The organism is Gilliamella sp. wkB292, assembly GCF_001690235.1.
GTDB lineage: Bacteria > Pseudomonadota > Gammaproteobacteria > Enterobacterales > Orbaceae > Gilliamella > Gilliamella apicola_F.
The window spans coordinates 56,605-114,275 of record NZ_LZGO01000068.1 but is presented as its reverse complement, the minus strand read 5'-3'; the positions used below and the strand labels follow the sequence as shown (position 1 = coordinate 114,275).

General features: G+C 35.5%; 50 protein-coding genes (2 of these 50 only partly in view). 18 read left to right on the top strand and 32 right to left on the bottom strand.

Annotated elements, in window-relative coordinates:
* Positions 1–998 carry the 3' portion of a DNA replication/repair protein RecF gene (recF, locus tag A9G09_RS09150; RefSeq protein ID WP_065634521.1) on the top strand. It extends 76 nt beyond the left edge of the window, so the window shows 998 of its 1,074 coding nt (coding positions 77–1,074); the start codon falls outside the window, past its left edge; its stop codon occupies positions 996–998.
* 42 nt (positions 999–1,040) lie between these two features.
* Positions 1,041–3,452: a DNA topoisomerase (ATP-hydrolyzing) subunit B gene (gene gyrB, locus A9G09_RS09145; protein ID WP_065634520.1), complete on the top strand. Its 2,412-nt coding sequence runs from the start codon at positions 1,041–1,043 to the stop codon at positions 3,450–3,452.
* A 118-nt stretch (positions 3,453–3,570) separates the two neighbouring features.
* Here gyrB and A9G09_RS09140 read toward each other — a convergent pair whose 3' ends face one another.
* The 13 genes from A9G09_RS09140 to gss form a co-directional block, all read right to left on the bottom strand.
* The gene (locus A9G09_RS09140; protein WP_065634519.1) at positions 3,571–5,055 is read right to left on the bottom strand and encodes a hypothetical protein; all 1,485 of its coding nucleotides are present in this window, start codon (positions 5,053–5,055) and stop codon (positions 3,571–3,573) included.
* Positions 5,056–5,154: 99 nt separating this feature from the next.
* Entirely contained in the window at positions 5,155–6,543 is a 1,389-nt protein-coding gene (locus A9G09_RS09135) for a VWA domain-containing protein (RefSeq protein ID WP_065634518.1), read from the bottom strand.
* Positions 6,544–6,605: 62 nt separating this feature from the next.
* Entirely contained in the window at positions 6,606–7,088 is a 483-nt protein-coding gene (locus tag A9G09_RS09130) for a hypothetical protein (protein ID WP_065634517.1), read from the bottom strand.
* Positions 7,089–7,090: 2 nt separating this feature from the next.
* Entirely contained in the window at positions 7,091–7,783 is a 693-nt protein-coding gene (locus A9G09_RS09125; RefSeq protein ID WP_065634516.1) for a hypothetical protein, read from the bottom strand.
* The gene (locus A9G09_RS09120) at positions 7,783–9,396 is read right to left on the bottom strand and encodes an SUMF1/EgtB/PvdO family nonheme iron enzyme (RefSeq protein WP_218056883.1); all 1,614 of its coding nucleotides are present in this window, start codon (positions 9,394–9,396) and stop codon (positions 7,783–7,785) included. The genes A9G09_RS09125 and A9G09_RS09120 overlap by 1 nt, the downstream gene beginning before the upstream one ends.
* Positions 9,353–10,567 carry an ABC transporter permease gene (locus A9G09_RS09115; protein ID WP_141671565.1) on the bottom strand — a complete coding sequence of 405 codons (1,215 nt, stop codon included), beginning with the start codon at positions 10,565–10,567 and terminating at the stop codon, positions 9,353–9,355. Before A9G09_RS09115 ends, A9G09_RS09120 begins: the two co-directional genes overlap by 44 nt.
* A 1-nt stretch (position 10,568) precedes the next feature.
* Positions 10,569–11,297: an ABC transporter ATP-binding protein gene (locus A9G09_RS09110; protein WP_065634514.1), complete on the bottom strand. Its 729-nt coding sequence runs from the start codon at positions 11,295–11,297 to the stop codon at positions 10,569–10,571.
* A gap of 5 nt (positions 11,298–11,302) precedes the next feature.
* On the bottom strand, positions 11,303–13,273 hold the full coding sequence (locus A9G09_RS09105) for a vWA domain-containing protein (RefSeq protein WP_065634546.1): 1,971 nt from the start codon (positions 13,271–13,273) through the stop codon (positions 11,303–11,305).
* Positions 13,274–13,287: 14 nt separating this feature from the next.
* The gene (locus A9G09_RS09100; RefSeq protein ID WP_065634513.1) at positions 13,288–14,298 is read right to left on the bottom strand and encodes a hypothetical protein; all 1,011 of its coding nucleotides are present in this window, start codon (positions 14,296–14,298) and stop codon (positions 13,288–13,290) included.
* A gap of 130 nt (positions 14,299–14,428) precedes the next feature.
* Entirely contained in the window at positions 14,429–17,107 is a 2,679-nt protein-coding gene (locus A9G09_RS09095) for a putative virulence factor (RefSeq protein WP_065634512.1), read from the bottom strand.
* Entirely contained in the window at positions 17,104–20,130 is a 3,027-nt protein-coding gene (locus A9G09_RS09090) for a virulence factor SrfB (protein ID WP_065634511.1), read from the bottom strand. The genes A9G09_RS09095 and A9G09_RS09090 overlap by 4 nt, the downstream gene beginning before the upstream one ends.
* Positions 20,131–20,138: 8 nt before the next feature.
* Entirely contained in the window at positions 20,139–21,686 is a 1,548-nt protein-coding gene (locus tag A9G09_RS09085) for an SrfA family protein (protein WP_065634510.1), read from the bottom strand.
* A gap of 251 nt (positions 21,687–21,937) precedes the next feature.
* Positions 21,938–23,812: a bifunctional glutathionylspermidine amidase/synthase gene (gene gss / locus A9G09_RS09080; RefSeq protein WP_065634509.1), complete on the bottom strand. Its 1,875-nt coding sequence runs from the start codon at positions 23,810–23,812 to the stop codon at positions 21,938–21,940.
* Positions 23,813–24,007: 195 nt separating this feature from the next.
* Between gss and ybeD the strand changes: the two genes are divergently transcribed.
* The gene (ybeD, locus tag A9G09_RS09075) at positions 24,008–24,277 is read left to right on the top strand and encodes a DUF493 family protein YbeD (RefSeq protein ID WP_065634508.1); all 270 of its coding nucleotides are present in this window, start codon (positions 24,008–24,010) and stop codon (positions 24,275–24,277) included.
* A 74-nt stretch (positions 24,278–24,351) separates the two neighbouring features.
* Complete coding sequence (locus A9G09_RS09070) at positions 24,352–25,629, top strand: bifunctional O-acetylhomoserine aminocarboxypropyltransferase/cysteine synthase (RefSeq protein WP_065634507.1); 1,278 nt, start codon at positions 24,352–24,354, stop codon at positions 25,627–25,629.
* 55 nt (positions 25,630–25,684) lie between these two features.
* On the opposite strand, the gene adk is transcribed toward A9G09_RS09070, so the two are convergent.
* The 11 genes from adk to putP form a co-directional block, all read right to left on the bottom strand.
* Complete coding sequence (gene adk, locus A9G09_RS09065) at positions 25,685–26,329, bottom strand: adenylate kinase (protein ID WP_065634506.1); 645 nt, start codon at positions 26,327–26,329, stop codon at positions 25,685–25,687.
* Between the two features lie 39 nt (positions 26,330–26,368).
* The gene (locus tag A9G09_RS09060; protein ID WP_065634505.1) at positions 26,369–26,617 is read right to left on the bottom strand and encodes a zinc-ribbon domain-containing protein; all 249 of its coding nucleotides are present in this window, start codon (positions 26,615–26,617) and stop codon (positions 26,369–26,371) included.
* A 3-nt stretch (positions 26,618–26,620) separates the two neighbouring features.
* Positions 26,621–28,087: a ribosome biogenesis GTPase Der gene (der, locus tag A9G09_RS09055; RefSeq protein ID WP_065634504.1), complete on the bottom strand. Its 1,467-nt coding sequence runs from the start codon at positions 28,085–28,087 to the stop codon at positions 26,621–26,623.
* Between the two features lie 15 nt (positions 28,088–28,102).
* Positions 28,103–29,275 (bottom strand): outer membrane protein assembly factor BamB, encoded by a 1,173-nt coding sequence (gene bamB, locus A9G09_RS09050; protein ID WP_065634503.1) that lies wholly within the window; start codon positions 29,273–29,275, stop codon positions 28,103–28,105.
* A gap of 26 nt (positions 29,276–29,301) precedes the next feature.
* Positions 29,302–30,018, bottom strand: a complete 717-nt coding sequence (locus tag A9G09_RS09045) for a tetratricopeptide repeat protein (RefSeq protein WP_065634502.1) — start codon at positions 30,016–30,018, stop codon at positions 29,302–29,304.
* An 18-nt stretch (positions 30,019–30,036) separates the two neighbouring features.
* On the bottom strand, positions 30,037–31,314 hold the full coding sequence (gene hisS, locus A9G09_RS09040) for a histidine--tRNA ligase (protein ID WP_081297530.1): 1,278 nt from the start codon (positions 31,312–31,314) through the stop codon (positions 30,037–30,039).
* A 24-nt stretch (positions 31,315–31,338) separates the two neighbouring features.
* Positions 31,339–32,448: a flavodoxin-dependent (E)-4-hydroxy-3-methylbut-2-enyl-diphosphate synthase gene (gene ispG / locus A9G09_RS09035; protein ID WP_065634500.1), complete on the bottom strand. Its 1,110-nt coding sequence runs from the start codon at positions 32,446–32,448 to the stop codon at positions 31,339–31,341.
* A gap of 86 nt (positions 32,449–32,534) precedes the next feature.
* Positions 32,535–32,969, bottom strand: a complete 435-nt coding sequence (locus tag A9G09_RS09030) for a RodZ family helix-turn-helix domain-containing protein (protein ID WP_065634499.1) — start codon at positions 32,967–32,969, stop codon at positions 32,535–32,537.
* A gap of 58 nt (positions 32,970–33,027) precedes the next feature.
* Positions 33,028–33,894: a pyridoxal kinase PdxY gene (gene pdxY, locus A9G09_RS09025; protein WP_065634498.1), complete on the bottom strand. Its 867-nt coding sequence runs from the start codon at positions 33,892–33,894 to the stop codon at positions 33,028–33,030.
* A 4-nt stretch (positions 33,895–33,898) separates the two neighbouring features.
* Positions 33,899–35,173, bottom strand: coding sequence for a tyrosine--tRNA ligase (gene tyrS / locus A9G09_RS09020; RefSeq protein WP_065634497.1), 1,275 nt, complete (start codon positions 35,171–35,173; stop codon positions 33,899–33,901).
* A gap of 50 nt (positions 35,174–35,223) precedes the next feature.
* A complete protein-coding gene (gene putP / locus A9G09_RS09015) occupies positions 35,224–36,717 on the bottom strand; it encodes a sodium/proline symporter PutP (protein WP_065634496.1) in 1,494 nt (497 codons plus the stop codon).
* Positions 36,718–36,972: 255 nt separating this feature from the next.
* On the opposite strand from putP, the gene nth reads away from it, so the two are divergent.
* Positions 36,973–37,611 carry an endonuclease III gene (gene nth / locus A9G09_RS09010; RefSeq protein ID WP_065634495.1) on the top strand — a complete coding sequence of 213 codons (639 nt, stop codon included), beginning with the start codon at positions 36,973–36,975 and terminating at the stop codon, positions 37,609–37,611.
* A 6-nt stretch (positions 37,612–37,617) separates the two neighbouring features.
* On the top strand, positions 37,618–38,148 hold the full coding sequence (gene smrB, locus A9G09_RS09005) for an endonuclease SmrB (protein ID WP_065634494.1): 531 nt from the start codon (positions 37,618–37,620) through the stop codon (positions 38,146–38,148).
* 640 nt (positions 38,149–38,788) lie between these two features.
* Here the strand turns inward: smrB and cgtA are convergent.
* The 4 genes from cgtA to rplU form a co-directional block, all read right to left on the bottom strand.
* Positions 38,789–39,955: an Obg family GTPase CgtA gene (gene cgtA / locus A9G09_RS09000; RefSeq protein ID WP_065634493.1), complete on the bottom strand. Its 1,167-nt coding sequence runs from the start codon at positions 39,953–39,955 to the stop codon at positions 38,789–38,791.
* Entirely contained in the window at positions 39,952–40,920 is a 969-nt protein-coding gene (locus A9G09_RS08995; protein WP_065634545.1) for a DMT family transporter, read from the bottom strand. Before A9G09_RS08995 ends, cgtA begins: the two co-directional genes overlap by 4 nt.
* Before the next feature lie 87 nt (positions 40,921–41,007).
* A complete protein-coding gene (gene rpmA / locus A9G09_RS08990; RefSeq protein WP_034915250.1) occupies positions 41,008–41,268 on the bottom strand; it encodes a 50S ribosomal protein L27 in 261 nt (86 codons plus the stop codon).
* A 15-nt stretch (positions 41,269–41,283) separates the two neighbouring features.
* A complete protein-coding gene (gene rplU / locus A9G09_RS08985; RefSeq protein WP_025314436.1) occupies positions 41,284–41,592 on the bottom strand; it encodes a 50S ribosomal protein L21 in 309 nt (102 codons plus the stop codon).
* Positions 41,593–42,272: 680 nt separating this feature from the next.
* Between rplU and A9G09_RS08980 the strand changes: the two genes are divergently transcribed.
* From A9G09_RS08980 to A9G09_RS08965, 4 genes are all read left to right on the top strand, one after another.
* Positions 42,273–43,295, top strand: a complete 1,023-nt coding sequence (locus A9G09_RS08980) for a DUF4272 domain-containing protein (RefSeq protein WP_065634492.1) — start codon at positions 42,273–42,275, stop codon at positions 43,293–43,295.
* Between the two features lie 296 nt (positions 43,296–43,591).
* Entirely contained in the window at positions 43,592–44,089 is a 498-nt protein-coding gene (locus tag A9G09_RS08975) for a MarR family winged helix-turn-helix transcriptional regulator (RefSeq protein WP_081297529.1), read from the top strand.
* Positions 44,090–44,164: 75 nt separating this feature from the next.
* The gene (locus A9G09_RS08970) at positions 44,165–45,283 is read left to right on the top strand and encodes an HlyD family secretion protein (RefSeq protein ID WP_065634490.1); all 1,119 of its coding nucleotides are present in this window, start codon (positions 44,165–44,167) and stop codon (positions 45,281–45,283) included.
* Positions 45,283–46,464, top strand: a complete 1,182-nt coding sequence (locus tag A9G09_RS08965) for an ABC transporter permease (protein ID WP_065634489.1) — start codon at positions 45,283–45,285, stop codon at positions 46,462–46,464. Before A9G09_RS08970 ends, A9G09_RS08965 begins: the two co-directional genes overlap by 1 nt.
* Before the next feature lie 207 nt (positions 46,465–46,671).
* On the opposite strand, the gene A9G09_RS13025 is transcribed toward A9G09_RS08965, so the two are convergent.
* Positions 46,672–47,097 carry a hypothetical protein gene (locus A9G09_RS13025; RefSeq protein ID WP_065634488.1) on the bottom strand — a complete coding sequence of 142 codons (426 nt, stop codon included), beginning with the start codon at positions 47,095–47,097 and terminating at the stop codon, positions 46,672–46,674.
* An 807-nt stretch (positions 47,098–47,904) separates the two neighbouring features.
* Between A9G09_RS13025 and agaR the strand changes: the two genes are divergently transcribed.
* The 8 genes from agaR (at position 47,905) to agp (ending at position 55,080) form a co-directional block, all read left to right on the top strand.
* On the top strand, positions 47,905–48,675 hold the full coding sequence (gene agaR, locus A9G09_RS08955) for a transcriptional repressor AgaR (protein WP_065634544.1): 771 nt from the start codon (positions 47,905–47,907) through the stop codon (positions 48,673–48,675).
* Positions 48,676–48,725: 50 nt separating this feature from the next.
* On the top strand, positions 48,726–49,892 hold the full coding sequence (locus tag A9G09_RS08950; protein ID WP_065634487.1) for an SIS domain-containing protein: 1,167 nt from the start codon (positions 48,726–48,728) through the stop codon (positions 49,890–49,892).
* Between the two features lie 42 nt (positions 49,893–49,934).
* Positions 49,935–50,423, top strand: a complete 489-nt coding sequence (gene agaV / locus A9G09_RS08945) for a PTS N-acetylgalactosamine transporter subunit IIB (RefSeq protein ID WP_065634486.1) — start codon at positions 49,935–49,937, stop codon at positions 50,421–50,423.
* Positions 50,424–50,439: 16 nt separating this feature from the next.
* Positions 50,440–51,216 carry a PTS N-acetylgalactosamine transporter subunit IIC gene (agaW, locus tag A9G09_RS08940; protein ID WP_065634485.1) on the top strand — a complete coding sequence of 259 codons (777 nt, stop codon included), beginning with the start codon at positions 50,440–50,442 and terminating at the stop codon, positions 51,214–51,216.
* A complete protein-coding gene (locus A9G09_RS08935) occupies positions 51,206–52,102 on the top strand; it encodes a PTS system mannose/fructose/sorbose family transporter subunit IID (protein ID WP_065634484.1) in 897 nt (298 codons plus the stop codon). Before agaW ends, A9G09_RS08935 begins: the two co-directional genes overlap by 11 nt.
* A 10-nt stretch (positions 52,103–52,112) precedes the next feature.
* Positions 52,113–52,550, top strand: a complete 438-nt coding sequence (gene agaF, locus A9G09_RS08930; protein WP_065634543.1) for a PTS galactosamine/N-acetylgalactosamine transporter subunit IIA — start codon at positions 52,113–52,115, stop codon at positions 52,548–52,550.
* A complete protein-coding gene (nagA, locus tag A9G09_RS08925; RefSeq protein ID WP_065634483.1) occupies positions 52,540–53,700 on the top strand; it encodes an N-acetylglucosamine-6-phosphate deacetylase in 1,161 nt (386 codons plus the stop codon). The genes agaF and nagA overlap by 11 nt, the downstream gene beginning before the upstream one ends.
* Positions 53,701–53,820: 120 nt before the next feature.
* Positions 53,821–55,080 carry a bifunctional glucose-1-phosphatase/inositol phosphatase gene (gene agp / locus A9G09_RS08920; protein WP_065634482.1) on the top strand — a complete coding sequence of 420 codons (1,260 nt, stop codon included), beginning with the start codon at positions 53,821–53,823 and terminating at the stop codon, positions 55,078–55,080.
* Positions 55,081–55,152: 72 nt separating this feature from the next.
* On the opposite strand, the gene A9G09_RS08915 is transcribed toward agp, so the two are convergent.
* From A9G09_RS08915 to A9G09_RS08905, 3 genes are all read right to left on the bottom strand, one after another.
* Positions 55,153–55,812, bottom strand: a complete 660-nt coding sequence (locus A9G09_RS08915; RefSeq protein ID WP_065634481.1) for an HAD-IA family hydrolase — start codon at positions 55,810–55,812, stop codon at positions 55,153–55,155.
* Positions 55,813–56,140: 328 nt separating this feature from the next.
* Positions 56,141–57,085: a hexose kinase gene (locus A9G09_RS08910; protein ID WP_065634480.1), complete on the bottom strand. Its 945-nt coding sequence runs from the start codon at positions 57,083–57,085 to the stop codon at positions 56,141–56,143.
* A 182-nt stretch (positions 57,086–57,267) separates the two neighbouring features.
* Positions 57,268–57,671 carry the 3' portion of a DeoR/GlpR family DNA-binding transcription regulator gene (locus A9G09_RS08905; protein WP_065634479.1) on the bottom strand. 370 nt of this gene lie beyond the right edge of the window, so only the last 404 of its 774 coding nucleotides appear in the window; the start codon falls outside the window, past its right edge; the stop codon is at positions 57,268–57,270.

Sequence of the window (57,671 nt, the reverse complement as noted above, 5' to 3'; positions counted from 1 at the left end):
ACTATATCATTGGTGATAATGGTAGTGGAAAAACAAGCCTACTTGAAGCAATATACATGCTTGGACATGGCCGAGCATTTAGGCATATTCAATCCAATCGGATTATACAACATGAACAACCTGAATTAATTTTATTTAGCCAAATTGAATCTGCCAATCAACAAACCCGCACAATTGGCTTATCAAAAACACGCAATAATGAAAATAAAATAAAAATTGATGGTGATGAAGGTTTTCGGCTCACTGATTTAGCAAAACTATTGCCTATTGAACTCATTACGCCAGAGGGTTTTGATTTACTCACTGGTGGTCCTAAATATCGACGAGCTTTTATCGATTGGGGCTGCTTTCACCATTATCCCGAATTTGTCTATCTTTGGAACAATTTAAAACGATTATATAAACAGCGTAATGCGTTATTAAAACAATCTTATAACTATAACCAACTATTACCTTGGGATAAACAGCTAGTTCCGGTTGCTGAAAAAATAAGCCAGATTAGGGCTGATTATACTCAACATATTTTTCCAGAAATTATAAAAACCTGTGAAGATTTTCTACCTGAATATCAATTAAATTGCCTGTACTATCAAGGTTGGGAACACAGCAGTGATTATGCAGAAATACTTTATAAGCAATTTGAACGAGATAAATTAATTAATTATACCTCACAAGGTCCACATAAAGCAGATATCAAATTGCGAGTTGACAACATTCCCGTTGAAGATCTTTTATCACGTGGTCAGTTAAAACTACTCATGTGTGCTTTACGTTTATCACAAGGTGAGTATTATTCAAAACAAACAGGGCAATCATGTATCTATTTAATTGATGATTTTGCTTCTGAACTTGATAACAATAAACGAAATCTATTAGCAAAACGTTTAAAACTTGCAAATTCACAAGTGTTTATTACAGCCGTTAACCAAGACCAAATAACCCAGATGATCGATGAAAATGATAAGATTTTTAACATAAAATCTGGTATAATTTCATAATTGTACGAAACGATAAAAGAAATTAAATAGGTCAAAAAATCCATGTCTAACTCTTATGATTCATCTAGTATTAAAGTGCTTAAAGGGCTTGATGCAGTCCGCAAACGTCCTGGTATGTATATTGGAGATACCGATGATGGAACAGGCCTTCATCATATGGTTTTTGAAGTCGTTGATAATGCCATTGACGAAGCATTAGCGGGTTACTGTAACCATATCGAAGTAATCATTCACCCTGATAATTCTGTATCCGTTCGTGATGATGGACGTGGTATTCCAACCGGTATTCATAAAGAAGAAGGTATCTCAGCGGCTGAAGTCATCATGACTGTTTTACATGCTGGTGGTAAATTTGATGATAATTCCTATAAAGTATCGGGTGGTTTACACGGTGTTGGTGTTTCGGTAGTTAATGCTTTATCTGATAAATTAGAACTTGTCATTTATCGTGAAGGAAAAATACACAAACAAACCTATCATTTAGGTGTGCCAGAAGAACCACTTAAAGTTATTGGTGAAACCACTGAATCAGGGACTTATGTTCGTTTCTGGCCAAGTCCAAAAACGTTCACCAATATTGAATTTGTCTATGAGCATTTAGCAAAAAGGCTACGTGAACTATCATTTTTAAATTCTGGCGTTTCTATTAAATTAATTGATGAACGTACAGGTAAAAGTGAACACTACCATTATGAAGGTGGTATTAAAGCATTTGTAGAATATTTGAATAAGAATAAGAATCCAATTCATCCTAAAATATTCTACTTTAGTACCGAAAAAGATAATATTGGTGTTGAAGTTGCATTGCAATGGAATGATGGTTACCAAGAAAATATCTACTGTTTTACTAATAATATTCCTCAACGTGATGGTGGTACCCATTTAGCCGGTTTTCGTGGCGCCATGACTCGTACACTAAATAATTACATGGAAAGCGAAGGATACAGTAAAAAAGCAAAAATTAGTGCCACCGGTGACGATGCACGTGAAGGGCTTATTGCTGTCGTATCTGTCAAGGTTCCTGATCCTAAATTCTCATCACAAACAAAAGACAAATTGGTTTCATCAGAAGTTAAATCAGCAGTAGAATCGGTTATGGGTGAAAAGTTAACCGAATACCTACTTGAAAATCCTTCTGATGCGAAAATTGTTGTCGGTAAAATTATTGATGCAGCCAGAGCGCGTGAAGCAGCACGTAAAGCACGTGAAATGACTCGACGCAAAGGTGCATTGGATTTAGGCGGTTTACCAGGCAAACTAGCTGACTGCCAAGAAAAAGATCCTGCTTTATCTGAACTTTATTTAGTGGAAGGGGACTCTGCGGGTGGTTCAGCCAAACAAGGACGAAACCGTAAAAATCAAGCAATTTTACCATTAAAAGGTAAAATTCTAAATGTTGAAAAAGCTCGCTTTGACAAAATGCTCTCTTCTCAAGAAGTCGCAACATTAATTACAGCATTAGGTTGTGGGATTGGTCGTGATGAGTATAATCCAGATAAAATGCGATATCATAGCATTATCATTATGACCGATGCCGATGTCGATGGTTCACATATTCGCACATTATTACTCACGTTTTTCTATCGTCAAATGCCTGAAATTATTGAGCGTGGTTATGTTTATATCGCACAACCTCCACTCTATAAAGTTAAAAAAGGCAAACAAGAACAATACATTAAAGATGATGATGCAATGACACAATTCCAAATTGCATTAGCGTTAGAAGATGCCTCATTACATGTTAATGATCATGCTCCTGCACTTGCTGGCGAAGCGCTTGAAAAACTGATTGCTGAATATCAAAAAGTTGAAAAACTCATTACCAAAATGGAACGCCGTTATCCTAAAGCGTTACTTTCTGAATTGGTTTATCATGATGTTTTAGATGAAAAGATTTTACAAAATCAACAATCAGCACAACATTGGGCTAAAACCATTATTGATAATTTAACCAGCAAAGAACAACACGGTAGCAGTTATCGCTATTCTGCTGATTATAATGATAAAACACAATTATATGTGCCAGTAATTAAAGTAAGAACACATGGTGTTGATAATAACTATGCATTAGATCAAGTGTTTATTCATAGTAATGAATATCGTAATATTTGTCATTTAGGTGCGCAATTAAAAGGTTTACTGGAAGATGGTGCTTTCATTCAACGAGGTGATCGCAAACAGCCAGTTAACTCATTTGAAGAGGCAGTAGAATGGTTAATCAAAGAATCACGTCGTGGTTTAACCATTCAACGCTATAAAGGGCTTGGTGAAATGAACCCAGAACAGTTATGGGAAACAACTATGGATCCAACCAGCCGTCGCATGTTACAAGTGACCATAAAAGATGCAATCGAAGCTGATCAGCTGTTTACTACCTTAATGGGAGATGAAGTTGAACCACGTCGCTTATTTATTGAAGAAAATGCGTTAAAAGCGGCTAATCTTGATTTTTAACAGCCTATCAGCCCTATTACAGATAACAAAAAACCAGATAAATATCTGGTTTTTTTTATTGTGATGGCTAAAGCAAGTTATACTTATCTTTTAAAATAAGTTAATGCCTTAATTGTCTTTATTGGCAAACAGGTCTATTTATTTTCAAATCAGACACCGCATTGTTCATCTGTTTAATCATATCTTTTGGGCTCTGAGCGATATAGACCTTCCCTCCGGTCATATCCGCAACACAATCAATTTTATGTTCGCCTGCTATATCGACAATATTAATTTTCAATTTTGGTTTCTGCGTCGAAATATAATTCGCTAAAGTACAAATATTGTTCTTTGAACAGCTATCTTCACCATCACTGATGATCAAGATATAATCATTACGATTCACACCATCTAGCATACTACTCGCTTTTTCAAGTCCACTATAAAGTGGTGTTCCACCCCCACCAGCACCTGATGGATTAAGTCTAGTGATATTATTTTTTAAAATACTACGACCAGCATAATCATAAAATTGCGTAAAATTTGCCGCCGGACAGCGATTTAACGTGACAAGCGATATACCAATATTGGGTTGTATTTTATCGATACTAGATAACGCTACGCTTTTACTTGTCGATAAACGGCTCGGTAAACGCGTCATTTTTTTCTGATAATCAGCCTTTTCCTGTTCGGACATATAACGAGGATAACCATAAGACAGGTATTGAAAGAATTGCTCAACTTCTGCTGGCGATTCAGCTAAAGTTGCTGTCATCGATAGAGAATTATCAAACACAATAACCATTTTTGATGGATTCGGATTGTTCTTTATCTCATCTTGGGTGATACAATTAGGCGGATTTTTAACCTTAGGTTTTGGTTTAACTTTCGGTACTTCTTCAGAATTAATTACAGGCTCTGGCTCTATAGCAGGTACGGGAGCAGGTTCTGACGTAGCGACAACTTGCGGCTCTTTCGGAGGTTCCACTACCGGAGCCGGTTTAGATACAGGTTCAGGTTTATTGACTAATACTGGCGGAATAATAATTAACTCAGGTACAGATTTCACCTTGTTTTCTGATGAAGATGGATAAAAAAAGTACCACAATAGGCTCAATAATCCTAGTAATAGCAATGCCAAAATTAACCAGTACCACCAACGCCAAAATGATTTTGAAACCGTAACAGGGGGAATAACCGGTTGCGATAAAACGGGTTTTTCCAGATCGAAAATAATAACGGGTTCATCATTAATAACAAAAACTTGATTGGCTAAGTTTTTTATTCTAGGCAACCATGAAACTATCAATTTTTGTTGTTCATCATTTAAAGGAATTGATTTAATCGCCGTTTCAATATCATTAATTCGCGTGGTTAATGTATCTTTTATTTTTTGCTTATGCGATTCATCTGCAACATTATCAATTAATATCGGTTGCCCTTCAAGATTAGTATACCAACCTAAATAGTCATTGTTACTCATAAGTTTAGGTATAGCAAAAATGGAAAAAGTGCGTTCTGTCAAATGCGGTTTTAACAACGATAACACTAAGGAGTATTGCTCCAATAAAGCCAACTTAGTTGAATCATTATGATCAATTGAAATCCGGGTTATTCGTTGCATTATTCACGCATTTCCTTCTATTTTGAACATAGAATAAACAAGCTTATTAACTCAAGGCTGTTTTTATCAACAACATCAAAAATTTATTATCGCTTTACACTACTCACAAATCGGTTTACTAATATTCATATCAGACACAGCATGATTCATTTGATTGACAATTTCTGTTGGATTTTGTGCTATGTAAACTTTACCACCAGTACTTTGAGCAACACAGTCAATTTTATGTTGCCCTGCAATGTCGACAATATTAATTTTCAAACGTGGTTGCTTAGCCGCTATATTACTCGCTAACGTACAAATATTACTTTTCGTACAATTATCATCACCATCACTAATAATTAAAATATAGTCATCGCGGTTTACGCCATTAAGTAATTTACTGGCTTGTTGTATACCACTATAAAGTGGCGTTGCGCTGTTATATTCTAACGGATTTAATTTATTGATTTTATTTTTTAACTTTGATCGATTAGTATAATTATAAAATGATGTAGTTTGAGCGACCGGGCAACTTGTAAGTGTCACTAATGCGATATCAATATTTTGCTGTATTTTATCAATTGTGGATAATGCCACTTTTTTACTACTTGATAACCGATTAGGTAACCTAGTCATCTTTGCTTCATAAGCGTTGGCTTCACTTTCTGACATGGAATTCAAATTAGTTTTTAAATATTGATCTATTGCGGATTTTGACTCCATTAATGTCAATGTCATTGATGCTGAATTATCAAATATTATTACCATTTTAGATGCGTCATTATTATTGGCGACGTCTTCTTTTCGAATACAATTTTTAGCTACTGGCTCAGGCACAGGTTGCAGAACAACAGGTTCAGGCTCTTTCGTCGGTGGTTCAACAACAGGGGCTGGTGGCTTGTTAACTAACACAGGCGGAATAATTATTAACTCCGGAATAACATCAGGCTTTTTATCTTTATTAAATGGACAAAAAAAGTACCATAACACGCCTAAAAGTCCTAATAGCAATAATGCCAATAATAACAAATACCACCATCGCCAAAATGATTTTGGGGCAACCTCAGGCGTAACCGGCGTAGGTTTGGGTAAAATTGGTTCTTCAAAAGAATTAACAATGACAGGTTCACCATTAACAATATAAATTTGATTACCTAAACTTTTAATTCTTGGTAACCAAGACGAAACTAATGTTTGTTGCTCACTATCTAAACGCATTGACTTAACGGATAATTCAATATCGTTGATCCGTGTTTGTAACGTTTCAGTAACTTGTTTCTTCACAAGTTCATCATTAACATTACTTAGTGAAGTAGGCTGTCCTTGAAGTTCGGTGTACCAACCTAAATATTGATTATCATCAATTAGTCGAGGCGTCGCAAGAATTGAAAATGTTCGTTCGGTTAAATGAGGTTTTAGCAACGATAACAAAGAATTATATTGATCCAATAAAGCCATTTTTTGTGAATCATTAGAGTCAACTATAATCCTTGCTATTCGTTGCATGCGTAATATATTCCTTAAATATAAGTTTTCAAATAAATAATACTATTGAGGGTCTCGTATAGTTAAATATTCAATGCTTTTTGTAATTGTTGAAGTTTTTTATTTAACTTATCTAGTTCGACCTGTTTTTCAACTTCTGACTTGCTTGATTTATTTACTTGATTATATTGTTGCTCAATGTCATTGACTTGTTTTAATAAATCGTCACGACCTTTCGCTTTTGCTTTGATTTCGCTCGTTAATTTAGACAGATCTTGCTTTAACTTCTGCTGTTGAGCTTGTTTCTGTTTTACACTCAACGTAGTATCGTTTTTCTGTTTTTCGATATTTGCATAAATCTCTTTAAATTGTTGATTTGCCCTTTGTTCATTTTCTAGAATTTGTTTTTTCTGATCAATTCTAGCCTGATAATTACCGGAATAATTACAACTTATTTTATCCATAATACCGATATTAGTATTTTTAGGATCACATTGTTCTGGAGTTGTAGAACAACCTGCGAGTAAAACAAGTGAGAAAACAGAGATAAAAGATATTTTTTTCATAATTAACCAACCTTAACAGCTGAACGTTGTTGAGTAACTAAATTAATTTGTTTTTCAAGTGCTGCTATTTGTTTATGTAGTTGACCGATTTCTTTATCCAATCTGGTGACATTTACACCTGATTGTTGTTCCTGAACAGACAGATTAACCCAATCATTTTCAACTTTCTTAATCCGTTTTAATTTATCATTTAAGTAAGCAATATTCGCATCGATTTGAGTTAACTCTTTCTGAGCTTGTTTTTTATTGACACTTTCGCTTTTAATTTGTTGATTTAGCGCATTAAGGGTAGCTAAATTTCTATCCACAACATCTTTAGCACTTTGAGTAATTGATTGCACTTCGGCGGTATTTTGTTGAACATCTTGAATATAGGCATCAATGCGCGCTTCAGCATCAGCATATTCTGCTCGTTTTTTATCCAAGTAATAATTTCCACCCATCATTACCCCACAACCGACAGCGGCAGAAGCAAGGCATGCAGCGGGTTTTCCACCCAACAACACACAGCCAAGCCCTGTAATACCTGCACCTATAGCACAAGATTGCCATGCAGATTTACTAAAAAATTCAGCGGTTGTACCTTTAGTCAATTCAGGATCGACATTTTTTGTACTCGCTCCGCCAGATGTAGATTGGCACCCAGTTAAAACGAGTGAGATGCATAAAGCAAGTGTACCTATCATTTTGTTCATTATTTCTTTCCTTTTATCTCATTACAAGCTTGCAGCCAAGTTGTTCTTTCGATCTTACCTGATTCAATATATTGATTAATATGTTGTAAATAAAGTTTTAAGTAATCACTCATATTCGCTTTACCACTGTTTTCTAAAATAAATTGAGTGGGTTGTGCTTGCTCATCAATAGTATTTTTTTCATAATTTGATGCAGTACTAACAATGGTGTCGGCATAATATTTTAAAATAAAGTCCCTAGCACTTTTCGACTCATCGAGCACCTGTTTTAAATTATTGAGTTTTTCAGGTGAACACATACCACCATTATTGGCATTATCTGAATCTTTCGTTTCACAAACTTCATTATTCATGGTGTTATATAAATTATTATTATATTCAAATTTACTATTTAAGTCAGAGACATTCGCACATAAAAATGCACCTAACTGTAGCGCTGCTTGAATCGAGCGGTTTCGCTGTTCGTCACGAGCTTGATTGGCACTACGTAAAAGTGTATTTAGTTGATTGAGTTCTTTTTTAGTCTTCTCATCTTCGACTTGTTTAGTGATTTTTTCAAGTTCACTCACCACATTTTGTTTTTGATTGGCTTCGGCCTCTGAACCTAATTCATTCCATTCTTTGTCTAATTCTTTAACAATATCGCTACTAGACATCACTTCGGTTGTATAGACCACACGAAAACCGACATCCACACTTTTATAAGCACTTTTATTATCATAATATGGTTTTTCAATACGAAAAGCAGTGGTGATTGACGATTCGGGTGTCAAATAACTGCCGCCTCTAACCGTCATACCACCAGGTTGACCATGATAACGATCAAGTTTGTTCATACGAAAAGAATCAAACATCATTTCGCTAGCATTGCCTAACATATCATATAGATCAACAGGATTAGGTTGTAAACGGCCTATAAGCTGTAATTTACCATTGGCTGATTTTGCGCCAGAAAACCATGCATAATTTTCTAAATTTTCAGTCATTGGGAAACGCATTTCACGAAACTCAGAATCTGTCACTTTTGAACCTCCCCGAGCTGCATATTCCCATTCGGTATTATTAGGTAGACGGATATAACCTTTCGGTAAGGTATTAGCATTAATCTTCGACTGATTTTCAATCAACCAACGATTATATTTATCAGTAAAAGCAACAGCATCAAACCAACTAATGTTGGTAATAGGAAAGGTAAGAGCTAGTTTTGCTGTGGGGCAAGTATCACTCATCACAGCTTGATATTGCAAAGCGGTTATTTCATATTTACCAATCAAATAATAACGCTCTTTTCCCTTTTCAGAAAAACTACCAGAAATATAATTGGGGGTTGCATATTCGGCAAAACCGAGCTCTTTTTGATTACTGCCTAAAATAACTTTAATATCATCTAAAGGCTTATTCGTTGGTGTATAGATCTTTTTCATTACCAAACTACCATCACACGGCATAGGCAAAATAACATCATCTTTTGCGGGTTTTGGATTGAAAAAATTACTATTCCAAGGTTCAGCATAGCAACTCAACGGAAATAAACTTATAGTTAATCCCCAAAAAGCAATTTGTTTTAAGTTACGCTTCGCGTAAACTTTCTGCTGGTTGGATCTTAATAGCACGTCGACCTCCTATGGCTACAACGACACCTGAAATAACTATACACAACAAAAATGCAATGATAAGGTGGTAAAATTGTAAGCGACTTACAATTGGTTGTGAAATCAAATTTTTACCTAACACTGCATTAAAAGCATAATTTCCTAATAAAAATAGCACAAAGGAAACTAAAAACGCCAAACAACTCAATATAACGGCTTGATTGATTAAATACCCCATTATCGCTTTGGATTGAAAACCAAGTAATCGCATAAAAGCTATATCTTTACGCTTACGTTCAATATTTGATAGAAACGAACCTGCAAACGATAAAATACAACCTAGTCCTGCGGTTATGGCAATCACGCTAAAAATAAAATTGAGTACCCTATCAATCGCTTTAACATTTTCAATGGCATTAGACTGTGTGCGTGTTTCGATGTTCTTTTCTCTTAATTTAAACGACAATGGCGCTACATTATCTAAGGAATTGGCATAAATGCGAGCCCTTGCAAATAATGAATGGGGAGGCGGATTATTTTTACCGGTATTCGTTGCAAATAATTCACTTTGATAACCATCATAAAAATTTTCCATTGCAATGAGTAAATCTAAACTGACAAACGCAGCAGCACGACTATAGCGATTCTCAGGAATAATACCTTTAACCTCTAATTCAATTGATCCTTTCTCGAACTTGCCATCTAATTGACGGGTAATAAATAATTTTATATGACTACCCACAGTTACTTGCAATTTTTCCGCTGATAATGCACTTAATAAAATTTGAGTTTTATCATTGATAGAAGGCAAATCCTGTGTGAGCGGATCACCACTCGCTGTAGGAATAATTTCAGCACTGCTCACAAAGTGGCTTGAATCTTTGACTAAATCAGCTTGAGTATTAAGCGAACGCGTTAAAGGAATCACAAAGCCAGTTTCAGGCTGTTTTTTTATCCAGTCAAACATGGCATCATTCAGATTTAAATTCCCCACAATCTTTATTTCTAAATTTTGTGGATCATTAAGTAGTTGCTGCCGTAGCTGAGAAACTACGCCATATTTTAAGCTGAATAATAACAATAATGGCGTAATAACCGATATTACCGATGCGATAATACAAAATGAGACTTTTTTGTCGTACCATAAATCAGACAATGATAAACGGATGATTAGCAACCATTTTAATATCATTTTACTCATCGACGCTTACCTTGCTTTGTAATGGTAAAAAAACTGATGATTGTGGAGAGTTTAATTTGGCCGATAAAGTAAATAAACCTTTACTTGCAATACGTTGCCAATCATGCGTAACAATCATTGCGGCAATATTATCTTGTTTTGCCTGTTCAATAATCAAATCAAACAGTAAATTGGCGTTATAAGGATCTAACGCTGAAGTCGGCTCATCAGCGAGTAATAGTGCAGGTTTATGAATAATCGAACGAATAAACGATGCTCGTTGCCTTTCACCAATTGATAACTGCTTAGGATATTTACTGAGTAAATGCGCAATGTTAAGTTTGTCGACTAAATAATCAAATCTTGACATATCAACAGGTAACTGGAGCAATTTAAGTGGTAATACAATATTTTCCTGAATCGTCAAAAACGGCAGTAAACCACCTGTTTGTAACATAAATCCCAAATAGCGAGCACGTATAATCGCTAGTTCATCGATATCATTACGGCGAATTAATTTAGCTATATCAATATCACTATTATCTAAAACCAATTTATAACAATCCAACTCATCAGGTTTTAAAATCATGCCGATCATTTCAAGCAACGTACTTTTACCCGACCCGCTATCGCCTTGTATCACAACAACTTGCCCTGCGTTTAATGATAGCTCTGGCAGGCAAACGTTAAAAAAAGATTTGCCTGTAGAGCGAGAGATGGCTAATTGCTTTATTGTTAACATGAGCTTTACGGTAACATTTCTAATGGGATAGGATAAACATTATCACGAGGATCACTACCTTCAGCTAATGAAATCCAACGATCAACATCGGCATTACATTTCTGATAATAACGAATTTTGCTATTAAGATTACGAATAAATTTTTCTTGTTCAAGTCCACTCATACTTTTCCAAGTATCTTGATCCAGTCCAGTAACATCACTTTTATAAGGAATATTATCCAGATATTCGCCAAGCAAACCTAAATCAGCAATTTTGGTAACTGAATCTGATTTTAGTTTACTTGGATCTTGCCCCATAGCTGCGGCAACAGAACGTAATTGTGAAAACATATCATCAGAAGAAATCAATCCATCATTAGCCGCATGAGCAATCTTACTAACCACATCACTTAAGTCACTCAATTGCGATTTAGTTAATAAAATCCGAGGCTCTGCTGTTGGTATTGTTGGTTTGACAAAATCTTTATCAGCAATCCATGCTTTAAAAACTGAAGGGGCTTTAGTTCCATTGGTATCACCTAAATAAGCAAGCTGCATTGCTTTACTCAATAATAATGCATCTTTTAGCATATCCGAATCATCATCTTTAGCATTAAGTGCATTACCTACAGATGCTTCACCTTTATACGCTAATTTTACTTGTTCAGACAACGCATCAGCTAATAAATCAACCTTCTTACCAAATTCTTGAACATCACCAGCATTAACAGGGTAATAAAGTGATTTATGAATAAAATCATTGTAGGTTAAATCAGAATATTGCGCGGCAGCGACTTGATGATCTTTTTCACCACTTGGTGTTTTTAAATGCAGTGCATAAATAGCAACACCTTTATGCTGAGCTTCAAGCCTTAATTGCGCAGCATCCATACCGGTGCTAGACAGTTTATCGTCACCAGGAATGGCACTAGCATCAGTAATTAAAATCATATATCGCGCGCCAAAACTATTCCAATTAATATCATTTAGCGCTTGTGCAACACCTGCATAAGAATCTTCCGCAAAATAAGAAGTTGAAACAGTTGCTTGTTTGAGTGAAGCACTTAATTTCATGAACTCTTCTTTATTTTGAACTTTATTAGGATCAACAAAAATTTTAGAAACAAACTCCAATTTATCTGACGCTTTTAAACTAGAACGGAACGATACTAAACCGAATTTAACCTGATTTTGTAAGTGTTCCTTTTCAATATGTTGATAAACACGTTCAACCGCCTCTTTGGTTCTTGAAATATAAGGATCCATTGATATGGTTGAATCAATGACAAAAACAATTGCAGCTTTAAATGGTACAACTTGATTAGCAGCATCATCCGAGCTTTGATTATTAGGGGAATTAGAATTAGTGTTATTTTTAACCAATTTATCTTGTTTACTCACTGAAGCGACTTCTAAAACTCGCTCATAAAAACCTTTACCATTCATTACCTCTTCACCTTGTAAAATAGGTAACAAATAAAAGTTCGTTTTAAAATCAATATACTCTTTCGGCTCTTGCGCCACAATTTCAGGCGTTGCTTTATCAGCATTTAATGAGTCTCGAATGGGTTTTAACAAAGTTTCGGGCTGATCTGAATCTACAATTTTGGTTAAAGCCTCTTTATCTTTAAAAAATAATAGAGGATCACGATCAACCGGATTGGTAAAAACCAATGTCATTTGCATATTCCATGCTATTGCACAGGAATTATTTATCCAACCTACTGTATTACCATATGAATCAGGCCCAATACTAAGCCACTCTTGATTATTATCTGTTTTTCGTTCATACACATAATATCGAGAAAAAGCAGGTAATGTAGCGCCTGTTGGATCAGTAATATTTTTTTTCAATTCACAAGTTGGTGTACTTAACACTCGTTGATAAAGTGTTGTTTTACCTTCTTGTTTTAGTGGTTCAGCAGCTAAACTTATCAACGGCATACAGGCAAAAGTTAGACTGATAACTAATTTTGAAACGGCTATTTTTTTCATACCTGTGTTCCCCATTATTTTTGTAACTCGTCTAATCGTTCTTTAGCTAATGTATTATTCGGATCATGGTCTAATGCAGTTTCATACCAATAACTTGCTGTACCTTTATCTGCTTTAAAACAATTATTTGTTTGATAAAACTTTTCGTCATACTCTTTAGCATAAAGGAAAGCAATCTGGCCATTTTGCTGGGCTTGATTTGCATATAGACGCTGAGCAATATTACATTTATCCGCCTTTTTTGCATCATTAATTAACTGGATAATTGCCTGAGTATCTGGCTTGGTTTGTAAACACTGTTGAATAAAAGCCAGATCGTCTGTTGTGGTACTATTTAAACTGCATTGCGTATTAACTTGAGCTGTAGGTTCGACAGGTTGTGTTTTTTGAAACACTAAAAAATACCATGCAGCTAGACCAAGACCAGCTAAAATCAATAGAACAATGATAATAGTGATAACCAAGCCTAATTTACTTTTCGATTTTTTTAACTGAGGAGTCTGAGCAATCTCTGGTTCAATTACTGTTTCGACCTCAAGTTTAACCGGCTCAACAAGGTCATCATTTTGCGTCTCAATGTTGGGGGTTTGTTCAGGCTCTTCAGGTAGTTCAACAGGTTCAGTAAGTGATTTGGTTTCAACCGGTGAATTATCTGAAGACGGTTGTACAACATTTAATGCTGTTGAAGCTAGTACATCTTCGGCAATACTAACAACACCACCATCAATATAACGTTGGTTTTGTTTGTCACGTAACTGTATTAAAAACCGTTTAGTATTGTCTTGAGATAATAATGAATCAACTAACCATTCACTCACATAACCGCTAATTTGTTGATTATCCACTGACAAATCAGCTATTGAATGCCAACTCTTTTCGGGTCCCCATTGTTGCAAACCAGATAAATAATAACCATCTTGATTACGCTGTATAAGCATGTCGATATCAGCACTACCATTCCACTTTTTTGCCGAAAACTTCGCAATTCCAGGTTTATAACCTTCTAATTCAATTCTTAATGCCATAATATCCTCTATTTCGCTTCCCAATCGCCAACCTATTTTGTCATTCAGTTATCAATAACAAAATTTTCATTTAAAATCAGGAAGATCTAATATTATTTTTTGTTAATTTTTCAATCTTATTGTTATAACATTAATTTATATAAGCTTGCTTAAAGCTAGCCAAAATCTCGCCTAGACGACTATTTTGTTCTTGACTAATTTCACGCCCAGCATGATGTCCAATGTTTTCTTGAGCAAGCATAGCAAATGCAATAAACCAATCGAATATTGCATACTGAGAATAATTTTTAGTTTTCTCATCTAATATAGGCAATGGATGCGATTGCTGATGCGTAAATTCAGCTACCGGTGAAGAAAAAATAGGTTTACCTTGATTCACCCGGCTCATTGGTATATCAACAGCTTGCCCCTGAACAAAACCAAGCCAAGCAATAAAATCTGCTAACAAAGTATGAATGGTGCTCACTTGTCTTGACTCAAGATCATCACGTTTACTACCTGTATTTTCATTATTTAAAATGCGATCAGTTAAATTTGCCTCAAGCTTTAAACGATTTGCAGCTGTGATTAACTCTTCGACGATAAAAGATAACGATTTCTGATTTAAACCAAAAAACTGCAAAACATGTTTATCTAATACCATATTTCTTAAATAATCCAACCAAGCAGTAAAAACTGTTTTGGCTAATTTTGACTCGGTAGGTAACGAAGATGTAAGCGTCACTTCAGAAGCAAAGGTTGCATCAGAAAATAACTCAAAATCAGTATTTAAGCCAAAATCAGTTGATAAATCATCACTATTTGCATGCACATCATTAGTATCTTGAGTTGTTTCAGTATCAATATTACTCGTATGATAAAGCGCACGGATAGTTTGATCCGGCAGTTCTAAAGTTTTGAGTAATTCGCCAAGTAATAATGCTTTCCCTTGTAGTTCTTTCACTACATCAGTAATAATTTGTTTTTTCTTACTTAATTCTTCATCACTATCAGCATGATACCAAGTATCAAAACGCATATTTATAATATAATCAATTTTTTCATTAAGCTGCTCTAAAATACGCTGTTGCTTAACTTCAGTAATGGCAACTTGTTCTAAATATTGGCTAATGCGTTCAATACCCCCATCATTTAGCTGCAACATAGCATCCCACGCTGTAGCCGGTTGATTAACATATTGTTCAATATCGGGATTTTCAATAAACGTTTTTTTCAATAGCAACATTTTCTGTTGATAACTATCGTTATAAGATAATTCACGGTTAGAAGTAGCATCAACGTTTAAAAACGGCACATCAAAACCGGGTTTTCGCACTAAAAAAACATTATTGAATTTATGACCATTTGACCAATTTGTTAACCAATCATAATTACCAAAGCGCTCTAAAATAGTTTGTTGTAGTAATCCACCTTTACCCCAGCTATTTTTGAGATTATCTTCTGAAAGTATTAATGAGCTACCAATACGTTTATCAAACATGGTAATCGCCCATAATAATCCTGCTTTTTTTGTCGCTCTTTTTTCAGCTGTCTCACCTTGGGTTTTATCAATCCAACGTTCAAGCACAGGGCCGACATCATTAACATCAGACTGTTTGTCTGATGGCGTACAGACAACAAGCACGTTCATTTCTTGATTATCAGTGTATTTTTCAAAAAGATAAGCCACTTTACCTCGCAATAAAAGCTGAGCGATCGGGTTACCTTCCTTAACATCAGAGACAGAAATCAAATTCAAACGACCGCGATACCCAGGAAAATCAAGCAAATCAACTTTTTCAAAAGTGGCAACACGTGTTGGATTGACTAAAGGAAAAATCAGCTCAGCAGTCAAGAACGCTAATTGAGCGATAGATATTGTAGTTGGTCCACCATTTAATGGAGTAATAGTGACTTGAGTATCGCGATCGGTATTTAATCGTTCAAGAATATCGACGTTCATAATGCTATCAATTTGCGATTTAACGCCATTATTATCTTTCACTAAGACCGATAGTGGGGCATAAACAGTATCAACATGGTTTAAGCTGGTTAAAGTCGTGGCAAGTTGGGTATAAGTCACAGTCAATTCGTTTATGCCACCCCATAACACCGAAAAAAGTTCACCACGATCAGGTATTGAAAGATATGGGAGTAATTGCATCGCCTTTTCCCAATATCCGCCTTTCAATCCTTCTAAAGCATTGCCAAAATTTTCGGAAAGATAATCATAAAGATCAACAATATCGTCTTCGCTTATGCCGCCAGTACGCTCAGTTTGCTTCTTGCCTTCGAGCTGTAGAAGCAGCTGCTTCAATGAAGAGAATTCGATTTTATTCGTGATTTTTTGTTGATCAAAATCTTTAAAATAAGCATTAATTAAAATTTTTACAATTTCAATCTCTTGAAATAATCTTAATTCTAATGGGTAGTTGGCTATTCCCCCTTTGGCTATACGACTAAAACGGGTAACCAGTCCAGTTGCTTCTTTACCACTTCCAACAGGATTAACATGTTCAATAAAGTCTAACACTTCATTGTCAACAACTGTTTCAAGTTTACCGTTTTCACCGGCAGCTAGTGCCGAGATAAGATAAGATTTACCCGCTTGCGATAATCCAAAAAAACCGACCGCCACAGATTTACTTGAGACATCACCCAATCTTTTGGCTGTATTACGTAAACGACGAAGATCAAGAATTAAGTTATCAGCCTCGCTATTCAATCGTTTGGATGAATCACGAGTCTGTTTCACCCATTCAATCGCTTGTGCTGACGCTTGATACACTTGATCCCAAGATTTAGGAAGTTGTTCATTTAAATTATTCATCGTTTTATCATTCCACTATCAAGCCAATATTGTGTACTTATTAATCCAGAATTAACCATTGTATTTAGGTTCAATTTAATATCCTGATTTTTATTACAAGCACGCCCATCAGAAGCTTTAACGTCTTTAATATAAAAATTCTCAATGGTTTTTTGTCGACTTTTTATGCCTAATGTCACTTCTAATACCACACCTTCAGTACTCAAGCGTTTAGCTACTTCACTGTTTTCTATGGTTAAAATATAAATTGGTGACGCCGGCCAACGCTCGATTTCTAATTGCTTGAAACCGAGCCGTGTAGTACCACGGATCTCAAAAGAGGTATCGGGAAAGTCATAATCAGGATCATCTAAATCAATATCTCGATAATAAACATTTTCCTTTTTTATCATATTAAGATTATCTAAAAGACCAATATATTTAACTGTAGAATATAAATCGATATTTGATGATCTAAAATAAAAATTAGGTAAACGTAAATTTTTACTTAAAAAGCATAACATAGCGCCAACAGCCGCGGTTGTTTTAGGATCGTCAATACGTTCTTGTTTATGGAATGGATACCAACCGCCAGTATAATAACCATGTAATGGTAAGATTCTTCCCGCTGGAATCGACAAGCGCGATCGAAAATAACTTTGTACACCAGGTAAACGTGACGGGCGACCGGTTAACAATAATACATCACATTGATAACAACTAATGATTTCAGACAGTGCGTCAAACGTTTTACAAATATTGTAATAATCACCACGTATAAATAAATAATGGATTCGTTTAAGATTAATCTCAATATTTAAATCCAATACTGAAAAAGTAGGATTATTCAGTGCTCGCCGAATCGGTTCATTAATAAAATTAAGCACATGATCAGTCATGACATTATGCTGTAATAGCTCTCTAAAAGTAGCGTTATACACATGTTGCTCGGCATGCAGCGGATCATAAAGCTCATATCTTTTTAGTACTTGCAAACCCAATGGCGTAAATAACTGTAAAGTCAGTTGTTGACGTAATACAGCATCTTGAATAGAAAGCTGCTGTGAACCAATAATTGTGGATAAAATTGGATTAGGATCAGTAAGCCCAGCTTGTTTTAAGCCATTAGTCAAAGCTGTGAGCACAGTGTCTTGAATAATATCAAGTAAGATATCATCACCCGCCACTTTAAAGCCATCACGAAAACGTTGAATTGGAACAATATAAGCATTACTGCTATTGATTTGCTTGCTGGTTCCATAATCAAGCTCATAATCGTTTATAACTAAATCGGTTGTACCACCACCAATATCTACTGTTGCAATTGTGAGTTTTTGTTTATTGGTTTTATCTGGACGTACCATTGACGCAATAAATTCTTCACTTCGCCCATTGTAATTATTTTGTGTTTCGTTAAATAAATATACAACTTGTCCACAAGTCGCTTCATCCCATTGTATATAAACTTCGGGGATGTTTGGCCAAACACTTTTTAATTGTTCTGGATTATTAAAATCAATATTATCATCAGAACTATCCCAACCAAGACTTTTCCATACAAGTCCAATAGCTTGGTATACACAACTTTTAAAAATGGCTTGTTCTGGTTTTGGCATTGCAGGTGGAATGGTCAAAATAATTGAACGTAGATTACGTGGCGTTTTAGCGTGTTCGAGTTTATTACGTTGCGCAACGCTATTCATCTGCATTAATGCATGCATCAAAACTTCACAGAGCATGAATGTCATTAACGAACTTCGCGAATATTTTGGATGAAAAACCGGCATTTTACGTTCAAATTCTTCATCTACATCATTACTCAAAATATGTAGTGCTTCACCATATTCGTTAATTAAACTCGAAAATGGTTCAGCGGTGGCAAAGGGTTCATGATCACTTTTTACATAATGGGAATTAAAACGCCAACCTTGCTCATATTTATCTTGATCCCATAAATAGCGTTTAGGGCTAGAAAGACCAGTAGCACCTTCATTGCCTTCTCGTTGACTTGCTAAACGGCTTGCCTCAGCCCCAACACGAACAATACTTGGCCAACGAAACGTGTCCCGCCTTCCACTTTGTAACGAAAAATGTTCCTTACCAAAAAAAGTTTGCGCAAATTCAACACGGCTTTCGAAAGGTTCATTATAGATATGCTCAGGCTGACCTAAATCACGAATTTCAAGCTCATAACGACGATTTAAGCTATCTTTATCTTGCACATGATCTTCAATCAATATTCCACAAGTGCGTGAATTACCCACATCAAGGATCATATCAACGGGTATTGATTTAATCACATCATCTTTAGCATTTGATACAATCTTAATGGTTGGTAATTGTAATGAATCAGCAAGTAAATTGATGATATTTAGATAGTGTCCATAATAAGCTTTATTATTAATTTCTGTATTAATATCATCTTTATGTATTTTTAAACGATCAGTTTGAGGTGCTAGCTCTTGAAATAAATCAATTAGCCAGCTAGTTACCCATTTAAGTTCTAAATACCATGAAACGTGATCTGAACGATGTGCCAAACTAAATACCGCTCCAGTTTTAACATCATTTTCGGTAGGCGCTAAATAGATCACATCTTGCATATTGGTGAAAATTTTAGTATCAAATGCAAAGGTGATGCGATGGGTATTGCCATCAGGATCTTCGCCCTCAGGAATACTGACAATTCGCACACGACTCCAATTATGTGGTCCTTTATCAAAACGTTCTGGAGGAATCGATCTTAAGACAGGAATTGGCAACCAAATCCCATCATATAATTTTAGTGATTGCTCAACACTAATTTCTTGTGTTGGTTTAACCGCAAAAGATAAATCATCTGGCGCAAAAAATTTACCACTCTCGGCATTCTCAATCAGTCTTATTAATGCCCCGCTTTCAGATGGGTCAATAAAATAACCATTTAATTTACTGCGCCATTGATTATCTTTCCAATCTATCTTAAGTGCAAAATCAAGAAACTGAATGCCACTATTCATAATAAGTGTGACTTCTTGACCATAATTGCGTAATTCTGGAAGCATATACTACCTTATTGTTTTTTCATAGTAATTGGGAATTTTTTCCCGTTATCATAAACCCCTTGGCAATCAGCTTGATTGTTTTTACCAGGCGTACATTGAATTTTTGGTAATTGATATTTACTATTGTCACTACATATTGCTTCAGTATTGCTGGCAATATTTAAATTCGACTTGTTAATACCGCTATCTACTTTACCTACACACTTAACACCATCACTACGTGTTACGGTAACTTGACCATTACCTTCATTAAAGTCATAACTCAATTGTAATGGTTTGCCTGTAGCTTTATCTTGAATACCGCCTCCAACAGACCATTGACCATCTAAAAATTTAGTTGATCCCTGTTTAAGTTGATCTTGAGATAAAGCTAAATTATTAGTTTGATCTGGGTTAGTTGCTGTACCTGTTTGCTTACCATCATCTAAATCTGGTGGAATTGACCCTTTGCTATTTTCATCTTTTTTATCAGGTTCACTAGTCGGTGACTTATCATCTTTTTTATTTTGATTATCAACTTTGTCTTTTTCTGAATTATTAACCTGATCATCTTTATTTAACGTGTCTGAGTTTTGATTAAGATTATTATCATCTTTAACATCATTAGGTAATGTAGCGGAATCAACAGGATTAACCGTGTTAGCTACAACATCACCATCCACTTTGGCACCGTTGGCATCAATAATATCATGACCGTTGGTTGTTACACCGTTAACCACTTTAATGTTTCTATCTATTACTTTATTAGTAGGTTCAGGATCTTTTTTATCTTGCTCCAGCTTTTCATCAGTAATAGTAGGAGTAGGAGAAGAAACATGATTATCTCTACCTAAATCAGCATTAATCGATACTACAGGGGATTGCCAACAGCCTCGAAGCCAAAAAATCGCCAATAAAAGTAATAATAGAGGCAGTAATGCAAGTAACCAGAGCCACCAGCGTTTCCACCATGGTTTGTTAATAATGGCCGGCTCAGTAAATGTATGATTGGTTGATGGAGTTGGTTGTTTGAATGATTCTAAACAATAAAATGGCGAATTGACTTGCGCAGTTTGCGGATAAACAAATCCCCAAAAAGTAATAACTGGTTTACCGTTAACAATATAGACAAATTGATTACTTGGAAATCGAATTGCCATCAAATTGGGTTCTAGGTCATCACTCTTATTGTTAGGATCATAAATCAAGCGACTAAAAAGCAGTTGATCGCCTTCTAAATTAGGGTTGCTTGCTAACTGTTTACCAAAATTCAATACTTTGTGTTCAAACTCTTTGAGTAAAATCAAAGCTGATTCTTGCTCTGATTCGCTCGCTGATGTCCAAGGTACAATATCATATTGTCCATCAGGTTGATCTGATTCAAAAGGAATGTACCAATCAATAATATTACCCTGATCATTACGTTGTGGTATAGCTAAACAATCGGCATATTGTTTACCTAATTTAATTCTAAACATTTCACGGATTTGCGCTGCAACAAGATAAGCGGCTTTCCCATCATGCCCAAGCATTTTGAAATCTTTAATATCACCACTGCGAAGTAATGTATTTATCATATATTCCTTTCTATCCCGTTATTTTAATTATTTTTATGTAACTCAATCAATTTCAACAAAAATCTAATTATGGAAACAACCACACTAAATAATAGTGTAAGTTTTTCATAAAATTTTTTATTAGTCGACCATAGTTATTCAATAACTATGAGAACTTATTATAAATAAGTTAGAGTCATTTACTTAGCTAAACTAGTTTTATTCCTGTTATATCAAGTATCGCTATAACCTGAAATTTCTTTACAAAGAAATTATTTCATAAATTGCTCATCAGTTAATACACGTAGTGGTTGCATATCACTTTCACCTTTTATCACCAAAGTGGGATCTGAGCGTAAACACGCGCCACCATAATGACCGCCAACAGTGAAAGTGCAAACTTGTAAATATCGATCATCAACCTTAGGTAAACACCAAAGTTCTTGGTAAATATTTTCTTGCTTAGCAAATTGACCAACCGTTTTGCCTAGTGTTTGTTCTTGACTACTGACTAATTCTATATCACTGCCGCGTCGACCTGCAATAGGTTTAATGGCATACCCTTTTTTGATAAGATCTGCATTAAGTTCAAACGTTGATTCTAATAAATAACGGTGATTAGGAAACAATGACCATAGCACAGGCAAAATCGCTTTATTACTTGGTATTACCGTCCATAAAGGCTCAAAAACCGAGACTTCAGGTCTTAAAAGCACATCAATTAATCTGACAGCATTTTCAGGATGCCAGGTACGAATTGGTAAGCCAGCAACTTGCGCCTCACTTTCTTGTCGAAGCTGCTCTAATACTGTTTCCCATGCCCATGTTTTCCATACACAAGTGACCTGCCTATTTTCATCATCAACTAATCGCCCCTGCTTATCCCATTTTAGACCAGTTAAGCCACGTAATATTTTGCTTTTAAAACCAGCTAAAGTCAGGGCTTTTTGCATAAATAAAGCGTGATAGTTTTCTTCACTATCATCGTCTTGCATGATGTGTACAAAAGCTTGTGCATCACTATGCTTCCAACAGTTAGCAAGCGAATTGAGTAACCCTGCACTTGGATTTGTACCAATATTGAGTTCAGCTTGTACCGCCCATTTTTCCAAAATTTGTCCTGCTTCTGTATGACAAGACGCAGAATCTGCATTGTATTCATAGACTTTCAAACCACGCTCATCCATACAAAAATCTAAACGACCTGTAATCATTTGATAGCGGCGTTGTTGCCATGAAAGCCTTAATCTTGGCCAAAGTATTTCTGGAATATTAAAATTATTTAATAAATGATCGTTTTTCAAAACTTTATCCGTTGCATGCAAATACATCAAATGTAATTCATTCGTCGCACGGATTAATTCTTGTTCAGCACTTTCTGAAATAGTAAAGTAACGATAATGATCATCATGGCTAATTGCATGGCCTGCAGCTAATACATAGGTGCTTTCTAAAGGATCTGACTCATCAAGCCATTTTTTTTCAAATTGTTTGTTATTTGTTATATGAGCACTATGAATTTTAAGTAATGGTTTTGCTACTTCAGGTTGCGGTAAACTATATTCAGTTTTATCTGTTTGAATCATCCAACCTAAAATTTTAGTATCATCAAAGGTATCGTGTAATAAATAACCCTCATTTGTTACTGTCATCTTAAGTTCACGTGTCCATTGCTGACCAATAGGTAAACGCGTATGTATCACATTTTGTTCAGCTATTCTGATTTTGTCATCAAATACTTCGGTAATAACGGCAACATGCCCCGTTCTATCAAATACGCCACCATCATCCCAGATTAATAATGAACCAGCTTCGGGTATTTTTTTACTACCATTAGCAAAAGCTTGTAAAGGTAAAATAGCTTCATTAACCACTTGCCTTAAAAAGCGCAGTGAAAATATTTCGTGAGCCATACCAACATCAGTGAAAACAATACCATAATTCAAAAACAAAAAGCGCCTTGCAAATTCGACACATTGCCACTTATAGCCCATATATTCGTATCCTGAATAACTGCGAAAGGATGCATCATCGGGGTATTGTTCGGGATCTAATGTTTCATAATCTGAAGAATAAATGGCAACGCCGCCCGGTGCATAACCTAATAATGTGCCGAAAGGTTCTTTTTTGTTGGACTGAGATAACATGCTATATTGCCTTATGATTGATAGTTACGATATGTTTTATAACTAATAATAAAATTTTCTTATCATAGATCAAATTAACAGCTTTAAAAAGCGATGTTTATTTTTTGTTACTTGAAGAATCATAAAATGCCTATATATAGGAAAAAGTAGATTACACTAGTAATTAAAAATACCGATTAACTGAGAAATCAAATTATGCAACAGAAAACAAAATTAAATGAATTATTAGAATTTCCATGCTCTTTCACGTATAAAGTAATGGGAGAAGCAAAACCTGAATTAGTTGACAAAGTGGTGACAGTCATTCAAAAACATGCACCGGGTGATTATACACCTTCAGTTAAACCAAGTAGCAAAGGTAATTATCATTCGGTTTCAATTACAATTAATGCAACGCACATTGATCAAATTGAGAATTTATATAAAGAGTTGGGTGATATTGATATCGTAAGAATGGTATTATAACACTTTACCTTTTAAGATTTTTTTGCGCAAAATAGAGCCTTGTTGTTATATTATTATAATTATGAGGCTCTAACATGAAACCAGAAACAATTGCTCTGCACACAGGCTATAGTCCAGAACCAACCACCCATGCCGTTGCTGTTCCCATTTATCAAACAACATCATATGCTTTTGATGATACTCAACATGGCGCTGATCTTTTTGACTTAAAAGTCGCTGGCAATATTTACACACGTATTACTAACCCAACCAATGCTGTACTAGAAGCACGCGTAAGTGCCCTTGAAGGAGGAATAGGTGCATTAGCTGTCGCGTCAGGTATGGCCGCAATTACTTATGCTATTCAAGCTATTACATTTACCGGTGAAAATATTGTTTCGGTCTCGAAATTATATGGCGGAACGTATAATTTACTTGCTCATACATTACCTAACTTCGGCATTACAACCAAGTTTGCACCGCACGATAACCTTCAAGCTATCGAACAACAAATTGATGATAAAACTAAAGCAATATATTGTGAAAGTATTGGTAACCCAGCTGGGAATATTGTTGATTTATCGTCACTTGCAGAGATCGCACATCGACATGGTATTCCTTTAATTGTCGATAACACTGTAGCAAGTCCAGCACTTTGTCGTCCTTTTGAGTTTGGTGCCGACATTGTAGTGCATTCATTAACTAAATATATTGGCGGTCACGGCAATAGTTTAGGCGGCATAATTGTCGATTCAGGTAAATTTCCATGGAAAAAATATCCGGAAAAATATCCAATGTTAAATCAACCTGATCCCTCTTATCATGGTGTTTCATATACTGAAACTTTTGGCGATGCTGCTTATATCGCGCGCTGTCGAGTTATTCCATTGCGTAATATGGGAGCGGCACTTTCGCCATTTAATACTTTTTTATTACTGCAAGGGCTTGAAACATTATCTTTACGTATTGAACGTCACTGTCAAAACACCTTAAAAGTCGCTCAATATTTAGAATCTCATCCACAAGTAAGTTGGGTCAACTATGCCGGTCTTGATACTCATCCTGAGCATCACTTAGCGGTTAAACAGATGGATAATGGTTTGCCGGCTGGAATTTTATCTTTTGGTATAAAAGGCGGTAAAGAAGCTGGGGCTAAGTTTATTGATGCTTTAAAGCTAATTCTGCGTTTAGTTAATATTGGTGATACACGCTCACTCGCTTGTCATCCAGCGTCAACAACTCATCGTCAACTTAATGATGAAGAACTACAAAAAGCCGGAGTAAGTCAAGAAATGGTGAGATTATCTATTGGAATAGAACATATCGATGATATTATTGCTGATTTAGAACAAGCGCTTAACGCTGCAAAATAATGACAAAAAAAGAGCAAGATAAATTAAACTTCTTGCTCTTTTAGTTAATCAGTATTTATCCTAAAATTTTAGCTAACTCTTTAGTAACCTCTGCCACAGGTTGTGTACCATCAATACGGAAATATTGTGTATGACCTTGTTTAGCTTCATGCTGATAATAACTCACTAAAGGTTTAGTTAATTGATGATATTCAACAAGACGTTTACGCACGATATCTTCGTGATCATCTTTACGAATAGTTAATGGCTCACCAGTAACATCGTCAATATTCTCAACTTTTGGTGGGTTATGGCGAACATGATAAACCCGTCCTGACGGCGCATGAATACGTCTACCACTCATACGATCAATAATTACTGCATCAGGAACATCGAACTCAAGCACATAATCTATGTCAATATCTGCTGCTTTCATTGCATCAGCTTGCGGCACTGTGCGAGGAAAACCATCTAGTAAAAAACCATTAGCACAATCACTTTGCGCAATACGCTCTTTAACTAACGCAATTACCAACTCATCAGTAACAAGTTTACCGGCATCCATCAGTTCTTTAGCTTGCAAACCAAGTGGACTACCCGATTTAACCGCTGCACGTAACATATCCCCTGTTGAAATTTGGGGAATACCATATTTTTGCATAATAAATTGTGCTTGAGTGCCTTTTCCAGCGCCTGGCGCACCTAATAAAATAATTCGCATAAAATAACCTCTTATGACTCTAATATAGATAAAGTCTTTTTACTCTGGTAAATAGTGAAATATCACCTTACTGCTAGCAATTAAACCATCAGTATGACAAATATAATTAATTGCACCACAACCTTTAATCATTTGAGCATTTTGCTGACAAATTGGACAAATGTATTGTTCAAGGTAGTGCTGCTTACAATGAGAACAGACATAGTGTTGAGGTGAAACAACTTGCATTTTACGATGGCATTTAGGACAAAAACCCTCTTTACCATCTATAGTAACTTGCTCTGACATAAACTACTTTCGCCCCCTAACATGTTTCATTAATCGACGGCGTTTACGTTGTTGAGATGCTGTTAAACTATTTTTTCTGCCTTCAAATGGGTTAGCACCTTCTTTAAACTGAATACGAATAGGTGACCCCATAATTTTCAATGAGCGTCTAAAATAATTCATCAAGTAGCGCTTATATGAATCAGGTAACTCTTCAACTTGATTACCATGAATCACAACGATCGGTGGATTATATCCTCCCGCATGAGCATATTTTAATTTAACTCTGCGCCCTTTAACTAAAGGTGGTTGATGATCATCTTGAGCCATCTGCATAATTTTAGTTAATAATGCAGTGTTAACTCGTCGTGTTGCACAATCATAGGCTTCTTGAATTGAATCAAACAAGTTGCCAACACCACTGCCATGGAGAGCAGAAATAAAATGAACACGTGCAAAATCGATAAAATCCAGTCTATCATCTAGCGTAGTTTTTACTTGTTCTTTAATATCTTGTGATAAGCCATCCCATTTATTCACTGCAATAACAAGTGAGCGCCCACTATTAATAATAAAGCCAAGTAGTGATAAATCTTGGTCAGATATACCTTCTCTAGCATCAATGACTAAAATAACAACATTGGCATCTTCAATAGCTTGCAGTGTTTTAATGACAGAAAATTTTTCAACGGTTTCTGTCACCTTGCCACGCTTACGAACACCAGCAGTATCTATCACAACATATTCGCGATCGTCGCGTGTCATAGGGATATAAATACTATCACGAGTGGTGCCGGGCATGTCATACACGACAACGCGGTCTTCACCTAGAATTCGATTTGTTAGTGTTGACTTACCAACATTTGGACGGCCAACAATAGCTACTTTAATTGGCTGATTAATCAATGATTCGGTTTCATCACCTAAATCATCGTATGATTCAGGTAAATCATCTAGTTCATTGTGAACACTAACTTCAGTTGCTTCTTCTGATTCAAATTGAAAAATTGGATCTAAGACAGTTTCGATTAATGAGGTTACGCCACGACCATGACTAGCCGCGATAGGGTGAATTTCACCTAATCCTAAACCATAAAAGTCAGAAACAGCAGTATCTACATCAATACCATCAATTTTATTAGCAACTAAAAAAGTCGCTTTTTGGCGTGAGCGTAAATGTTTAGCAATAGCATGATCAGCAGGCATAACACCCGATCTGGCATCAACCAGAAAAAGCACAATATCGGCTTCTTCAATTGCTTGTAGGGATTGTTCAGCCATAAAGCTTTCAACCCCTTCTTCTGTGCCATCGATACCACCGGTATCAATCACGATATATTCATGACCTTTGATCTCAGCTCGGCCATATTTGCGATCACGAGTTAATCCTGGAAAATCAGCGACTAAGGCGTCTCGAGTCCGAGTTAAGCGATTAAATAAAGTCGACTTTCCAACATTCGGACGACCAACTAGTGCTACTACAGGTATCATGTTTATCTAATTACCTTAATTTTTTATAAATGCGTAAATATCACCATTTTTTGCTTGGACAATTAATTTATTGTCAACAACTAATGGTCGGGAGATTAATCCACTACTACTTACTTGTGTTTTTGCAACAATTTCACCATTGTCTTTATTTAGCCAATATAAATAACCCTCAAAATCACCCACTACAATGTAATTTTGATACACAACAGGATCGGTTAATTGACGATGTAAAAGACTGGATTGAGTCCAATCAACAGCCCCACCATTTTTAGTGATAGCTTGGATATTGTCATCTTGATCAACAACAAATAGTTGATGAGAATCAACTGCAAAACTGTGCGTTGAGCCAATTTGTTTTTTCCATACAACTTGACCATTACTTAAATCTAATGCAGCAACATTACCATTATACCCTACAGCATAAACAAGATTGCCTTCAACAACTGGGGTAGAATCGACATCGTTCAATTTTGCAATTTCAGTTGAACCCGTTGGCTGCGAAATACGCTGCTGCCAAATAAGTTGTCCATCTTTAATAAAGTAAGCGTCAACACGCCCATTATCATCACCGACAATTGCTGCACCATGCGCTATAGTTGGTGTTGAATTACCCCTTAAAGATAAAGCAGGAACATCAAAAGACACATCCCATAATTCGTCACCGGTATTACGATTAAGTCCTTGCAGTACACCGTTAGCAGTATGTATGATTAATTTATCTTCTGAAGATACAGGGCGCGCTAAGACTTCACCTTTCACCGGTTTTTCCCAGACCACTTTACCACTATTGCGTTCTAAAGCATAAACAACTGCTCGTTCACTTCCTACATATACATAATTATCATCTGCACTTACGCCACCAGAAAATAAAGCTGTTTTACTGCTAAATAAGGTGCTTTGTGATAAATTGATATCCCAAATCGTATTACCGCTTGATAAATCAAGGGCTTTTACTTGACCGCTACGACTCGCTACATAAATAGCATTATCATAATTGATCGGTCCTAATAAAGAGTAAATTTGCGTATTACCAGATGTACTATTTCGCCAAATTTGTTGAATAGGAAATTGATTGTTGACTGTCGGTGATGGTGAAATTTGAACAACATCTTCCTCACCACCAAATAACGAGCATCCAGCAAGTGAGAACATTAAAACACCGGTAAAAAAACATTTTGATAACTTCATTTTAAAGACCCTTATAGCAGGATAAATTAATTTTTATTTTGTTCTGTTGTTGCTTGTTGTGTCTGAGCTTTTTGCTCAGTTTTAGCTTGTTCTTCTTGTTCAACTTGTTGTTTAGCTTTTAAATATTCAGCTTGATTTAACTTCATTTTGATATTTGTTTCTAACTCTTTAGTTGTTCCTGAAGTTAAAGCGAGATTATATGCATCAACTGCATCACTGTAACGCTCTAATTTGACAAATATATCACCACGCAGATCGTTAACAATTGGCGCCCAACTTTTTTCAGTGATATTGGTCAACGAATTTAAGCTATCTTGATATTGACCTTGTTGATTTTGTAAGCGAGCAATACGAATATAAATAAGCGATTTTATCGGTTCTGCATCAGTCTTTTTTAGCGAGTCAGTTAACAATTTTTGTGCGCCAGCATAATCTTTTAATACGTCAACATAAAACTTAGCTGCACGTAAATTAGCAAATACACTATAAACAGTATCATTATCTTTAGCAAAGGCAACTAATTCATTGACAGAATCGGATTTTGTCTCATCTAAATTTTTAATTAATTGCTCATATCGATCTGATGATTCTATTGATTGATTCACTTTATAAGATTGCCAGTAACGCCATCCATAAAAGCCTAATAATCCAATTACGATAACTGCTACAATAATTTTCCATGTCTTAGCAAGAAATTCTTTTATCATCGAAAATTGTTCTTCACTGGTTAATTGATGACTCACTTTTTTCTCCTATTTTCCTTATTCTACTGATAAACAAGTTTGAACAATGTTGGCCTTTGCAACTTCAATTTGTTCACCTGTTTTCAAGTTTTTAATCGTGACTGTTTGGTTTGCAATTTCATTTTCGCCAATAATGACGGCTATTTTAGCACCTAATTTATCTGCCTTCGCAAATTGTTTCTTAAAATTACTCGATCCATAATTAGTTACAATTCGCTTGTTAGGTAATCCATCACGTAATTGTTCTGCAATACATTGTGCCGCTGAAATCGTTTTTTCATCGCCTGATGAAATCATATAGATATCAATCGCGTTTTCTTGCGTAAATGATGGATTTACCGCCTGAACTAATAATACTAAACGTTCAAGCCCCATCGCAAATCCTACTGCTGGTGTAGGTTGCCCACCGAGTTGGCTAACCAGTCCATCATAACGACCGCCACCACAAACAGTCCCTTGCGCACCTAAACTACTTGTTACCCATTCAAAAACAGTACGATTATAGTAATCTAAACCGCGAACTAATCTTTGATTAATATTATATTTTATTCCTGCATTATCTAACAATCGACATAAGCCTTCAAAATGCTGCTTAGAATCGTCATCTAAATAATCAAATAATTTTGGCGCTTGGTTAAGCAACTCTTGTACTACTGGATTTTTTGAATCAAGGACTCTTAGTGGATTAGTATACATTCTACGTAAACAGTCTTCATCCAATTTATCTTTATGTTGCTCAAGAAAGTCAACTAAAGCTTTTCGATAATTCGCTCTTGCCTCAAGTGAACCGATTGAATTTAATTCTAGCGAAGTATGTTTTTCAATACCTAAAGCTTTCCAAAAGCGTGCAGTTAACAATATCAGTTCAGCATCAATATTGGGTCCTTCAAGTCCAAAGACTTCAACACCAAATTGGTGAAATTGACGATATCGTCCTTTTTGCGGTTTTTCATAGCGAAAAGCAGGACCTAAATACCAAAGGCGCTGTTCTTGGTTATAAAACAGCCCATGTTCAATACCTGCTCGTACACAACCAGCAGTTATTTCTGGACGTAAGGTAATACTTTCATCATTACGATCATTGAAAGTATACATCTCTTTTTCAACAATATCGGTTACTTCACCTACGGCTCGTTTGAATAGTGCTGTATCTTCAACAATAGGGGTTCTTATTTCATTATAGCCATAGCTATTTAAAACACCTTTGACAATTTTTTCAATCTGTTGCCAACTTGCACTATCTGCTGGGAGTAAATCATTCATTCCCCGTATTGATTGGATTTTTTTCTCTGCCATTTGTTTATTCGCTATTAAATAAAATTATAATTCAGTTGCTACAATTCGGTTTTTCAAAATCGAGGCTTTGGCTCGAATTTTGGATTCTAATTCATCAATCATTTTTTCGTTATCAATTCGACCTATACGCACACCATCTTCATAAAAGCCACTTTTATTATGTCCACCAGCAACGCCCATTGTCGACGCGAGTGCCTCACCAGGGCCATTGACAACACATCCAATAATAGAGACATCCATTGGCGTAATAATATCTTCTAATCGTTGCTCTAATATATTTACAGTATTAATTACATCAAACTCTTGTCTTGAACAGGTAGGGCATGCAATAAAATTGATCCCTCTTGCGCGTATACGTAACGATTTTAAAATATCAAATCCGACTTTAACTTCTTCAGTCGGGTCTGCCGCTAACGATACACGAAGCGTATCACCAATACCTTCAGACAGAAGTAAACCTAACCCTATTGCCGATTTTACCGCACCACTACGCACGCCCCCCGCTTCAGTAATACCTAAATGTAAGGGTTGCTTAATTTGCTTCGCTAATAATCGATAAGCATCTACCGCAGTAAAAACGTCCGATGCTTTAACGCTTACTTTAAATTGTTCAAAACCAAGCCGGTCAAGTATATCCACATGCCGCATCGCCGATTCAACAATTGCTTGAGGTGTCGGTTCGCCATATTTTTCTTGAATATCTTTTTCTAAAGAACCCGAGTTAACGCCAATTCTTATCGGAATATTTTTATCTTTTGCACAATCAACAACTGAGCGAATTCGGGTTTCATTACCAATATTACCTGGATTAATTCTTAAACAATCCACACCATATTCAGCAACTTTTAAAGCAATACGATAGTCAAAATGAATATCAGCTATGAGTGGAACTTTAGCCTGTTGTTTAATATATTTAAACGCTTCAGCTGCATCCATAGTTGGAACTGATACTCGCACAATATCAACACCTACGCGTTCAAGTGCTTGTATTTGAGCAACTGTTTTGGCAACATCAGTTGTACGAGTATTGGTCATCGATTGAACTGCTATAGGCGCACCACCACCTATAGGTACGTTGCCAACATAAATCCTTGTAGATTCTCGTCTAATAATCGGTGAATCTTGATGACTCATAACCTGCCTAATTATATTACAAAATAACTAGCCAGTAATCTTAACAAGATTTAAAGCAAAAGTCTGTATGAGAATAACAAAATTTGCTAACTATTAACATGGTTAGACGTCGAGGGAGAAATATAATGGCTAACTTCAACAAAATTACTTTTATTTGCTTTATTAACACAATATAGAGTGATACCTAATGCACATAAAATGACAAAAATAATCATAAACCAGATTCCTTTTCCGCGTTTACGCTTATAATTACATTGATAATTACTCTTTTGTTGGGAAGGATATTGCTCAGATAGCTGATCAATATAAGGTTGATACTCTTGAGCGGATAAACCAACAAGCTCAGCATAAGAACGAATATACCCTTTAACAAATACGAGGGGCGTTGTAATTATTTGTCCGGTTTCAATATCTTCAATAATCGTTTTGCGGACATGAATTTTATTGGCGATATCATCTTGAGTTAACCCCATTTTTTCCCTTAAATCTGAAAGTTTTTCTCCTAATGATATAGTATCCATTATCCCCTCATTTATTTTGTTAAACGCAATTTAGTTTTATTTTCACATATTTTAATAATTAATCAATTTTTTTTGCACGAAACCAATGAGTTGGTTTTTCAATTTCATTTTGTGCTGCAACCAATTGTAATTCATATTCACGCTGTTTTAAAGTTTCAAGCATCACCGCATATACCGCAGCAGTAGTATGCTCTAATGCCTCAACAAGCGATTTTCCAAGTAATATATTCGCCAAAAATAATCCACTAGTCATATCACCGACACCAACCGGTTGTTTGACACCAAAATCAACTAATGGACGGCTTATGTGCCAAGCTTCATGTTGTGTAACTAGTAACATTTCAAAATTATCTTTGTTATATCCTGCTCGACTTAAATGTTTGACTAAAATAACTTTAGGACCTTTATTACAAATTTTTCGGCAAGCAATAACTGCTTCATCAACATTATTAATGTGTTGTTTATTATTCAGCTCTTCTAATTCGAGAATGTTAGGCGCCATCATGTCAGCAACAGGTAAAGCGGTATTACATAAAAACTCAGCAACACCGGGCGCAACAATACAACCTTTTTCAGGATGTCCCATCACAGGATCGCAAAAGTAAATCGCATTTGGATTAACCGTTTTGACCTTTTTAACAATCTCAATAATTGCATTGCCTTGTTCTGGCGAACCCATATATCCACTTAAAACTGCATCACACCGCTTTAATTCATGAATTTGATTAATTCCATCAACAATCTCAGTTAAGTGCGATGCTGGCATTACCGCTCCAGTCCATTGTTGATATTGTGTATGATTAGAAAATTGTACTGTATTTAAAGGCCATACATTTACACCAATACGACGCATAGGAAATACAGCCGCACTATTACCAGCATGACCAAATACCACATGTGACTGGATCGATAAAATATTTTTCACTCGATTATCCCCAAATTAACAAACAGTAATATTTTTTACCACGACGCAGTAAAGTATAACGATTAAACAGTTTATCGCTATCAGTAAAACGGTAATCAATTGTTGAGTTACGTTCTCCATTCACCGAAATGGCATTTGATTCTATCATAGTTCTTGCCTGACCTCGGGAAGGTGCAAACTGAGCATTAACGATAGCTTGTTGTAAATCAGCATCGCTTTCAATTGATAGTGTTGGCATACCATCTTGCGCTAACTGTTCAAAATCAGCTTGCGATAAATCACTTAATTTTCCTGAGAAGAGACTTTCGGTAATACGTTTTGCGGCAATAAGACCCTCTTCACCATGCACTAAACGAGTCACTTCCTCTGCCAATACATATTGAGCCCTTGGTGCAACGCCACTATTTTTATCTTCTTCTTCCAGTGCATCAATTTCACTTAATGGCATGAAAGTGAAGAATTTTAAGAAGCGATATACATCAGCATCAGCCGTATTAATCCAAAATTGATAGAATTTATATGGACTAGTCTTTTTCGGATCAAGCCAAACAGCACCGCTTTCTGTTTTACCAAATTTAGTTCCGTCAGATTTTGTAATTAAAGGAACGGTTAAACCGTAAACTTGTTTTTGATGTAATCGGCGGGTTAAATCAATACCTGCGGTAATATTTCCCCATTGATCTGAACCACCAATTTGTAATACGACACTGTGAGATTTATTTAAGCACGCAAAATCATAAGATTGTAATAGACTATAAGAAAATTCAGTAAATGAAATGCCTTGCTCATCGCGGTCAATACGTTGCTTCACTGATTCTTTATTAATCATAGCATTGACTGAAAAATACTTACCAACATCACGTAAAAAAGTGAGCACATTCATACCACTAAACCAATCATAGTTGTTGGCAACAATGGCGGCATTTTCACCACAATTAAAATCTAAAAATGGTGACACTTGTTGTTTAATTTTTTCACTCCATTCAACAACTGTTTCTTCTGTATTGAGTTTACGTTCAACTGCTTTAAAACTCGGATCACCAATTAAACCCGTTGCGCCACCGACCAAAGCTATCGGTTTATGGCCAGCTAATTGAAAGCGTTTTAAACAAAGTAAAGGGACTAAATGACCAAGATGCAAACTATCGGCAGTAGGATCAAAACCACAATAAAGCGCAATGGGATGTTGTTCTATGAGTTCTACCAGTGCTTTTTCATCAGTAAGCTGAGCAATCAGTCCACGCTCTTGCAGTTGTTTGATCACATTTTTTGTCATGATATTTACCTATTATATTTTGTTACGTTTAGAGTTTACTTTAAATAAAAATTTTATTCCGCTTTATTATGAAAACGTTTATACGCCTTTTTAAAATGATCTGCCACAATTTCGTTAGGTCTGTTATCGCATAAACTAACAACCACAATGGCAATAGATGCAAATAAAAATCCAGGAATAAGTGAATAAAGGTTAAACCAATTAAAATTGATCCACAGCAACACGGTTATTGCACCAATCACCATTCCCGCTAATGCACCATTACGTGTCATTCTTGACCAAAATACAGAAAAAACAATAATTGGTCCAAAAGCTGCACCAAATCCTGCCCAAGCATGACTAACTAAATCAAGTACACTGTTATTAGGATTGATAGCTAATAAAATAGCGATAACCGAAACCAATAGCACCATAATACGCCCTACCCAAACAAGTTCGCGCTGTTTAGCGTTTGGTCTTAAAAAAGCACGGTAAAAGTCTTCAGTTAAGGCACTTGAGCAAACAAGTAGCTGACAACTTAACGTGCTCATTACTGCGGCTAAAATTGCAGCAAGTAAAATACCAGCAATCCAAGGATTAAACAGTAATTTTGATAGCTCAATAAAAATACGTTCATGCTTACCATTATTAATTAAGTAAGCTAAATCTGGATTATTAGCAAAATAAGCGATTCCAAAAAAACCAACCGTAATGGCACCAACTAAACATAAAATCATCCATGTCATACTAATTCGACGAGCATTTTTCATTACCTCGTGTGAATCAGCAGCCATAAACCTTGCTAAAATATGTGGTTGACCAAAATAACCTAATCCCCATCCTAATAAAGAGATAATAGAGATAAAGTCCATATGGGCAAAGATATTTATATAATCGGGATTAAGTGATTCAATATGGACAATAGCATCATTAAAACCACCTGCATTAGCTATAACCATAATTGGGGTTAAAATCAGGGCAAACATCATTAAACTAGCTTGAATCGTATCAGTCCAGCTCACCGCTAAAAAACCACCAATAAAAGTATAGGCAATAGTCGCGCCAGCACCAGCTAACATTGCCCAACCATAGCTCATACCAAATGTACTTTCGAATAATTTTGCGCCAGCAACAACACCTGAAGCACAATAAATAGTAAAAAAGATTAGAATAATTACTGCCGAAATAATACGCAGTAAAGAGCTCTTATCATCAAATCGTCGGGCAAAATAGTCCGGTAATGTCAAAGAATTATGGTTAATTTCGGTAAAAACTCGTAACCTGCCAGCAATTAGTAACCAATTTAGATAAGCACCGATTATCAAACCAATAGCAATCCAACTCTGAGAAATACCGAATAAAAAAACGGCACCGGGAAGCCCCATTAACAACCAGCCACTCATATCAGAAGCACCGGCTGAAAGTGCTGTCACAACACTACCGATACGACGCCCACCGAGAATATAATCACCAAAGTTTTGCGTTGCACGAAACGCAAAAAAACCGATCGCAATCATCCCTAAAATGTACACACTAAAGGTGACAATCATTGGTAACGACATTTTTATAAAAAACCTTGTATTATGAAATTGAAATAGTGGGGTAGCTTATCATAAAAAGACGATGCTAAAAAGCAGGCTATTTAGGTATTTGAATCAATAAAAGATCAATAGCAAACCGTTATAAACATTATAGTATTGGCTAATAGTCATATAGTATTGCTTATATTTATTTTAAATAACGCAATTTAACTTACCGATAAAGTCCAAATAAAGTATATAATGTTAGCCCAATAAACCACTATTTTTGATTATAATTAGTTTGTGAAACAATCAACTCGAATTCAGATTCTAGAAAGACTGAAAGAACATATTAAAGATCCCACAACAGAACTAGTATATCAAACACCCTTTGAATTACTTATTGCTGTTGTATTATCTGCTCAAGCAACTGACGTTAGTGTTAATAAAGCAACCAAACCGCTATTTGCTGTTGCTAACACAGCCGAGCAAATATTAGCACTGGGTGTTGATAAGTTGAAAAGTTATATCCGCACCATCGGTTTATATAATAGTAAAGCCGAAAATATTATTAAAACTTGCCAGATATTAGTCAATAAATACCAAGGTCAAGTGCCAGAAAATTTTGATTCATTAATTGAACTGCCTGGGGTTGGTAGGAAAACCGCTAATGTAGTACTTAACACAGCTTTTGGTTGGCCTACAATTGCAGTTGATACCCATATTTTTCGGGTATGTAACCGGACTGGTTTTGCCCCCGGCAAAAATGTAGAGCAAGTCGAGGAAAAATTGCTAAAAGTTGTACCTAAAGCGTACAAACTAAACTGCCATCACTGGCTAATTTTACATGGTCGATATACTTGTATTGCTAGAAAACCAAGATGTGGGTCTTGTGTTATTGAAGATTTATGTGAATTTAAAGAAAAAATCTACCCTGAGTGATAATCAATGACAAATAAATATACATTGGATGACGAAGATATAAACTTATTTAAAAGTAGTATTGGTCATACTAAAAAATTAAAACAAGATACTGTCATTCATCAACCGCAAAAACGGTCACAAAAAATAATGGAAACACAAAAACTTCAGCATGAAAAAGGTCATGCTGAGTTCTATTTTTCTGACACCTATCAACCACTATTACAAGATGACCCAATTCGTTATATACGAGAAAATGCCGATCCTTTTGAACTCAAGAAATTACGACGAGGTTTTTACGATCCCGAATTTTTTTTAGATTTACATGGTTTAACCCAACAAGAGGCAAAAAAGGAAATAGCAGCCCTTATCGCAGCTTGCTTAAAAGAAGGTGCACACTGTGCTTGTATTATGTATGGTCATGGTAAGAATATTTTAAAAAAACAAACGCCAATGTGGTTAGCTCAGCATCCACATATAATCTGTTTTCATCAAGCTCCCAAAGAATTTGGCGGCAGTGCAGCATTATTGATTTTATTTGATATAATTAATCAATAGATATTGCTAATTCTATCCCAACAATTATTTGAATTGAGCAAAATGGTTGTATATGTTGATTCAACGCTATTTTTATAAAACTAATAATACTCATACCCTAAAAAGTATATAGACTTAGGTCTAATTAAAAATAGCATTATTTATTATTATATTAAATTTTTTGATCTCTATTTAACGATGTCACAACATTTATGCATGATATTTCTAAATAGTGTATTAGAATTTAATACATTATTTTAAAATTTGGCTTTGTTGGTTAATGGAATAAATGCAATAGCGCACAATAATAAGTGGCTTATCAATTATACAAAAAACGGATTTAGCTTAGTGATAAATGAAAAAAGCCAGCTTAGTTAGTGCTAGGCTGGCAAACATTGGAAGCAATGTGAGCAATGTCATACTTTTTCAGAAGTCTTGCGAGCTCTAACAAAGTACAAATTAATGATAATAATTCTCATTACTAAAATCAAGCATTATTTTTGACTTTTTTCAAAAAAAGGGTAAAAAAACTTTCAAACTCAATGGTTTTTAATTTTGACAATAAATAATATTTAGAAAAAACAGTTAAAAAAGCAGACAATAACCCTGCTTTTTTATAAGAAATTAAATTTTGTAAAGAATAAAAAATGCATATCAACATCTATTTTTGGTAAATAAATTCCACGCCTTCCTCATCACTTTCATCCCAGTCGTCAAAATCATCATCGTCATCAAAAGCATCGTCCATAGCTTGTTGATGATAATCATCCCACATAAATTCAACTTTTTCGGGTGAGTTTTCTTCTTGTTCAATTTCTCGTGGGTGAGCATTCATATATTCCATCAGATCCCAACACAAAGATTTTACACCTTCATGATTGACCGCAGAAATCAAATAATATTTATCATCCCAATTAAGTGCTTTCGCGATTTCGGCTGCTCGTTTAGCGCTTTCTTCTTCACCTAATACGTCCATTTTATTAAACACTAACCAACGTGGTTTAGTGGCTAGTTTTTCACTATATTGATGGAGTTCTTGAATGATCACTTTTGCATTTTCAACAGGATCGGAACCATCAATCGGTGCAATATCAACTAAATGGACTAATACCCGGCATCGTTCAAGATGTTTTAAAAAGCGAATTCCCAGCCCAGCCCCTTCAGCAGCACCTTCAATCAATCCAGGGATATCAGCAACCACAAAGCTTTGTTCGTTATCCATTCTAACCACACCTAAACTCGGTACTAATGTTGTAAAAGGATAATCTGCAACTTTAGGCTTAGCTGCTGATACTGAACGAATAAACGTTGATTTACCCGCATTAGGTAAACCAAGCATCCCCACATCAGCAAGTAATAATAACTCTAATAAAACATCTCGCTTTTCACCTGGTGTACCATCGGTTTTCTGTCTTGGTGCGCGGTTAACTGACGATTTGAAACGAGCATTTCCTAAGCCATGAAAGCCACCTTTGGCAACTAAGACTTTTTGTTGATGATGAGTTAAATCACCAATGATTTCACCAGTATATTTATCGGTAATTCGTGTCCCAACTGGCACTTTAACGGTAATATCTTTACCACGTTTACCCGTACAATCAGAACCTTGCCCATTTTGCCCCCGTTCAGCTCGATAATTTTTTTCAAACTGAAAATCAACCAAGGTGTTCAAGTTTTCATCGGCAACAAAAAATACATCACCACCGTCACCACCATCACCACCATCTGGACCACCTTTAGGTATATATTTTTCCCGACGAAAACCTACACAACCATTGCCACCATCTCCGGCTTCAACTCGAATTGTAGCTTCATCAACAAATTTCATAAATTTTCCTCTTTTTTTCGGTTAATCAGCAAACCTTTTCTTGGTTGCCAAATATGGTGCCCAATTGTTGCAAACATCGCCCCGGCAACAACCGATATTGCGCCAATATAACCTAAAATATTTAAATATTGCATGGCAAACTTTTCTGGCCAAATTAATGCAAATAAATCAGAGAAGATCAATGAAAACAACGGTGTGAGTGTTGTTATAGCACTAACTTGAGCAGCTTGCCAACGCTCCATAGCCATTACTAATGCGCCATAAGCGATAATGGTATTTAAACCACAAAAAATAATGGCAAATAATTGTGTTGCATCAGCATGAGCAATTTTACTTGGCGAAGCAAGTGGCCATAAAAATACAGTACAAATTAGATAAATTAACCAAAGTAATTGTTCTGCACGCAATTTACGTAATAATACCTTTTGCGCAAGAGCATAACTGGCCCACGAAACAGATGCAAGCAAGCCCAGCCAAACACCAATACCATAAGTAGACATATTAGAAAAAAGGTCAACAATATTTTTATTAAAAAATAGTACTAAACCAGTTAACAATACCAGAATACCAATAACTTGGGTTGGTCTTAATCTTTCTTTAAAGATGAAAGCACTTGCTATCATAAATATTACAATACCGGTTTGGCCAACAACTTGCGCAGTTGTCGCCGATAGATATTGAACAGCGCTAGCAAATAACGCAAAATTACCGAGCAAACCAAACCCGGCAATCATTAATAAGATAAAACGGCGACGTTTTTTAAACATAATTAAATTAGGAAATTGCTTTTTATAAGCAAGCCATATCGTAATTCCAATCGCAGACATCCCTAGCCGAGACCATGCTAAAGTCAATGGATCAACAACGGCTAATGCATATTTCATTGCAATTGGCACTATGCCCCACATAACCGCAGTTAACATGGCTAATGCAAAACCTAATTTTACATTTTGCTGTTTTATCATAATAGATAATATTATATAAAATTTAAGAAATGAAAAAAGCCCCACAATAACTGTGAGGCTTCTATAATTTTTTTAAACCGTTTCTAATTAGCTGTTAGCAACGACACTAACATACCGACGGTTTTTAGGACCTTTAACTTCGAACTTTACTTGTCCGTCAATTAAAGCAAATAAGGTATGGTCACGACCACAACCTACATTAGTACCTGGGTGAAATTGAGTTCCACGCTGACGAACTAAAATATTACCAGCAAGAACTTCTTGACTACCATAACGTTTAACACCTAAACGTTTACTTTGGGAATCACGACCGTTACGTGATGAACCACCAGCCTTCTTATGTGCCATTGTTCGATACTCCTATTAAGCGATTGCAGTGATCTTCACATCAGTGAACCACTGACGGTGACCTTGTTGTTTACGATAGTGTTTACGACGACGGAATTTAACAATTTTCACTTTGTCACCACGACCGTGTTCAACAATTTCTGCTTTAATTGTTGCACCTTCAACAAACGGAGCACCAACTTTGATGTCTTCACCATTTGCTACCATTAAAACTTTATCGAAAACAACTTCTGCGCCGGTTTCGACTTCAATTTTTTCCAAGCGAACGACTTGTCCTTCGCTAACTCGGTGTTGCTTACCACCACTTTGGAAAACTGCGTACATACTTAACTCCGCAATAAAAAGCAGACGATTACTTGATTTAAAATATATGTCTGCATTGATTAATCTTATAGGGCGTGAATTTTACGCAAAATTTATCCTTGTTGCAAGCTCTGATTTCTAAAAGATCGCAAAAAGTTACAAAAAAGATCAGAGGCATACACTTTTCAACTTAGAATAACGATAAATGATTATTTCTTTTACGATATTTATTATCAAATACTATTGAGTCTTAACGCGGTAAAAATAAAGCTACGCTGTCGTGTATCAATTATAACCGCTCTTGGTTTTCAAGTGAAATAGCTTAGTTTCACTTTTTTACTTACTCTAATCAGATAACAAGAATATGCAGTATATTTACCGATAAGCTTAATCCATGATTAATTAAACTGAAATGCCATCAAATTTTAACCACAATGACATCAAATAAAATGCCGTATCATCAATTAGATGATATTAAGATATTTGTTATTAAACTGTCAGAAAAATAATAGAAGGTTGTTTATATTGTAAACAGTAAATTCAATAAAAAAGCCAAGTATGACTTAACCTCGTTGCATAAATAAAATGTTCCCTTTTATTAATTAATATAAACAAATTAATTACTTGATAAAAAACTTATTTTTATTATGATAAATTTTATACTTCTATATACATGAAATTTAAGATAAGGTCAGTTTAAAATGTCTACATTAATTACTGCTTACTCAACCCTCACCAATCCACCTGCTATTGATTTTCCGTGTAAACTACTTAATCAACTAAGCTTAGAATCATCTGAACTTCCCGATCACCTTGATGATTTTATCGGTTTTGTTATGAACGCAGGAGACGGGGAGATGAATTCTCGTCGTTATGCTTTATATCGTCATATACAAAGAGTACGGCATCTGTTTAGTATTGAAATTGACGAAGATAAATTTGATCAGTTCACCGATTGGGGCTGGCGAGCTAACGTAATTATTTATCTATATGACAATACTATTCGTAACCCTGACGGCGATGTGTTGCAAGATCCTTATGGTAAGTTTGATAAAAATGCCATCATGCCTTATCCTTTAGATGCAAAACAACGTAAAGCAAAAACAGAACAATATTTAAAAGAACTTGGTATAAACGTTCCCACCAGTTTACCGCCTGTCGTTGCTGAATCTGAAGTAGTATTAAGATCACCTGACGAGATAGCCCATCGAGCTTTAGCTTTGATGATATGTGGCATTCAAGCAGAAGGCTTTTATGAAAACGATCCCATCGATCCTGATGAGTTTAAACAGCGTTGCCCGATCGGTTATGCTGCACTATCTAATAATGAACAAGCGTTTATCCACAGTAAACAACCAGAACAAAAAGATGTAATCAATAAGTCTTGGCGATATGAAGCTTTATTAGCTTTACAATGGGCAATTGAGTGGCAATCTCAGTTACCTTTTGCTGATACTGTATGTGATTCATCTGATTTAGTTAATCAAGCACTGAACTTTAACCAACAACCAAATCAGTCTGTCAATTTAAGACCAGTGAGTGAAATATTGGATGCTTTAGATTTACATTATCGTTTACATTGGTTAACAAGAGAATACGGGCGTGAGGATAAGGCGCTTCCTGCATCAATTAACGGCGGTGTGATTTATGAACGCCATTACGCATTAAACTGGCTAACCAATTTTGAAAATGCTGATTGGGATGATGTGGATACGCCAACTTGATTTATAAGCGTTGTTCAAAACCATAAACCTTCTGAACAAATAGAGGGAATTGCCATCAAACGAACACAATAATTTAGATTTTAACTGCAAGATGTTTTGCTTAAAATCCACATAATCCTAACTAAAGGATTATGTGGAGTGGAGTAAGCACATACTTGCGGTTAGATCTTATCCGTAAAATCTAATTATTTAACAAAACTTGCTAATATTTGACACTAAAAAGCGTGTAAAAAATTAATTGATAATTGTAATGAAATTTGTATAATTAGCCGACTAAATAAATTGAGTAATGATAATTGAATTACAATTCTAGAATGCTACCATCTCGTGAAACTTTAGCACGAGCACAAAGATTTAATGATGATGTTGTTGACGTTTCGGGTGTGGATCTAGTATTAAGTTTGATCACCACAGCCGATTTAATTCGAGCAAATATTTATGCACAGTTAACCAAAGATTATGGTGTATCTGAAGGCAAGTTTGCATTATTAATGTCGCTCTATTCTGAAGGCGAAACTAATGCCAGCGATTTAGCATTACGAATAGGCGTAACACCGGCAACCGTTTCAATTATGGTCAAGCGAATGCTTGCAGCATCAAGCCCTTTAATATCGATGAGCAAAAGTGGAGAAGATGGCCGTACACGTCTGATCGCTTTAACTGATGCTGGCGTTAAACTTATTCATAACGCATTACCCAATCATCTCAAAGCTATCCGAGCTTTTGCTCAAGTTTTAGATAGCCAAGAACAAGAATCTTTAATACAGATGTTACGTAAATTATTACGAAAATAAACGACTTTATTACCTTAAAGTCATATTACTTTATCTTAATACTTAGCTGACTAAATAAATGGAAAATAAGCTATAATGAATATGCCAAAAAATATTAAAATCCCCGTTATATTTTTACTACTGCTTTTATTAGGATCAACATTAATTTATTTTGGTTCTCGAAACGACGCTGTATCGGTTGCCAAAAGCATTAAATCAGGTGTACTCACTGCTGATGAAATTAATGTCGCTTTCCAAAATGTTAGTGGTAAATTGTTAAAACGTACCGTCCAAGAATCACAACATGTGAAAAAAGGTGATGTTTTAATGGTACTGGAAGATACCGATACACAGCTTGCTATTGATCAACTTAAAGCAGTAATAGCAGGTCAAGAAGCGGCAATTAATCAAGAACAGGCCGCAATAAAAATTGCTGAAGATGAAACTAACCTATCAGAAGTATCAACGTGGCGAAATATTGAATCAACACAAGCTAATATTGATGCGGCAATTTCAGCAAGAGATTTTGCAAATACAGAATATGATCGCCACACCCAACTTCGTAAAACGGGTGGTGCATCACAATCGCAATTAGACAGTACGCGTAATACTTATATTTCAACTAAGATGAGTGTTATCCAATTACAAAGTCAATTAGCTACATTAATGGTCGGTGCAACACCAGATCAAATAAAACAATTTGCTCAAACTAAAAATGCTACCGGCATGACTTTACAATCGATTATTAATGCGCGTCATAATATTGAAAATCGTCAAAATCAATTAGCACAATTGCGTGCACAATTAGCACAATCACAAGCAGAATTAAAACAACTTGAGATCAATTATCAACGATTAACCCTTACCGCGCCAGAAGATGGAAAAGTCTTAAAACTGATGTATGAAGAAGGGGAATTAGTTCCTACTGGCGCACCAGCAGTGCTGTTAGAAACTGATCGTCAATATGTTGATATTTATGTCAATGAAAAGATGGTTAACGATTTCCAACCAGGTACTAGCGTAAGTGCTAATGTAATTGCGCTTGATAAAACAGTTAAAGGCAAGGTTAGATTTGCGACTGCGGCGCCGTCTTTTGCTGATTTACGCATGACTCGAGAAAGAGGACAAGCCGACTTAACATCTTATCAAGTTAGAATTTATGTTGATCCTATCCCACACTTATTAACGGGCATGACATTAGAGGTCGATCGATAATGCAAAACATGATTAAATCTATGCTTGAAGAGCTTGATGCTATGCTGTCCGGTCACTTTATACCTTATTATAAAGTAGCGATCGGTTTAGCGGCAATTGTTGCACTCATTTTTTCGCTCGTTCTTAGTCATGGAGCCGTGTTTGAAGGTAAAATTGCGGTAATTGATCTTGATGGTTCAAAATATTCCACTGAATTAATTAGTAAAGTGAACACTTCACCTTATATCCAAGTTGCTGAAGTGATAAGATCGCCGGTTAATCCGATTACCCTAGTGTCACACGATCGTAATTTGGGGGTGTTATATATTCCTAAAGGCTTAGAAAAAAGTTTAAAAAAAGGCGATCAGACCGTTCGTTTAGGTTATTTTGCTGATGACACCAATGACGCGCAAAATGCTAAAGTGTTACAAAGCCTGAATGAATATATACCTGAATCAGGTGCTGAGCTAAGTGTTAGTCGTGTTTCTGCGTTAGGATTAGGTCGTGAAGGCACTGAGGCTGCATTATCACCAATGCAAATCAAAACACGGTATATGTTTAACCCAGCAAGTTCTTCGACCATATCGACCATTATTTATTTTGTCTACTTTTTTTCTTCTTTAACTTATGGTTTAACATCGTTAATGATCATAGGTCGCCTAAAAGTAACAGGCATGTGGCAAACGGTGTTAGAGCGAGGTTTTATGCCATTATTGGCAAGAACAGTACCTTATGCACTATTTTATACAACAGGGCTAACTTTAATTACGGCTATATTAGTAATATTTGGACAATTACGCTTTGATGGTAATTATTTTGCTTTTGTGCCGAGTATTTTTATGACAGGACTTGCTTTTGGCTGGTTAGGTTTATTGCTATCTTGGAACACCAACAACCCAGGTGAAGGTGCTAGTCGTATGATCTTTTTGGTACCACCTGGGTTTATCATGGGAGGATCAACCATGGCCGTAGGTATCATGCCAATATGGGCTTATTATATCAGTCATGCCTTTCCTTTAGTGTGGCTTTTTCGCTTTTTCCGAGATTTTGCCATGCGAGGACGTTCATTAATTGATATGTTAGCAACATATGGCATGTTTATTATCTATCTAACCATTATTGCTTTTGTCGTCATGATGGTGATTAATCATGTTAGAAAGAAAACAGGTATTGAAAATGTAAACCAGATAAAAGATTATTAGTTAAAATACACTAAAATTTTATACTGAAACGCATTTATTTTCTTAACGTTTTTACAAAATTGGGTACTGTTTATTCTTTATAATTTAGATATTGTTAATTTTGGTGATAACGTGTTAACCCAAAAGGGGATAATCTGTCCCCTCTTAAATCTCAATTCAAATACGACAATAATAAAATGCTTTTTGTACTATATTCTGGTCAACATATTAATATATAGTCGTTGGCAAGATATCTGTATTGCCATTTTGATCTATAAACAAACGGAACACTTTTCTTTCGCCATTGTTAAGGGTAAATTCACGTTCACGACGAGGTGCATTGAAACTACACAATCCCTTTCCTTGTATTGATGCGCCAACTAAAATGTTTCCACTAGGTGCATACAATGAAACATACTCTTTTGTTTCTAGCTTTGCTGCCTCGTTACCATTAATGAATACATTAATATAACAGCCACTACCGACAAAGCCTTTATCTCTTATTAATACCAAATTGGCATAATTATCGACTCTATTGTCAAATCCTAGAATTCTCTCTTTTGGGGCATACTTAGCTTCACTCAATAAAGTCGGAGTAGTTGAGCAACCAGCAAGAAAGCTGATAATTAACAATGCAATAATTAACTTTTTCATTTTCTTCCCTAAATCACTTATTTTTCGTAATGTCATGTGATTTTATTGATTTAAATAATAAGATTCAAACATAATCGCTTCAATAAAACGGTCAATGAACCAATTGCATCAAAAACTAGAAAATTGCAAAATAAATTTCTGACAGAAATTTTAAGGAACCTTATGTGTTTAAGTATAAAAACATTTAGTATTACTCTATAATTCGGGATAATACATAAAGGAGGGTTACAGACAATATGTCCTTAATGTTACGTAGGAATGTTAAAGCATCCTGCATCAAATATCTCTTTAAAATTATTACTAAAACGATAAAAACCCTAAACATCAAGTGTTTACAATTTGAAATCAAAAAAAGTCCCTTATAGATATAAAAAATAAAGTCACCGCATTATCCTTTTAACCCAGATACAATATTTGTAATAACAAAATAGTTTTGCATAAACAATCCACAATCTAAATAACCACAAATACACGCTTTTTAAAAACATTCATATTTATATGAAAAGATAAAACTTGTGATCAAGATCACTCCGCTAATCGAAATAGACTATATTGTAAATAGGTCAAATTGTTTTCTTTTACCTCTTATCAACAATTACCTAACAGCCTAAATTTACTAATAATATTCTATTTTTTGTTTTCTCCTATTTTTTCACGCCTTTCGTTTAATTTAAAAAAGAAAGCAATATGTACCGTTATTTTCATAAAAGCATTTTGTGACTTATCTATCATTTTCATTGTCTTTCGTGTGTTTAAATTTAATAACTTAATGAAAGCAATGTGAATGAACGTGTTATGAATGATGAAATGATGACCACACTGCAACGCCGAGAAAAAATAATTCATTTACTTGATAACCAAAATACAGTTTCGGTTAATAAGTTGAGTAAATTATTTAAAGTATCAACAGTGACTATTCGTAATGATTTACGTCATTTAGAAGATAAAGGCTGCGTGTTACGCTGTTATGGTGGTGCTATATTAAATAAGGCTTTTGCCTTTGATAAACCACTGTTAGATAAAAGCCGCATCAACTCAAACATAAAAAATAAAATAGCCCAAAAAGCTGCTGAGCTAGTACAAGATGGCGATCGTATTATCCTTGATTCTGGCTCAACAACAGCAGCCATGGTGCCATATTTGTATAAAAAACAAAACCTAATTGTTTTTACCAACGCTATCAATATTGCTTACGACTTATCAACCAATACTGATATTGATGTGATTATTGCTGGTGGCAATATTAGAAAAAAAGCCTACTCGATTTCAGGTCCTACTGTTGAAGAGCAACTAAAAATGTTTCACTTCAATAAGCTCTTTTTAGGCGTTGATGGATTTGACTTAAATGCGGGGATAACAACACCTAATTTTGCTGAAGCTGTTGTTAATCGAATAATGTGTCAAGTATCAAGCGACATTATTGCTATTACCGATTCGACCAAATTTGGTCGTAAAAGTTTTTGTATGATCGAAAAGATCAATTGTATTAATACGCTAATTACTGATTCAAAAATTCCAAAAGACTACTTAACGCAATTACATACATTAGGCATCAATGTCGTTATTGCAGATTCATAAACGACTTTATTTTTATCAAAACAAATTAATCACTAAACAGGGTTCTTATTATGCAACAATACTTTAATTATTCACTAGATTGGTTAACACAACGTAATGCACAACATACCGCTAAAGAAATTTGGCAACAACCACAAATTTGGCGCGAAGTTCTTGAACTAATTCAGCAAAAACAACCTGAACTACAACAATTTTTGCAACCTATACTGGCTGATGCCAATTCAGATATCATTTTAACTGGCGCTGGTTCATCTGCTTTTGGTGGTGTTGCACTTGCCCCTTGGCTTCGTGAACATACCCACCGCAACTTTTTTGCCTATGGCACAACCGAAATTGTCGCAGATCCACTACAATACCTACGCCCTAATAAAAAAACCTTAATCATATCCTTTGCGCGTTCAGGAAACAGTCCTGAAAGTGTGGCAACAGTTCAACTTGCTGATCAATTAGTGGCAGATTGTTATCACCTTTTTATAACTTGTAATCCTAATAGTGCTTTAACCCAATATGCAGCTAAAGCCAACAATAGCAAACGAATTTTTGAGCTCATTATGCCAGAAGGTACCAATGATTTAAGCTTTGCTATGACATCGAGTATTAGCAGTATGATGCTAGCAACATTACTGATTTTTGGTAATTTTGATAACCAAACAACTATCGATGCTGTTAATAAAATTGCTGATATAGCAGAACAAAAATTGATAAATTGGCAGAATATAACTAAACAATTAGCGGCAAAATCACATCAACGAGTGATCTATGTTGGTAGCAGCTGTTTTACCGGACTTGCTCAAGAATCAGCATTAAAAATTTTAGAACTCACTGCCGGCAAAATAGCCAGCCGTTTTGACTCAATACTTGGGCTTCGCCATGGTCCTAAATTTATGGTAGATAAACAAAGTCTTGTTATTTGTTTATGTTCGAATGATGCCTATATACACAAATATGATAACGATTTATTTAATGAGTTAGTTCACGATCATATCGCTACCGATGTTCTAGCCCTGTGTGGCAAAAACAATAACACCGCAAATGTATTATCGATTAATAGTGATCTGGCTGATTGTTGGCTACTCTTCCCTTATCTTATTTTTGCCCAAATGCTCGCTTTTGAAAAATCATTAAGTTGTGGCTTAACACCCGATAATCCATGTCCTACTGGCGAAGTAAACAGGGTTGTAAAAGGTGTGACTATTTATCCATTTAATCGAGTCTAAACGGTAATTATTTAATATCAAACCACTAGGGAGGGAATCAGTATGGGTACGCCAAATATTCTAATGACACGCATAGATAATCGTTTAGTCCATGGTCAAGTCGGAGTCACTTGGGTAAATGCACTTGGTGCTAATTTATTATTAGTTGCCAATGACAGTGCTGCACAAGATCCAGTCCAACAAAACCTTATGGATATGGTTATCGCTGAAGGTATTCAAACGCGTTATTTTACTTTGCAAAAAACGATCGACATCATCGGCAAAGCCGCCGAACGTCAAAAAATTTTTATTGTTTGTAAAACACCACAAGATGTTCTTACGCTAGTAAAAGGTGGCGTACCTATCAAATTTGTCAATGTCGGTAATATGCATTTTTCAGAAGGGAAAAAACAGATACATAAAACGGTATCGGTTGACGAAAGTGATATTGCCGCATTTAAAGAACTTTACCAATTGGGTGTAACTTGCGAAATTCGCCGAGTGCCCGATGAGTCTGGTGAAAAAATTTCAGATTTACTCAACTTTTGTTAATAACAGGGAGCACTATATGTTAATCGATGCGTTATTAATTGGGCTATTAGCAGGTATTGCTGGCGTTGATCTGTTTGATGGACTCACGCATTTACATAGACCGGTTGTTATTGGTCCTTTAGTCGGTCTAATTTTGGGTGATGTCACAACAGGTTTATATGTTGGCGGTTCATTGGAATTGGTCTGGATGGGGATGGTACCGTTAGCCGGTGCACAACCACCAAATGTGGTCATTGGTGGTGTAATTGGTACCACATTTGCCGTTTTAACTCATGCCGATCCTAAAGTAGCGATTGGAATTGCTGTACCATTTGCTATCGCGGTACAAGGTTGCATTACTATTTTATTTACTATCTACTCACCAATGATGCATAAATGCGACAAATTTGTCGATCAACTTAACTTCAAAGGTATTGAATGGGTCAACTACTTAGGAATGATTATATTATTTTGTTTCTATTTTATTGTCGCATTTTTACCTATCTATTTTGGTGCAGATGCAGCTACTGAGTTAGTCAAAAAATCACCACAATGGTTACTTGATGGGTTAAGTATTGCCGGTGGTATGATGCCTGCAATTGGCTTTGCCATGTTAATGAAAATTATGATGAAAAAAACTTATATTGCTTATTTTATTCTCGGTTTTCTTGGCGTGACCTTTTTAAAATTACCTATTTTGGCAATTGCATTAGGTGCACTCGCCATTGCAATGATCGATTTCTTTAATTATAGCCGTGATAACAATCAAAGTAACAAGCCAGCCGGCTCAATGGAGGTGGAAGATGGGATTTAATAACGATAGTGAAAGCCAAATGGCACAAAAAGCAGAAAAGCGTATGGAACAAGCGTTAGCTACCAGCAAAGTATCGACCGATACCTACAGTGATCAAAGCCAAAATATCACCTTAACGAAAAGTGATATCAATCGTATGGCATTTCGATCACTTGCATTACAAGCTTCATTCAATTATGAACGTATGCAAGCGGGCGGCTGGCTATTTACAATTTTACCTGCATTACGAAAAATTCATAAAAATAAAGATGATCTAAAAAATTCAATGCATATGCATATGGAATTTATTAATGTCCACCCTTTTGATGCGACATTCTTGTCTGGACTGGTATTAGCCATGGAAAAAGGCAAAGAAAATATTTCAACCATCCGAGCAGTTAAAGTTGCATTAATGGGGCCTTTAGGCGGTATAGGTGACGCATTATTCTGGCTAACACTGTTACCTATTTGTGCAGGAATTGGGGCATCATTAGCATTAGAAGGTAGCTTATTTGGACCGATTATCTTTCTATTGATGTTTAACGTAGTACACTTTGGATTACGTTTTGGCCTTGCTCACTACGGTTATCGGGCTGGTATCAGCACTTTACCATTATTAAAAACTCACACTAAACGTATTTCGCATGCTGCATCAATAGTTGGTATGACCGTTATTGGTGCTTTAGTTGCCTCGTATGTACATTTAGCCACACCGCTAGAAATTAATGCAGGACAGGCACATATTGCACTACAAACCGATGTACTGGATAAATTAATGCCCAATCTATTACCGTTAGGATTTACATTAATGGTTTATTCACTCATGAAACGTAACTTTTCACCGGTTAAATTAATTGGTTTAACTGTAGTAATTGGTGTTTTAGGTAAATTAGTTGGTTTTTTATAAAGGACAAATTATGATAGGTGTGATATTAACCGGTCACGGTAGCTTTGCTACCGGCCTTTTTCAGGCAGCAACACAAATTATTGGCGAGCAAATACAATTTAGCGCAGTTGATTTTCCTGATGGGATGAGTAGTGAACAACTTGAACAACAGCTCAAAGCATCATTAAAATCAAACGATAACGGTGAAGGCGTCATTTTTTTGACCGACATTGTTGGTGGCTCTCCTTTTAAACTATCGGCTACGCTTAGCTTCGAGTTTGAGAAAATAGAGGTTATTAGTGGTATTAATATGCCGCTATTATTAGAAATATTGTTACAACGCGATGAATTGGATTTGCAAACCTTACGTTTAAAAATTGTTGAAAATGCCGATAAAAGTATCAGTAGTTTATGGCATGAACAACAAAAAAAATCAACTTATGAGAAGGAATGTTCAGATGGCATCTAAGCAAATTCATGCAAAACAAGTTTTAACGCCTATTGGTTGGTTAGAAAATGCCATTATCACTATTGAAAAAGATAGAATCACCAATATTGAGCTTAGTGATAAACCGAGTATCAATGAGATTAAGGTATTACCAGCACTAATTGATACCCATATTCATGGCGTAATGGGTGCAGATACGATGGATGCAACGCATACCGCTCTTGATACCATGAGTCGTTTTCTAGCACAGCGTGGCGTAGGTGCTTTTTTAGCAACGACGGTAACGGAAAGTCATGAAAAAATTGAAGCCGCTTTAATACAGGTAAAAAATAGTATTAAACAAGGGGTATCTGGAGCGACCTTACTTGGGTCATATCTAGAAGGACCTTTTTTTACCCCAACACATAAAGGCGCACACCCACAAGAGCTTCTACATGCACCCAATCAATCACTCATTGAAAAATGGTTAAAACTTGCAGAAGGGACATTAAAGTGCATCGCTTTAGCACCTGAATATCCTGAATCGATAGCGATAATCAAATGGCTATCTAGCCAAAAAATTCGTGTCATGCTAGGACATACTAATGCAGACTATTCAACCACTAAAGCGGCACTGTTGGCCGGCGCAAGTGGCGTAGTACATTGTTATAATGGGATGTCAGGTCTACAGCATCGTAATCCCGGTGTTGTTGGAGCAGCACTCAGCATTGATAATTGCCAAGCAGAAATCATTGTTGATGGTCATCATGTACATCCCGCAGCTGTTGCCATTGCTCACAAATGTTGTGGTAAAAATTTATTACTCATCACTGATGCTATGCGAGCAACCGGTATGCCTAATGGAGATTATCAATTAGGCAAATTAGTCGTACATATGCAAGATAATGTTGTACGCACCGATGAAGGAAGTCTTGCTGGAAGTGTATTAACGCTAGATCGTGCTGTTAACAATTTTGCTAAATTTACAGATATTTGTTTTGAACAAGCATGGCTACATGCTAGCTATTACCCAGCAAAAGCATTAGGTATTGATGAGGATTTAGGTAGTATTTCCATCAATAAATTAGCTAATTTAGTCTTACTTAATAAGCAAAATGAACTAGTTGCAACTATTGTTAATGGTAAAGTGGTATATAAATCAGATGAATATGATGATCATTATTTTTGCTAAATGCTGAACAAAGCATGATTATGATCACTAAACCACACCTAAAGGATAGTTTTATGCTATAACCAAAAGAGTATGACAATGTTATAACTCTCGTTTTTAAATGACATAAAAGGAGGTCATATGAAACAAATCCTATTTAAAGGAATATTAGGTTTAACAGCATTGTTGTCATTTTCAACATATGCAACAGATACGCTGGATGATTATACTTTAGAACAAGTGGTCGTATTTAGCCGTCATGGTTTACGTGCACCATTAGCCAGTCCAACAAGTACACTAGGGAAAGTCACGCCAAACCAATGGCCACAATGGGATACGCCAGCGAGTTATTTGACAATACGCGGCGGTGTGTTAGAAACATACTTTGGTCACTATTTTAGCCAATGGCTTGTGGATAATAAATTATTAAATGCCGATACTTGCCCAACTGAAAAAGATGTTTACATTTATACCAACAGCCTTCAACGAACAATTGCGACCGGACAATATTTTGCGGTTGGTGCTTTTCCTGGCTGCATAGTGCCTATTATTCATAAAGAAAAACTCGGTACGATGGATCCACTGTTTTTCCCTGTTATTCGAGATGATAGTCCTGAATTTAAACAAGCTGCGATTAATTCAATTAATCAAAATGCAGATTCTAATGGTATTGACGGGTTAAATAAAAAGCTAAATAAAGCCTATCGAGACATGGCTAATGTCATCAATTATCCAAAATCAAAAGATTGTTTAAACAACAAACAATGTGACTTTATTGCTTTACCAACACAATTGATCATCGAAAAAGGTAAAGAGCCTGGTATTACTGGACCACTACGAACAGGAACATCCATTGCCGATGCCTTTATATTACAATACTACGAAGGAGTACCTTTAGCAAAAGTAGCTTGGGGCAAAATAAAAAATGAGCAACAATTTAAACAGCTTGTTGCCATTAAAGAAGATTATAATAAGGTTCTGTTTGGCTCACCTGTTGTGGCAAAACACGTCGCTGCAAATTTAGTCAATTACATTAATCAAGCATTCACTGAAAATGACTCAACTATAAAGTTTACTTTTTTAGTAGGGCATGACTCCAATGTAGCTTCTTTATTTTCAACAATGCAGATTCAACCTTATAACTTACCAAACCAGTTTGAAACAACACCTATTGGCGGCAAAGTGGTATTTGAAAAATGGCGAAACAACAGTAGTGGTGAAAAATTTATTAAAATTGAGTATTTTTATCAATCTACAGATCAAATTCGCAATTTATCACCATTGAATCGTGATAATCCACCACAAAAAGTCACCTTAAACATGACAAAATGCCCAACAAATGCAATGGGACTTTGCTCATTCACCACCTTCAAACAAGTGATGGATGATATCAGCAAATAGTGTTATTTATTAATAGTAAGCAAAAACTGTTAAATGCGTTTTATGCTTACTATCCATTATGTTTATCTAAGGTTATTCAGCATTAATTTTTGAAATCACAATGTCAGTTGGCATAACTTTTTTAATGATTAATTCATCAAAATTATTAATGTTCAATGCAACGTTTGCCTGAGCACAATTCAGTAAATTAACACCAATAACTTGGCATTTAGCATTAAAAGCAGATTGTATTCCTGCAGTCGAATCTTCAAAAACAATACATTGCTCAGCAAGTAACCCAAGTGCTTTTGCGCCTTGTAAGTAACCGTCCGGAGCAGGTTTAGTATTTGCAACCATTTCACCCGTGATGAAAACGGGTGGTTTAGCTACGCCAAGCAGGTTGAATCGAGATTCAGCAACAATTTTAGTGCCAGAAGTCACAATGCCCCAAGGTATATTTTGCGATGATAACAACTGTAAAAATTTACTTGCACCTGGTATTTCACCTATGCCATCTAAGTCTTGTGATTCTAATTGCTCCATCCAGTTAAACTCTTGTTTTATCTCTTCATTAGGTTTATCCGGTAAAAAAAGCTTTATATTGTCAATCGCTTTACGCCCATGAATCGAAGTCAACACATAATCATGATTTAGATGATGACGCTTGGCAAATTTTAACCAACAACGCTCAACTGCTAATAACGAGTTAACTAATGTCCCATCTAAATCAAAAAGAAGTCCTTTAGCTTGCATATTATAATTTTCCTGTACGACTACATTGAATTTACTGTTCTATCGATTTTGACATTAACTGATTTCCGTTTAACGCAAATAACGTCAATCAATCACTTTTTGCCACACCTGTATAGAGACTCATTAAACATTCAATCTCAACACAACAATAAGCTGCTGATATTGTCGCAAGTATTACAAAAGGTTGCGATTACATAGCCACATGAACTAACCATTGAATTAGTTAACAAGTGATAAATATCAAAAGTCGTTATCTCCTAACTTTATTATTGTGCTTTTTAGTATTTGTTAAGATTAAATGAGTTAAATAGCCCCGCCTTTTCAATCATTATTTATCCATTACTTGTTGGACAACAACTTGCTGAAAATAGCCATCATAGTTTTGCATATTGACAAAACCAGTTTGTGACTCCATCGTATTTAACATGCCCATCGTCATAGCTCGTTTAAGCATCACCTCTACCGGTTCATTTTGGTGAATACCAACAGCCAGCCCAGCTAAAGTTACATCTCCAGAACCAACAGGATTAACCACATTAATTTTAGGAATTGTTACTCGATAATATTGCCCATGACAACGAGCAAAGGCGCCATTTTTACCTAATGATACAATGACAAAAGCGATGTTATCCAACAAAGGATGATTGACCGCTGAAATCAGTGAATCAATATTTTGTTCATCAATATTAACTTGTAGAATTTGTTGTAGTTCACTCTTATTGGGTTTAATCAAATAAGGTTTATTTTGGGAGATTAACACTTCATGCAACATGTTGCCAGATGAATCAAGTAAAACGGGAATATTGTTTTTATTTGCTTTTTCAATAAGTTGAACATAAAAATTAACAGGAAAACCTTGGGGCAACGATCCAGAAATTGTGATTACTTTGGCCTGACTTAATAGTGTCTGATAATGATTGAAAAAATGAATCACATCTTGTTCAGTTAATACAGGACCTGATTCAAGAATTTCAGTTTGATTCCCTTCATGTAAAATTGCTATACAATTTCTTGATTCTTGCTCTGTAATATAAAAATCATATTTGATATCATCTTCAGTCAATTTTTTTTGAATATATTCACCCGTAGTGCCACCAACAATACCCGAAGCTAATACATCTATCCCCGAATATTTAATCCCCCGAGTTACATTCAGTCCCTTTCCTCCGGCTGTTTTTCTGACGTCTTTTACTCGATTAATATCATTAATGTTAAATTTTGCCAGTGGATAAGAGATATCCACCGAAGGGTTCATCGTAATGGTTAATATCATGTTTTTTCCTACACAAATGATGTTCTACTATTGTTTATGAGAAATATTCAACTTACTTAATCTGGTTAATATGATGTAAGAAAAAAGTTTGTAACAGTATTAGTCTTTGCTTAAATTAGATAAGCTGAAATTGATGATTTTTTATAAACTGCATTCCATCGGAATCCCATCATACTTGTATTTTATACAGTTATAAAACCAACACCTTTTGCTTCAAATTCTTGTTTACATCGACTGTTAACATCAATATCAGTAATAATCGTATCAAGCTGGCTCATTGGTAACACAACATTGATACCATTACGCCCAAACTTTGATGAATCTAAAACCGCAATCACATGTTTTGCAGCTTTAGCCATAACGCTACTAATAGTATAACCTTCATTAAACGTTGTTATTCCTCTTTCAGCATCAATCCCGTCTGCGCCAACAAACAAAATATCTGCTGAAATGCCGGCTAATGATTGCTCAGCAATTTTTCCATGAAAAGAACGCGTTTTGTGTCTAAGCGTACCACCACACATAAACAACATGATGTCACTATTATCTGATAAGATAAATGCTGACGTTAGACTATTGGTAATCA

Excerpts from the sequence above, each read along its gene's own strand:
- A9G09_RS08910 (WP_065634480.1), bottom strand. The coding sequence starts at position 57,085 with ATGATATTAACCATTACGATGAACCCTTCGGTGGATATCTCTTATCCA.
- A9G09_RS08950 (WP_065634487.1), top strand. The coding sequence starts at position 48,726 with ATGCAACAATACTTTAATTATTCACTAGATTGGTTAACACAACGTAAT.
- A9G09_RS09105 (WP_065634546.1), bottom strand. The coding sequence starts at position 13,273 with ATGAAAAAAATAGCCGTTTCAAAATTAGTTATCAGTCTAACTTTTGCC.
- A9G09_RS09070 (WP_065634507.1), top strand. The coding sequence starts at position 24,352 with ATGAAACCAGAAACAATTGCTCTGCACACAGGCTATAGTCCAGAACCA.
- A9G09_RS09140 (WP_065634519.1), bottom strand. The coding sequence starts at position 5,055 with ATGCAACGAATAACCCGGATTTCAATTGATCATAATGATTCAACTAAG.
- A9G09_RS09030 (WP_065634499.1), bottom strand. The coding sequence starts at position 32,969 with ATGGATACTATATCATTAGGAGAAAAACTTTCAGATTTAAGGGAAAAA.
- bamB (WP_065634503.1), bottom strand. The coding sequence starts at position 29,275 with ATGAAGTTATCAAAATGTTTTTTTACCGGTGTTTTAATGTTCTCACTT.
- cgtA (WP_065634493.1), bottom strand. The coding sequence starts at position 39,955 with ATGAAATTTGTTGATGAAGCTACAATTCGAGTTGAAGCCGGAGATGGT.
- A9G09_RS08980 (WP_065634492.1), top strand. The coding sequence starts at position 42,273 with ATGTCTACATTAATTACTGCTTACTCAACCCTCACCAATCCACCTGCT.
- agaR (WP_065634544.1), top strand. The coding sequence starts at position 47,905 with ATGATGACCACACTGCAACGCCGAGAAAAAATAATTCATTTACTTGAT.
- A9G09_RS09060 (WP_065634505.1), bottom strand. The coding sequence starts at position 26,617 with ATGTCAGAGCAAGTTACTATAGATGGTAAAGAGGGTTTTTGTCCTAAA.
- der (WP_065634504.1), bottom strand. The coding sequence starts at position 28,087 with ATGATACCTGTAGTAGCACTAGTTGGTCGTCCGAATGTTGGAAAGTCG.
- ispG (WP_065634500.1), bottom strand. The coding sequence starts at position 32,448 with ATGAGTCATCAAGATTCACCGATTATTAGACGAGAATCTACAAGGATT.
- gss (WP_065634509.1), bottom strand. The coding sequence starts at position 23,812 with ATGTTATCTCAGTCCAACAAAAAAGAACCTTTCGGCACATTATTAGGT.
- A9G09_RS09100 (WP_065634513.1), bottom strand. The coding sequence starts at position 14,298 with ATGGCATTAAGAATTGAATTAGAAGGTTATAAACCTGGAATTGCGAAG.
- hisS (WP_081297530.1), bottom strand. The coding sequence starts at position 31,314 with ATGGCAGAGAAAAAAATCCAATCAATACGGGGAATGAATGATTTACTC.
- A9G09_RS13025 (WP_065634488.1), bottom strand. The coding sequence starts at position 47,097 with ATGAAAAAGTTAATTATTGCATTGTTAATTATCAGCTTTCTTGCTGGT.
- rpmA (WP_034915250.1), bottom strand. The coding sequence starts at position 41,268 with ATGGCACATAAGAAGGCTGGTGGTTCATCACGTAACGGTCGTGATTCC.
- A9G09_RS09090 (WP_065634511.1), bottom strand. The coding sequence starts at position 20,130 with ATGCTTCCAGAATTACGCAATTATGGTCAAGAAGTCACACTTATTATG.
- A9G09_RS08970 (WP_065634490.1), top strand. The coding sequence starts at position 44,165 with ATGAATATGCCAAAAAATATTAAAATCCCCGTTATATTTTTACTACTG.
- agaV (WP_065634486.1), top strand. The coding sequence starts at position 49,935 with ATGGGTACGCCAAATATTCTAATGACACGCATAGATAATCGTTTAGTC.
- A9G09_RS09115 (WP_141671565.1), bottom strand. The coding sequence starts at position 10,567 with ATGATATTAAAATGGTTGCTAATCATCCGTTTATCATTGTCTGATTTA.
- A9G09_RS09110 (WP_065634514.1), bottom strand. The coding sequence starts at position 11,297 with ATGTTAACAATAAAGCAATTAGCCATCTCTCGCTCTACAGGCAAATCT.
- A9G09_RS09095 (WP_065634512.1), bottom strand. The coding sequence starts at position 17,107 with ATGAATAATTTAAATGAACAACTTCCTAAATCTTGGGATCAAGTGTAT.
- A9G09_RS08965 (WP_065634489.1), top strand. The coding sequence starts at position 45,283 with ATGCAAAACATGATTAAATCTATGCTTGAAGAGCTTGATGCTATGCTG.
- adk (WP_065634506.1), bottom strand. The coding sequence starts at position 26,329 with ATGCGAATTATTTTATTAGGTGCGCCAGGCGCTGGAAAAGGCACTCAA.
- A9G09_RS09085 (WP_065634510.1), bottom strand. The coding sequence starts at position 21,686 with ATGATAAATACATTACTTCGCAGTGGTGATATTAAAGATTTCAAAATG.
- agaW (WP_065634485.1), top strand. The coding sequence starts at position 50,440 with ATGTTAATCGATGCGTTATTAATTGGGCTATTAGCAGGTATTGCTGGC.
- smrB (WP_065634494.1), top strand. The coding sequence starts at position 37,618 with ATGACAAATAAATATACATTGGATGACGAAGATATAAACTTATTTAAA.
- nagA (WP_065634483.1), top strand. The coding sequence starts at position 52,540 with ATGGCATCTAAGCAAATTCATGCAAAACAAGTTTTAACGCCTATTGGT.
- A9G09_RS09130 (WP_065634517.1), bottom strand. The coding sequence starts at position 7,088 with ATGAAAAAAATATCTTTTATCTCTGTTTTCTCACTTGTTTTACTCGCA.
- A9G09_RS08935 (WP_065634484.1), top strand. The coding sequence starts at position 51,206 with ATGGGATTTAATAACGATAGTGAAAGCCAAATGGCACAAAAAGCAGAA.
- agaF (WP_065634543.1), top strand. The coding sequence starts at position 52,113 with ATGATAGGTGTGATATTAACCGGTCACGGTAGCTTTGCTACCGGCCTT.
- ybeD (WP_065634508.1), top strand. The coding sequence starts at position 24,008 with ATGCAACAGAAAACAAAATTAAATGAATTATTAGAATTTCCATGCTCT.
- A9G09_RS09125 (WP_065634516.1), bottom strand. The coding sequence starts at position 7,783 with ATGAACAAAATGATAGGTACACTTGCTTTATGCATCTCACTCGTTTTA.
- A9G09_RS09135 (WP_065634518.1), bottom strand. The coding sequence starts at position 6,543 with ATGCAACGAATAGCAAGGATTATAGTTGACTCTAATGATTCACAAAAA.
- gyrB (WP_065634520.1), top strand. The coding sequence starts at position 1,041 with ATGTCTAACTCTTATGATTCATCTAGTATTAAAGTGCTTAAAGGGCTT.
- A9G09_RS08915 (WP_065634481.1), bottom strand. The coding sequence starts at position 55,812 with ATGCAAGCTAAAGGACTTCTTTTTGATTTAGATGGGACATTAGTTAAC.
- rplU (WP_025314436.1), bottom strand. The coding sequence starts at position 41,592 with ATGTACGCAGTTTTCCAAAGTGGTGGTAAGCAACACCGAGTTAGCGAA.
- agp (WP_065634482.1), top strand. The coding sequence starts at position 53,821 with ATGAAACAAATCCTATTTAAAGGAATATTAGGTTTAACAGCATTGTTG.
- A9G09_RS08995 (WP_065634545.1), bottom strand. The coding sequence starts at position 40,920 with ATGATAAAACAGCAAAATGTAAAATTAGGTTTTGCATTAGCCATGTTA.